This is a genomic window from Gordonia sp. DT30, from assembly GCF_049844915.1.
In the GTDB taxonomy this organism is placed as follows: Bacteria; Actinomycetota; Actinomycetes; order Mycobacteriales; family Mycobacteriaceae; genus Gordonia.
Map to the genome: position 1 here is coordinate 1 of NZ_JBNCLY010000019.1, position 57,372 is coordinate 57,372.

Genomic DNA, 57,372 nt, shown 5'->3' on the forward strand with positions numbered 1-57,372 from the left:
CGTTCATTGGCTGCCGCGACCTCCAACAACGACTCATCCGAACACGGCGACAGATCCGTCGAACCCATCTGATCGAGGAGGGCATGCAACAACGCCACCTGCTCATCCGGTGTAAGAGCCGGCAGGTCGATCGTTGTCATTGTCACCCCCAGTGCAAGCCTGCGAACACAAGTTCGCAAGAACATGCGTACGAGTCTACACCGGATATGCCCGGTTGACTACCCTCTCTCGAAGAAATTTTCGGATTCCGCCCGCAGGCTTCGTCGGCGTCGGACCGCTGCGTTAAGATTCGCGCAAACGTTCGATAGATATCCACATTCGCGAGGGCGGGGAGGGAGACGCGCCGATGCGAATCGACAGCGCGGCCAGGCATGACGCCTCTATCCTGCACGCCGATCTCGACTCGTTCTATGCATCGGTCGAGCAGCGCGACGATCCGGCGCTGCGTGGCCGTCCCGTGCTCGTCGGCGGCGGGGTGGTTCTCGCCGCGAGCTACGAGGCCAAGGCCCACGGCGTGCGGACGCCGATGCCCGGCCGTGAGGCGCGTGCCCTCTGTCCGGGCGCCGTCGAGGTCCGTCCGCGTTTCGACGCGTACATGGAGGCCAGCCGCGCGGTGTTCGAGATCTTCCGCGACACCACGCCGCTGGTCGAGGGCATCTCCGTGGACGAGGCGTTCCTCGATGTCGCCGGGCTTCGGCGCCTCGTCGGCAGCCCCGTGTCCATCGCCGAGACCTTGCGGGCGCGGATTCGCACGGAGGTCGGACTGCCCATCACCGTCGGCCTGGCGCGCACCAAGTTCTTGGCCAAGGTCGCCAGCGCGGTCGGCAAGCCCGACGGCTTGCTGGAGGTCGCGGCGGGCACCGAATTGGCGTTCCTGCACCCACTTCCGGTGCGCCGACTGTGGGGAGTCGGCCCCGTCACCGAGGCGAAACTCGCCGACGCCGGCATCGCTACGGTCGGCGACATGGCCGCAATCGGCGAGAAGTCGTTGTGCCGCATCGTCGGTCCCGGCGCCGGGCGTCATCTGTTCGCCCTGTCCCTGGCGCAGGACCCGCGACACGTCGAGACCGGCAGGCGGCGTAGCTCCATCGGCTCACAACGTGCACTGGGCCGTCGAATCCGCGCGGAGGCCGACATCGAGGCCACCGTCATCGCCATCGTCGAACGATTGGGCAAGCGTCTGCGCGCCGCCGACCGGGTATCCCGAACAGTGGTGTTGCGCCTACGCTTCCACGACTTCTCGCGAGCCACACGATCGCGTACCCTGGCCGAGCCGACCGATCGCACGGAAGTGCTGATGAGTTGTGCGCGCGCGCTCTTCGATGAGGCGCGTCCGCTCATCCGCGAACGCGGCTGCACCCTTATCGGTCTGTCGCTGACCAACCTCGGTGACGACGACGCGTTGCAACTGGCCCTGCCCTTCGAGGACGACCATCAACCCCAACTCGACGCCGCGATGGACCAATTGTGCAACCGCTTCGGACGAGACTCCGTCACCCGCGCCGTGCTCGTCGGGCGCGATCATGGTGAGGACGCCCCGATGCTGCCGGACTCCTGACGTCGGCGGGGCTGAGACGAAACGATGACCGGCACGGGGCAGACTTGACCTTGACACCGTGACAACCTGTTGGCTGGTGGTGAAGGAGGTGGTCGACATGAACGCCATCGAGAACCACAGCACCAACCGGGACGAGCACATCGAACAGCTTCTCCGGGCCCTCGGCCATCCCGACCCGTCAGTTCGCCTGCGCGCCGCGATGTCTGTCGGCGCCTTCGGTTCCGAAGACCCGGCGGACCAACGAGTGTCGGCTCGATTGATCGAACAGAGTGCGGTGGAGCCGGACTTCTTCGTCCGCGACATGTTGACGTGGGCATTGTGCAGGCAGCCCGCCGACGTCACCGTCCCGCGGTTGCTCGCCGAACTCGACTCCGGCACCACTCAGGCGAAAAGCCAAGCGCTCCATACGCTGTCGAAGATCGGAGACCAGCGGGCTTGGCCGCGCGTCGCCGCGATGCTGCACGACGCCGACGACGAGGTCGCTCGCGCGGCCTGGCGCGCGGCAATCGCGTTGGCTCCCGCCGATGCCGTACCCGCCCTGGCCGGGGATCTCGCGATGGAGCTGGGCCGACGTCTCGACGAGGAGGCCCGGCGCAGTCTGAGCCGCGCGCTCGTCGCGCTCGGTGCGGCCGGGTACACGGTCGCCGAGGCCGCGTCGAGCAGCGCGGATGAAGCCGCGCGTACCCACGCGCGGGCCACGGTCTCATTGTTCGACGACCCCGACGCGGCGTTCACCGAATCGCTCGAGCAGGCGCGCCGGGTGGCGATACGGGGCGTCGATGCTGATCGGTGAGGTCGCCCGCCGCTCGGGGGTCTCGGCGCGCATGCTGCGGCACTATGACCGGCTCGGGCTGGTCTCGCCGACCGGACGCAGCGCCGGCGGCTATCGGCAGTACGCCGCGGGCGACCTGCGCAGGCTCTTCCAGGTGGAGAGCCTGCGCACGCTCGGTCTGTCCCTGCCGGAGGTGGCTGCCGCGCTGGACCACCCCGACGCCACCCCGGCAAAGATGGTCGACGAACTCATCCGGCGAACCCGCGACCGCATTGCCGCCGAGGAGGTGTTGCTCGACCGGTTGGAACGCGTCGCCGCGGTGTCGCCGGCGGACTGGACCGATGTGCTGGGTGTGGTGACGATGTTGCGCGATCTCCGGTCGTCGTCCGGGACCCGGCGCATCCAGGCGGTGCTGACTTCCGACGACGATGTGCTACCGGTCGCCGAGGTCGTGAAAGCGGCACTGGCCGAGCAAGATCCGAATGTCTTCGGGACGCTGGCCTGGTCGCTGGCACGGGTCGGCGATGCGGTCCTGGACCCGCTCGTCGAGGGGCTCGCAGCGCCGGACGCGGCGGTACGCGCGCGGGCCGTCCGGGTGATCGCAGCCATCGACTCCGACCGCGTCGAGCCGATCCTGCGCTCGGCCCTGGCCGACGATGCCGCTGCGGTGCGTGACCACGCCGCCGTCGAACTCGCCGAGCGTGGTTCGGTGGCGGCGATCGACGCACTGGTCGAGATGGTCGTCGCCGGTCGCCGCGACATCGAGGCGGCCGAGGCACTCGGGCTGCTCGCCGAAGACGCGCACCTCGCCGATCGTATCGTCGCCGATCTGAAACGTCCCCTCTTTCCGGGCAATCCCACATCGAGCGACCAAGTGCGGCTGCGGATTACGCAGGCCCTCGCCGAAATTCCCGGCGGTGCCGCGCGCATGCTGCTGGCAGACCTCGCGAACGATCCGGCGTACGTGGTCGCGATGACTGCCACCGCCATCCTCGCCGCTGCCGGCCGGTCGCCGAGGTGAGCGCAACGTGAACGGATGGGGCCGAAGGTCTCTTTCTCGAGCAGATTGACGAGCTTGTCTGACGAGCAGCGCCCGACACCGGTAAGAAGGAGAGAAGGAACCGCGGAATTCATCCAACGGCGTGAGAGGCCCACACGATGTCCCAAGGCACCGGAATCGCAGCGCATGCATATGAGAAGGCCGATATCGAGGCGGACCTGCGATGGTGGGCCGCCGCGAACTACCTCAATATCGCCCAGATCTATCTGCAGGACAACGTCTTGCTACGTGAACCGCTCACCGTCGACCACATCAAACCGCGGTTGCTCGGGCACTGGGGCACCAGCCCCGGGCTGTCGGCCATCTACACGGTGCTCAACCGCCTCATCAACGAGACCGGATCGGAGTGGCTCTACATCACCGGTCCCGGGCACGGCGGCCCCGCGTTGGTGGCCAACACCTACCTCGAGGGCACGTACTCGGAGGTGTACCCGGACATCTCGCTCGACGCCGACGGCGTCCGCCGCCTGTGCCGGCAGTTCTCGACGCCGGGCGGCATCCCGAGCCACGTCAGCGTCCAGACACCGGGCAGCATCCACGAGGGCGGTGAGCTCGGGTATGCGCTGGTGCACGCCGCCGGGGCCGCCTATGACGATCCCGATCTGATCGTCGCCGCCGTGGTCGGCGACGGCGAGGCCGAGACCGGCCCGCTGGCGGGGTCGTGGAAGATCCCGGCGTTTCTCAATCCGGCCCGCGACGGTGCCGTGCTGCCGATCCTGCACCTCAACGGTGCCAAGATCGCCGGCCCGACGGTCCTCGGCCGCAGCAGTGACGCGGACATCGCCGACTATCTGGGCGGCCAGGGCTGGCGTCCGGTATTCGTCGAGGGCGACGACCCCGAGCAGGTGTTTCCCGCCCTGCACACCGCGCTGACCGACGCCTACCGGGCGATCCGCGCGATCCAGGCGGACGCGCGCGGTGACGGATCGGGCGATTCCGCCGGCGCCGGCCGGGCCAAGTGGCCCGCGATCGTCTTGCGGACGCCGAAGGGGTGGACCGGCCCGAAGTTCGTGGACGGCAAGAAGATCGAGGGCACACACTGGGCGCATCAGGTCCCGTTGTCGGGGGTCAAGGAGAACCACGAGCATCTGCGGATGCTGGAGGACTGGCTGCGCTCGTATCGACCCGACGAACTCTTCGACGAGAACGGCACCGTGGTCGACTCCATCCGTGCACTCGCGCCAGAGGGCGACCTGCGTTTGGGTGCGACCCCGTACGCCAACGGCGGACGCCTGCTCAAACCGCTACGCCTGCCGCCGATCTCGCAGTACGCACTCGACATCTCCACGCCGGGCGTGCTGCTCCACGAGACGACCCGCGTGCTCGGCGAGTTCATGCGCGACATCTACCAGGAGAACGGCACACCCGACGGCGGCGGCAACTTCCGCCTGTTCTGCCCGGACGAGACGACGAGCAACCGTCTCGGCGCCGTCTTCGAGGTCACCGAACGTTGCTGGCAGCTTCCGACCACCGAGTACGACGATGATCTCTCGGCATCCGGCCGGGTCATGGAGGTGCTCAGCGAGCATCTGTGCCAGGGCTGGCTCGAGGGCTACACGCTCTCCGGCCGACATGGTCTGTTCGCGACGTACGAGGCCTTCGCAATGGTGAGTGCATCCATGGTGGTGCAACACACCAAGTGGCTGCAGCACGCCGCGGAATTGCCTTGGCGCGAACCGGTTTCGTCGCTCAACATCCTGCTGACCTCCACCTGCTGGCGTAACGATCACAACGGCTTCTCCCATCAGGGGCCCGGGTTGATCGACCTGGTGCTGCCGCTGTCGCCGGACGTCGTGCGGGTGTGGCTGCCACCGGACTCGAATTCGTTGCTGTCGATCGCCGACCACTGCTTCCGCAGTCGCGACCACGTCAACGTGCTCGTCGCCGACAAGCAGCCCCACCTGCAATACCTGACCCTCGACGAGGCCAACGAACAGGCCGCGGCGGGCGCCTCCATCTGGGAGTGGGCGGGCACCGAGGCACGCGACGACGGGCCGGGAGAAGCCGTGGTCCCCGACGTCGTGCTCGCCGCCGCCGGTGACGTCCCGACGCAGGAGGTGCTGGCCGCCGCGCAGTTGCTGCGTGACTGGGTGCCGTACCTGCGGACACGGGTGGTCAACGTGATGGATCTGATGGCGCTGCTCCCGCAGAACGATCACCCGCACGGCTTTTCGGAGGACAAGTTCATCGAGCTGTTCACCCGCGACACCGATGTGGTCTTCGCCTTCCACGGCTATCCCAGGGCCATCCACCAACTCGTGCACGGCCGCACCCATCCGGGTCGCTTCCACGTGCGCGGGTTCTCCGAGCAGGGCACCACGACGACTCCGTTCGACATGGTGGTGCTCAACAAGATGAGCCGCTACCACCTGGTACTCGAGGCTCTTCGACGTTCTCGCCGCGCCCCCGAGAAGGGCACCGAGCTCGCCGAGTATTGCCGGACGCAGTTGGCCAGACACCACGACTACGTGCGCGAACACTTCGAGGATCTCCCGGAGATCCGGGATTGGACGTGGGGGTGACAGGGCCTGCGCTGCGCGCGCTCCGGTGAGCACGCTGTATTGCGACGCAGTGGCGGTTCGAACCTGGCCGGACTCTCGTTCCCGTTCTTGCGGGAGAAGCTGCACGGCCGCTCCGATCCCCGCATCGTCGCCGCGGAGCCGGCTGCGTGCCCGTCGATCACCGAGGGGGAGTACCGCTACGACCACGGCGACGTCGCCGGACTGACGCCGCTTCTCAAGATGCACACGCTTGGAATGGATTTCGTGCCCGACCCGATCCACGCCGGTGGCCTTCGCTATCACGGAATGGCGCCGGCTCTGAGCCACACCGTCGAGCTCGGTCTCGTGCAGGGTGTGGCGATCGGGCAAAGGGACGCCTTCGCGGCCGGCATCACATTCGCCCGGACGCAGGGGATCGTGCCCGCCCCGGAATCGACACACGCGATCGCTGCAGCGGCGGCACATGTCGCCGACAGCGACACCGAAGAGGTTATCGTCATCGGGCTTTCCGGACATGGTCAGCTCGATCTGCCGGCGTATGCGGAGTACCTCGACGGAAAGATGATGCTCGACGGCAAATGACGAGGACCACATGACACGGCCCCGATCGGAGGCAGTAGGAATGGCTGACACCGCGCATTTGGTGCTCGCTCACTACCACCCGGCAGACGGTCAGCACACGAGGGTGCTCGATCTGCTCGAACAGCTCGCAGCCGCCAGTCGGGACGAGCCGGGAAATCGGGGATATGACTACTTCGTCTCCCCGGACGGTGCCGAGGAGATCCTGATCGTCGAAAGGTACGGCAGTGCCGCCGATTTCGTGGCACACCGAGAGTCCGAGCACTTCCAGCGTCTCGGGGCGCAGCAGATCATCCCATTGCTCGCGCGGCGCCACGTCGAAGAGTTCCCGCTCCGATGACGTTTGGGGCAAACGACAGTGCCTGAACAGAGGCGGAAGCCCGAGTCCCGGGCCGGCGCCCTATGAAGTTCTCAAGGAACAGTTGCGGTCCCGGCCGGGCCGGGTGCAAGGGGCAGAAAGATCTAGCAGGAGAGCCTGTTTCAGGCAGCGCTGTCGAGTCGTAGCGTGCGCCGGCTGTAGGCCGGTAGTGGTCGTCGTTTTGGGTCGACGGTGGCGGGTGGGATCAGCCACGGATGTCGGTCGAAGCCCATGATCACGTCCCACCCTCGGTCGTGGACGTCGTGGTGGCAGGCGGTGCACAGCAGGCACCCGTTGTCGAGGTCGGTGGGGCCACCATCGACCCACGACACGAGGTGATGCGCTTGTGTGCGCGATGCGGGCGCGCCACATTTCACGCAGCACTCATCCCTGAGCAGCAACGCTTTTCGTTGTGCCGGTGTGAACAGGCGTTTCTCGCGTCCGACGTTCAGCGGCACCTGTTCACCGTCGACGATGACGACGGTGACCGCAGCATCACAACCCAACGTCCTCGCGGTCGCGGGTGTCACCGATCCCATGAACTCCAACGCGGACAGCTTCGGGGTATCGGCGGGGATGGTCAACAGGACGCCGCCGGTCGGTTTGCACGACACGGTCTCGTCAGCAAGTCCCTTCTCGGCGAGCTCGAGAATGGATTCGAAGGCATCGGCGCGCCTGTGTTGTGCTGGCCGCGGATCATGCGAGCCGTCGGGTTGCGGTTTCGGCGCCGACAGCGCTTCGACGAGACTGTGCAGTTTTTCCCCGGCAACGGCATCGAGGTTGGCGCGTACATCGAGGCGGCCATCATCGGTTTTGTGGTAGCCGAGTTCGTTGATCGACTTGTCTTCGGCGGCAGGTTTGCCATCGTCGGTGTCGGCGGCGAGCTCATTCGCGATGGTACGGGCATGATCGGAGATCTGCGCCGGCGTCATGCCCGCCGACGACCACGACATCAGTGACATCAACTGTGCTGACCGCAGGTCGGCGTCGACGGGTTCCGGTGACCGAGACGCGATGTGCGACAGCCCCCGCACGATTGCGTCGGCGTGTTCGGACGAGATGGAACCGTCAGCGGCGTGGCGCAGGAGTGAGTCGATGTCGGTAGCGGTACCGATCCGCACAAATCGCGAGGCGACCGCGGGCGCGCACCCCATCACGACCAGCAGTTCCCGCAACCGACGGCCCTTGCCGTCGGCGACACCGAGTCGGTCAAGATCACCGGTCAACGTGGCGGCATGATGGTCGGCGAGATTGCGGATCAGCAGAATCTGCTGAAGCGCGGCGTGTGCTTGCGGCCCGGTCACATCCGGGCCGGTGCGCAGCTCGGCGAGCAGGTCGACAACGCCGGCCAGAATAGCTGCGGTATCGGTGCTTTCGACGGTTCCGTCGGCGATCATGGTGCCCCCCTTGGTGATCGATTCGATGTTTCCATACTACGCGCAGCCACGGACAATCAGCCACGATCTTGTCGGGCTCTGTGCATCGAATACTGCTTGTGGACAACATGGTTCGCGGCATCGATGAACGCGCGATTCTGTCGGTGAGGTCTGGTAGGGAGGGTCCACCTCAGTGGCCATCGGAGAGCAGCGCGTCCAGTGGGACCGTCGGAAGGTGAATCCACCCCTCGCGCTGGGCAATTACGCGGTCGATGCCCTCGAGGAGACGTGTATCGCCCAGATCGGCTGCGCGCGCGACCAAGGCGGTGATCACCGCGTCGAAAGCGTCGTCGTCGCGCTCCATCAATGCCCGGTGCGGCCCGAGTCGAAGCCATGGTGCGGCATCGGCAAGGGTCGAGACGAGCTCGGCGAGCGCGGCGCGATTGGCCGTCCGCTTGTACCCCCGCGACTGCATTCCCCAATGTCGCAGTGCCCCGGCCGGATACGCCTCGACGGCCCAGCCGTCGACGCGATCATCGACGCCGAGGTCGGCGACGAGTCCGGCGCACCGAAAGGCGACGTGCGCGATCCTGTCCGCCGACACGCTCAGCGGCCGGCCGACGACCACTCGATGACCGCTCGATGACCGCGACCGCCGTCGAGGCGGGTGATGCCGCGAGATCGATTCCGGCCGTTCGTGTCACCGATTCAGCGGTAGACGCATCAGGACCCGTGGGAAGCCATCGAGCACAGAGGTCGTGTCGGCGGCCTTGGTGAAGCCGACCCGTTCGAACATCGACTGGGTACCGACGAAGGCCATCGTGAGATCGACGCGCTCGCCCCCGTTGTCGACAGGGTATGCCTCGATCGCCGGAGCACCGTTCGCGCGCGCGAACTCGACGGCACCGGCGATCAACGGATGCACGATCCCGGTCTTGCGGTGACCGGGGCGCACCCGCAGACACCACAGCGACCAGACGTCGAGGTCGTCGACGTGCGGAATCTTGCGATTGCGCGCGAAGTTGGAGGCAGAGCGTGGTGCGACCGCTGCCCAGCCGACGACCTCATCGTCGAGATAGGCGAGCACGCCGGGCGGGGGATCGGCGGCGCACAGCTTCTCGACGTATCGACCGCGTTCCTCTTTCACGAGAGAACGGTTGAGTTTGCTGGGGAGTCGATGGCTCAGACACCAGCAGACGGTGGCATCGGGGCGTTTCGGGCCGACCATGATGGCGACGTCATCGAAGTTCGAGGCCGGTCGGACCGACAGTGTCATGCCAGGTGCCGGGCCGCGTGGGGGACGGCGTCGCGGGGCTTCTTGCCCTGGAAGCCCTCGCCGATGGCGCGCAGCTTCCACTCACCGTGCTCGCGTGAGATGACCGCCATGGTCACGCCGGTGAACGGCATCCCGCCGGCGAGGGTGAAGCGGGCCAGCTCGGCGCCGGTGGTCTCGTCGACGAGCCGGCAGAACGCGTTGTCGACCTCCTGGAATGTCTGCCCCTGATACGAGGTGACGGTGAAGACGAGATTGTCGATGGCCGGATGGATTGCGGTGAGGTCGACGCGGATCACCTCGTCGTCGCCCTCGCCCTGACCGGTCAGATTGTCACCGGAATGCACGATCGAGTTGTCGTCGCTGCGCAGACTGCCGTAATAGACGATGTCGGCGATCTGGCCGGCGCTGAACATCAGCACCGACGCGTCGAGGTCGATGTCACGTTGGCGTCCGCCGAAGAACCCGCCGCGGGTGATCGGGTCCCAGCCGAGGCCCATCCGGATGCGGGTGAGCGCCACCCCGCCGTCCTTGCGGAGCGAAACCTTCTGTCCCTTCACCAGATCCACGCGCCGGTTCTTGGTCAGGCTGATCTCGCCGGGAGCACCGGCCGGTGGCGTCCGAGCGGGCGCCGGGGGAGGTGGCACCGGGGCGGCCGGCGGTGCGGGAGCGGCCGGGGGAGTCGCGGCGGGTGCGTCGTCGACGGAGACCCCGTGATCGCGGATCAGATCGGCGAACCCACCTGCGTAACCCTGGCCGACCGCGCGCACCTTCCAGTCCGTCCCACGCCGGTACAACTCGAGGGCCACGACCACCGATTCGCTGGACAGCCCGTCGACGGTGAAGGTGAACAACTCGGCGCCGCGGGCGTCGGCCACCCGCGCGACCGGTGGCGCCACACGACCGAAATTCGACGACGCGTCGTCGAGAGTCACGACGGCGCGCACGGCATGTATGTCGGCGGGCAGCCCATCGGTCCGCACCCGTAGGACTTGCCGACCCGTCGGATTCTGCAACTCGACGCCGGGCCCGGTGGGCTGGTTGTAGAAGATGAAATCGGCGTCCGTCCGCACCTTGATCGCGTCGGTCACCAACAATGCCGACAGATCCGCTGCGGTGCCGACGTCGACCGAGATCAACACCTCACCGCCGGGGAGCGGCGCGTTCTGTCCTTTGGTCAGTGCGGTCATGACCCAATCTTGGCATCTGCGCCGACCCGTGCGAGAAACCATTCGAGAATCTGCTCGCCGGCGATCGCACCCGGCTCGGTGGTGACGGTCAGATCGGGGCACATCCAGTCGATGCCGTGGAGCTCTCCGTGGCATGGCCGAATCGCGGCGTCGGCATATTCGAGCAGGTCGATGTCGAGGCGACCGTCGCCGGCCGCATACACCGGGGCATCTGCGTCGAGTGCGCCCTCATCGATGAGTCGTGCCCGCACGTGGGCGAGCGCCGCCGACTTGGTGACCTCACGCGGCAACGCATAGATCTTTCGGCCCTGCTGCGAGACGGTCCACCCGCGGGCGGCGCACCAGCCACGCCAGTCGTCGAGGAATGCCGCCGGCTGCCGGTCGAGGTCGACGACGACGTAACAGAACAAGTCGTCCGCGGTCCGCGACGAGCGGACCCAGGAGTCGTCGATCCGGGTGTGCAGCGCCGAGGTCACCTCGGCCAGCGGCGCGCAGGTCCGCACCCGGCGCTCGACCTCGGCGCGCCACTGCGGATCGTCGCCGCCGGCACACAGGATCCGGCCGCCGCTGGAGACGATGGCATATCGGAACGGGCTGCCGGGCAGCGTGATCCGGGCAAACTGGGCCGGCGTGCGAGTGGTCACCGGGACCACCGGCGCCACGGCGGCGAGCCGCGACAGCAGGGTATGGGCGCGTGGCGTGAGATACGACAACGGTGCGTCCTGATAGATCTCGACGCAGACCGGATCGAGGGCGGCGAACTGCTGCTCGCCCATGGCCGTTCGGGAAAAGATCAGCGTCCGGTCGAGGTCGGTGGCGATCAGGTCGCTCACGCATCCTCCTTGATGAGTCCGACACACGAGTACGCGAGATCGGACCGGACCTCGATCGGCACACCGCGTTCGGCGGCGAGTATCCGAATATGTTGGTGCTCGGGCAGATCCGCCGCCCGCACGAGGATCATCCATGGCACTCGCCGGAGCAGGACCCGGGTGGTCTCGCCGACGCCGGGTTTGACGAAGTTCACCGACGATACGCCGTATTCCTCACGCAGCCGCTCCATGGATTCCCAGCCGGACCACCGCGGCTCGCGATCACCCGAACGCACTGCGGCCAACCGGGTTCGGACCTGCGGCGCAACGGTGGCGAACTGCGCGGACACGGTGTCCAGGAAGAGGTTCGACACGTCGAACTCGCGCAGATGCCGGTAGAACTTGCCGCCGTGGAACTCGGCGGGGCCGATGTGGTCGGCATTGAGGACGGTGCGTGACACCAGTCCGGACACCGTCGAGTTCAGGCAGGCCGATGCGATGAGAAAGTCGTCCCGGGTCCCGAACGTGCGGGTACACGAACCGGGGTCGGCGAGCACCGCCAGCTCGTCGTCGAGCCGGGCGCCACCGGCACGTGCGTACCCGGCGAGGGCCGCGGAGAGTTCCCGCTGGATCGCCCCCTTGCCCGTCCACCCGTCGACGAAGACCACCGACTCCGGGCGATGCCGGGCGGCGATGTGGTCGAGGGCCATGGTATCGATGCCCCGGTCCCGCACGATCGAGATGGTGTAGTGCGGCGCATCGACGCTGTGCGCGAATGCCATCCAGCGCCGCATCAAGATCCCGACCGGCGTCCCGGCGCGGGCCAGCGACACCAGTGTGGGCACGTCGTCGCGCTCGGCGAGCACCAATTCGCTGACCACGCCGGTGGCCTCGGCGAGTCGTGCGGCCGAATCACGCAGTGCCGCATGGAACAGTTCCTGGTACTGCTCTCCCGGCTGATACTCGATCGGCAGCGACTCGGCGTAATGTGCCTTCCCCGACTGGATTCGGCGCTCCCGTTCGGCGAGGTCGCCCTCCAGGGCCACCTGCGACAGATCCTTCAGTAGCCAGGTGACCTCGTCGGCGGCATACGAGCCGAACTCGGGTCCGCACAGCGGCGGTGTCGAGACGGGGACGCTCATCGGGCGGCTCCGCCGGTGGGCAGGATCGCCAGGCACACGTCATGACCGGCGGCGGTGAGGACGTCGAGGAGGCCGCCCTCGGCGCGGAGCAGCTCCGTGTCGGCGGGCCGGTCGATCACCATGACCACCGTCGGCAGTACCGCCGGAGTGCGGTCGGGGGCGTCCGGTGCGAGCAGGTTATACACGAAACGTGGTGTGGTCGGGTCGGATTCGGGTGCGGTGAACGTGAACCCGCGGCGCAGCGGATAACCGTCGACGTCCCGGACCTGCGCGGGCGAGCGGGTCGTCGTCTGATAGCGCGTGGGCACCCCGGCTCGCTCGAGGTGCTCGGCCAGGCACAGCGGTAGATACATGAGCTCCTCGTGGCCAACCACCACGGTCTCGCGCTCGGGGTCGAGGGCGCCGAGCACCTCGGCGGCGGCAATCCCGACGGCCAGATCGAAAGGCGCGGTGTCACTGTGGGCGAAGCCGTGTCGGCCGCCGTCGGGCACGCCGCCGGGCCATGGCAGATGCAACTCGTCGACCCGGCCGCGGTGGGTGCCGACCGGATTGAGGGGATCGGCTGTGGCGGCCCACACCGACTCGAGGAGACCGTCGGGAAGCTCGACGCGACCATCCGCGAGTGCGACGTAATCGATGCGAACGCCGAGTTCGGCAGCTGCGCGGGCGGTTTCGGCCCGGTGGGCGTCGGTACGCATGTCCACCAGGGACGCCACCACATAGTGGGTACGCGCAGCGATTTGTTGGAGCGATGCGATCGCCCGCAACGCCGTCGAGCCGGTGGAGATCTCGTCGTCGACCAGCACCAGGGGTGCGTCCGGGTCGAGCGCGAGCAACTCGGGAGAGCTCGGGAGCAGCAGGTGGGTGGTGGCGTGCGAATGGCCCTCCTCGAAGGTGCCGTACACCGAGGCTCCCTCGACCGCCCGACGCGTCGAATGCAGGTACATCCGAGCCGACAACCTGTGCGCCACACAGTGTCCCAGGCCGGTGGCGGTCTCGGCGAAGCCGAGGACCGTACTGCGGGGCGCGAGGTCGGCACCCAGCAGGTTGATCACGGCGTCACCGAGATCATCGGCGGCGGCGCGCACCCGGCTCGGTGCGGTCGGGATGTGTTTGCCGAGCACCGTCGACACCAGCAGATGCGCGCGACGACGGTTGCGCCGCAGTCCCAGAACGACGAGATCGTGGACAGTCCAAGACGATTGCCCGGCGCGTCCGGCCAGCGTCACCCCGAACCGGTCGGTGACCCAGCCCCCGGCAACCCGGTCCGCAGCGGGTGAGGCGGTGGTGCTCACGCGGCGTCCACCGCGGTCAGCAGGTCGACGAAGTTGACGCCGGGGGCGGTCACCCCGAAGGCGGCCGCCCGGTCCATGACCCGCATCGCCCAATTCCGGTGTGGCTTCATCTCGTTCATCTTGTTGCGGTACGACGACGCCGCGACGCCACCGGCGTCGACAGCCAGAATGTCGAGGGCGTCGCGATACTCCTCATGGGTGACCACACTCAACGCGTGCACCGGTCCCGCATGCGCCGGATGGATGACGGTCTTGCCGTGCATACCGTTCGCCCGGTCGAGGGCGATCTCCCGAAGGAGGCCGTCGAGATCATGGCTGACGAGCTGCTGGCGGAACAACACCGCGTCGTGGTCGCGGAACGGAGTGGTGCGCAGCTGTGGCACGAAGAGCCGTTCGTGGTCGGCGAAGTACTCCCAGACCGGGCCGGTGATGATGTGTCCGTCCTCGGCGCGGCCCAGGATGTTGACGACCGACGCGATGGCGTCGGCGGCCACCCGCACGTCGTAGATCGTCAGATCGCGGGCGCGGCGAATCCCGAAGAGTCCGCACATGTCGGTGGCGCCGATGCGCACTGCCAGCACGGTGGCTCGGTACTCGTCCAAAGCCTGTGCAATGCCGAGCAACTCGTCGTCGCGGGTCTCCCGGTGGACCAGCGCGGCCGACTCGAGCACCGGCATCGCCCACAACTGCCCGCCCAGCGCTGTCCCGGCCCGCCGCACCGCTTCCAGCGCCGTAGTGGCCTCGGCGGCGGTGAACTTGGGCAGCACGAATCCCGACAGCGCGCCTGCGGAGTCCAGCATCGAGGTGATCGTCTCGATCTGCGAGGTGTGCCGCACGCGCACGAACAGCAGCATCTCGCCGGCGGCGGTGCCCTCGAGGTGGCGCAGTGCCCGGACGGTCGCCGCGATGGCCTCGTCGGACTGGTGGTCGGCGATCGCATCCTCGAGGTCGATGACCATCGAGATGACACCTTCCCGGTGGCGGCGTTCGATGACCGCGGCCAGATCGGGTCGGGTCGCCGGCACGTAGAGCGTCGCGCCCAGCGCGACAGCGATCCGCTGCGTCGGCCACTGGCCCGAGATCGCTTCGGGCCGGTGCAGGAACAGGTGATCGAGGACGTCGGAGGAGAGCTGGTGGAAGTGGGTGGGGCCGGGGCCGCTCGTCGTGGTGTCCACACCCCTCGGGGCGGTCGTGGTCATCGTGCGCCCACTTGTCCTCTCATTCGGTCGACGATCTCGATGACGCGTTGATCGACAGCGCGTAGTTGCGTCAGATATGACCAGTAGTCGGGATGAACTCGGTCCAGCGCCCCCCGGGCTCTCGAGATCCGCTCGGCCTGAGCATCGAGCACCGAACCCCATTCGTCAACCAGTGAGTTGTTGACCGCGAAGTGTTGTGCGTCCCGTAGCCGGAACCGCACACGTTGTTCGGTCGCGGCCGGGTCGGCTTGCACATCGCGCAGCAGCCGTAACCGGTCGCCCACGGCGTCGACGGCCTGCTCGGCGGCGTCGAGGTCGTCGCGGGCGGCCTCTGCCTCGTCGATCGCCTGGTCGGGCATACCGCGCACCACCGCACGTGACTTTTCGAGATGTGCGTCGGCGGCCCGGAGGTGGTCTCGGATCACCGTGTCGGAGTTCTGCAGGTCCTGCGAACAATCGGCGCTGAACTCGCGGCGCAGCGCGGACAGCTGGTCGGGAACCTGACCCTGACGCGTCCCGATCGCGCTGCGCCGGGTATCGACCGACCGGATGACGCGCGCGGCCCGATCGGCGAAGCCGGGGGCGTCGGTCAACGCGGTGCCGACGTGTTCGGCGGCGGCGAGCACAGCGGTTGCCGCCGACTTGCGCCCCCGGATGCCCTCGGCGCGTTCGAATGCGACGGCGGCATCGCGCAACTCGTCGGCGGCGCGTGCCACGGTGCGCAGCCCGAGGAGGGACGCCGGGGCCTGTTCGAGCGCGGCGGTGGACTCGGTGGCGGCCACCCGCGCCCGCTGTTCGAGCACGCCGAGTTCGGTGACCGAGTGCCGCGCCCGGTCGAGCTCGCGGGCGTGGGTCTGGGCGAACCGGTTCATCTCCTCGGTCATCGAGGTCAGCGAATCGGTGCACTGTAGGAGTTCGTCGGGACGGGGACCGGCACCATCGGCGGCGGGAGCGCCGGAGTTCACCGCGGCCGAGAGCCGCAGGTATTCGGCAGTCACCTCGGCGTACCGTTCCCGGACGGCCGTCCACTCGTCACGCAGCCGCGATCGTGAGTCGAGGTCGTGGGCCGTCTGCACCGCGGAGTCGATGTCGGAGAGCGCCTGTTCGGACGCGAGGAACGCCGACGTCATTTGGATCGAGTACTCACCGAGATCGGCATATGCGCGTGAGCTGCCTCCGAACCATCTCCTCGCGAACTTCCTGGGCACGCCCACGATGCTATCGACTAGCTTCTTCGGCAGGCGTGCCGTATCGAACGGTGGCGCAATCGCGGAAGGGGTGGGCGAGTGCAACTGGTGCAACGCTCCAAACGAGTCGTGGAGGCACGGCTCGACAACACGTCGGTACGGGCGCTGTCGGGATCGATGGTCGCCTACGAGGGGCAGGTCGATTTCAAGTCCGCGGGCTTCGGCGGTGGCGATGGCCTGTTGGCCGGTATCAAGCAACGTGCCACCGGTGAAGGCCTGTCGTTGATGGAGGCCGCAGGCAGCGGCGTGGTGTACTTCGCGCACAACGCCGCCGAGACCACCATCATCGACATGGCCGGCGAGACCCTGCAGGTGGAGTCGCAGCAGCTGATGGTGCTGGCAGGCAATCTGCAGACCAACATCACCTTCACCGGGGTGCGCGGTGCAACGTCGGGTCAGGGACTGTTCACGACCACGGTCAGCGGGCACGGCCAGATCGCGTTGCTGTCGCAGGGCGGGCCGCTCATCCACCTCGAGGTGAGCCCGCAGTATCCGCTCGTCGTCGACCCGGACGCCTTCGTCTGCGCGCGCGGCGCGCTGAACCAGTCCTTCGTCACCGACGTGAGCTGGCGCAGCGCGCTCGGCCAGGGCGGCGGTGAGGCGTTCTCGCTGCGCTGGGACGGCAGTGGCGTGGTCTCGATCCAACCGGCCGAGCGATAGGGAGCACAGCGATGTTCGAGAAGGTCAACGGCAAGGTCGTGTCGGTCGACATCGGCCGGAGCGGTCCGATCGTCGCCCGGCGTGGGGCGATGCTGTTCTACACCGGCAACGTCTACTTCCAACCGCACCAGGTGGCCGGTGCGTCCGGCGGCATGGGCGGCATGGCCGGCCGGATGATGTCCGGCGAGCACGAGTCGACGATGATCGCGCAGGGACAAGGTGTGGTGCACTACGGGTTTCGCGGTATCGAGATCCAGATCATCGACGTCGGTGCGGTCGGCGGCATGATTCGCGTCGAGGTCTCACGCACCCTCGCCTATACCTCGAATCTGCAGGCGTCGATCGTCTCGGTCGCCTCGCAGGGCGGCGGTGGTGGCGGTGGCCTGCTGCGCTCGATGCGCTCGGCGGCGGCGGGTGCGATGACCGGCCAGGGTATGTTCACCACCCAGCTCTCCGGCCCCGGGCAGGTCGTGATACTCGGCCACGGCGGGGTCTTCGAGTTGCCCGTCTCGCCGGACCGCCCCCCGGTGACCGTCGACCCGCAGGCCTACGTGGGGGCCGCCGGGCCGGTCAACACCACGCTGCGATCGACCGTCAGCTGGCGCAATGTGGGCCGAACCGGCGGTGAGGCAATGCAATTGGAGTGTGCTGGGCAGGGCGTCGTCTACGTTCAGGCATCGGAGGAGAAGTTGTGAGTCAGCTCAACACCATCTGGAATCCGGCGACCCTACCGGCCGACGACAACGTCCCCGACAACGACTACTCGTTCTGCATCGACCTCGAGCAGCCGTGGTTCATGTCGAAGGGCGCGATGATCGCGTACTACGGCCAGATGAACTTCACCTCGCTCCAGCACGGGCTCTCCGGGCAGCTGCTGCACATGGTGGCCCAACAATTCTCGGCACCACTGCATCTCGGCGACTTCGTCGTCGCCGAGGGACACGGGAAGCTGATCATCGGCGACCGCGGCTACCACATCAACGCCTACGACCTCGATGACGGAAACCTAACCATCCGGGCCGCGAATCTCCTTGCCTTTCAACCACAGTTGTCGCTGCAGCAGTCGATCGTCCCGGGCTTCCTGACGCTCATCGGCAGCGGCAAGTTCCTCGCCTCGTCGAACGGTCCGGTGATGTTCGCCGAGCCGCCGGTGCGCGTCGACCCCGAGGCGCTCGTCGGCTGGGCCGACTGCCCGTCACCGAGCCACCACTTCGACGAGGTGTGGGTGAACTCCTTCATCGCCGCCGCCGGCCGCCGGTTCGGCATCAACTCCGGTGAGGAGCGTCAGTTCGACTTCACCGGTAGCGGAACGGTTCTCATCCAGTCCAGTGAGAAGGTCCGCAACGACACGTCGGTCGTCCGCACCATTCAAGGCCACCTTCCCGGTCTCTCGGTCCCCGGTCTGCAGCAGATCAATCAGGAGATCAACCAGCAACTCGGGCAACAGCAGTAGCCACCCTCATTCCCGCTCAACGATTTACTTCCCGCTCGCCGAGATCGGTGAGCGGGAAGCAAATGAGTGAGCGGGAACGACCAACGTCAGATCAGACCTCGATGTGGTCCTTGGCGTCGGCGGGCTCGTTGCGCCGGCGGATGATGCTCGAGATGAGCGCTGCCAGGATCAGCACCACACCGACGAGACCGGTGACGATCTCGGGGACGTGGGTGCCGATCGAGTAGAACAGGATCAGTGCCAACGCACCGATGGCCCAGTGCGCGCCGTGCTCGAGGTAGACGTACTCGCTCAGGGTGCCCTTGCGGACCAGGTAGACGGTGAGCGAGCGGACGAACATTGCGCCGATGAAGCCCAGGCCGAGCGCGATGATGATGGGGTCGGCGGTGATGGCGAACGCACCGATCACACCGTCGAAGGAGAACGACGCGTCGAGGACCTCGAGGTAGAGGAAAAGGAAGAAGCCGGCCTTGCCCGCGGCCTTGGCCAGGTCGCTCGGTCCGGAGCGCCGTAGTTCGGCATCGGCGACCGATGCCGCATCGTCGACGCCGGGCGTTCGCTGCGCCTGCGCGTGTTCATCGGCGGATTCGTCGGGATCATCGTCATCATCGTTGTTGAACAATTCGCCGAGTCCGTTGACGGCGATGTAGGTGATCATGCCGAGTACCCCGGCGAACAGTACCGTCGAGCGCTCGTCGTCGGGGGCGATGAACTCGGCGGTGATGATGAGCAGGATCGAGGCCACCACGACGGAGAGCTGGTCGAGTTTGCCGATCTTCTCCAACGGCCGTTCGATCCAGGTGAGCCAGGTGATCTCCTTCTCCTCGAAGATGAAGCCCAGGAACAACATCAGCAGGAACATCCCGCCGAATGCAGCGATCTGTGGATGCGCGTCGGTGATGATCTGCTCGTAGGTCTGCGATCCGTCGGTCGGCGGGTTGAGCGCCAGCCGCATCGCTTCGACCGGGTTCAGGCGCGCCCCCAGCCACACGATGATCAGCGGGAACACCAGGCGCATGCCGAAGACGGCGATGATGACGCCGACGGTGAGGAAGATCTTCTGCCAGAACTCGCTCATCCGGCGTAGGACGGTCGCATTGATGACCGCGTTGTCGAAAGACAGCGACACCTCGAGGATGCCGAGGATCAGGGTGAGGAAGAGTGCTGTTGTGCCGCCGTAGAAGAAGGCGGCTATCAATGCCAGGATCGTGACGACGATGGACAGACCGAATATTCGCAGTACCACTGGGGCGTGGCCTTTCTGATCATGCTGGGGCGGTGTGCGTTACGCCGGGAACCGACGGCGTCGGTAGCCGGTGGGCGCGCCGCGTTGCGACGCCCGGTGGACGACGAATGCCGCACCCGTCACGAAGGGCGGGTGCGGCATCGGCGAGTAGGTGTCGACGTTCAGACGTTGACGCCGTAATCGCGGGCGATACCCGCGAGGCCAGAGGCGTAGCCCTGGCCGACGGCGCGGAACTTCCAGTCGGCACCGTTGCGATAGAGCTCACCGAAGACCATGGCGGTCTCGGTGGAGGCGTCCTCGGAGAGGTCGTAGCGGGCGATCTCCGCGCCGCCGCTGCGATTGATGACGCGGATGTAAGCGTTGCGGACCTGGCCGAACGACTGGCTACGCGCGTCGGCGTCATAGATCGAGACCGGGAAGACGATGGTGTCGACCTCCGGGGGAACGCCGGCGAGATCGACGTTGATGACCTCGTCGTCGCCTTCGCCCTCACCGGTCAGGTTGTCGCCGGTGTGCTCGATCGAGCCGTCCGGTGACCGCAGGTTGTTGAAGAAGACGAAATGCTGGTCGGAGAGCACCTTCTTGTTCGCGCCGAGCGCGATGGCGCTGGCGTCGAGGTCGAAATCGGCACCGGTGGTGGAGCGGGCGTCCCAGCCCAGACCCACGGCGACCGCGGTCAATCCCGGTGCCTCCTTGGTCAGCGAGACATTCCCACCCTTGCTCAGGCTCACGCCCATGTTCGTCTGCCTTTCTTTCGTTGAACGGCCAACCGCCACTGTCTGTGCGATGACCACACCCTATGCGACGAATCCGGCGTCCGACAGGTGCAGGTCGACCGACCGAACGAAATCGAGTGGCCGCCTCATCCGCGCTCGGACCCGTCGCCCAGGAGCTTCTTCTGCACCTTACCCATCGCGTTGCGCGGCAGTGACTCCGTCCACCGGATCTCGCGGGGTCGCTTATGGGCCGATAGTTCTTGTCCCACAAAGGCGATCAGCTCGTCGTCGGGTGACCGGTCGCCGACCACGTAGGCGACGATGCGCTGCCCGAGGTCGGCGTCGGGGACGCCGATCACGGCGACCTCGCGGACCGCGGGATGTGCCAGCAGTACTGTTTCGATCTCACCGGCCCCGATCCGGAAGCCGCCGGATTTGATGAGGTCGGTGGCCCGCCGTCCGACGATCCGATGCATGCCGTCATCGCCGATCACCGCGACGTCACCGGTCGCGAACCAGCCGTCGCCGAGCCAGCTCTCGGCGGTGGCATCGGGCCGATTCAGGTAGCCGGAGGCAAGCATCGGCCCGCGCACATGCAGGTCACCGACGGATTCGCCGTCGTGTGGCAGCGCCGCACCGCCCTCGACGAGCCGGGTCTCGACGCCCGTCAGCGGTAGTCCGACCCAGCCAGGCCGCCGCTCGCCGCCGGCGCGGGTGCTCACGGTGATCATGGTTTCGGTCATGCCGTAGCGTTCGACGACCTCATGCCCGGTCACCGCACGGATCTGCTCGAAAATCGGGACGGGCAACGGGGCGCTCCCCGACACCAGCAGCCGGGCCCGCGACAACTGCTGGGCGAGGTCGGGCGCCGCACCGATCCGAGACCACACCGTGGGCACCCCGAAGAACATCGACGCGCCGTCCGCCGCCGCGCGGGCATAGTTCTGCGGGGTCGGTGTGACGGTGTGGATGAGCCGACCGCCACGGCGTAGCGGGCCCACCAGGCCGAGGATCAGTCCGTGCACATGGAACAGTGGAAGCCCATGCGCGAGTGCGTCGTCGGACGTCCAATCCCAGGCGTCGGCGAGTGCGTCGAGGCCCGCGGCGATTGCCCGGCGGGTCATCGGCACGCCCTTGGGTGCGCCGGTGGTGCCGGAGGTGTAGAGGATCAGCGCCACCGAATCGGCCGACGGCTCGGGGTGTGAATGCCAGGACCTGGCGTAGCGGCGGACCGGGATCGTCGGCAACGTGGCGCCGGTGGGTGCCTCACCCAGCCACGCCTGTGCACCGGAATCAGTAAGGATGTGGTGGATTTCGCGGCGCCCGGAGTCGGGCGGCACCGGCACGATGGTGACGTCGGCGATGAGTCCGCCGACCACGGCCAGCACCGTCGACCCCGTCGGCCGGGCCAGAACCGCCAGCGTGCGCGCCCCCCGGATGCGTTCGGCCACCGCGGTCGCGGCACCGACCAGATCCTCCCGGGACAGGTGTTCGTCGCCGATGATGACGGCGTCGGCGAGGTCGGGCGCATTCGGTGACAGGGTCGGCAGCAACACGACCCTTACTGTGCCACGCCGCTGCGTCAGGCGGTCGCCTGCAGGATCTCGAGCGGACGCACCCAGCCGTCACTCATCAGGCGCAGCAGCAACTGCGCCTTGTTGCCGATCGGCCGCCCGGCATCGGCGTAGCGCTGCGTCACCCGCCGGTAGTGTTCGCGCACGGTGCTCTCGGCGATGTGGTGGCGGCGCGCGGTTTCGGCCATCGTCGTACCCAGCGCGTACGTCGTCAGGATCTGACGTTCGCGCTCGGTCAGCCGGACGCGGGCGGATCGGTACGGCAGCCGGTCGGCGACACCTGCCAGGAAAGCCGCGAGTTCGGTTGCTGCGCAGACAGTATCGGGAATATCGAGCCCACGCGGATCGCCGGCCCGCACGCCTACGCCCAGCAGGACCGCGTTCTGAAACCGCGGATTCTGCCGAATCTGGCGGAGCCGGTGTGCCGAGCGCACCAGGATGACGGTGCCGGCTCCCCCCGCACCGGAATCATCTGCACCGGAATCCTCTGCGCCGGCTCCCCCTGCGGCCCGGGGGACCGCCGAATCGTCGGCGTCGAGCCGGACGATGCCCGTGTGATGGCCGAGCTTCTCGACGAGGGCACACAGCGCGGTATCGAAGATGTCACCCTCGGCGGCCACGGCGACGAACAGGGACCGATCCGCGGAATCGTCGGGGACGGCGGTCGGGACCGGCCGGGGATTCTCGTTCTCGTGCTGCATGGGCTCAACCCTTTCCGACGGCAGGGCGTCGGTCACCCATTCGTGCGACACAAATGCTGTTGATTCGGGTGTATACGGCTACCAAACGGCGATCGTCATGCGTGATTACGCATGAACAGCTTCCGCGGGGCACAATATTGTTCATGTCCGAGGGCTTACGTGTGCTGGTCGCCTCACCGCTGGGCGAGGTGGTGGCCGCTCCGTTGCGGTCGCGATTTCCCGATTGGACCGTGGAGGTGGCCACCGACGACACCGACTTCGTTCGGCGGGTCGCCGGCCGGGTCCGCTTCGACGTCGTCACCGCCGATCTGGTCTGGAACCGTCCCGATACGGAATGGGCCTTCGACGGCCTGGACGTGATCGAACTCTTGCGTGCCCACGACCGGCTGGCGCCGGTCCTGCTGGCGGCGCAAGGCCACAGCATGGAAGTGGACCTGATCGAGGAGGCGAGCCGACGCGACGAGGTGGTCGGGGTGGTCGCCAAATCCGACGGTTTTGCCGCGTTCGCCGACGCCATCCGCGTTGCCGCGCTGGGGCGCAGCCTGCCTCCGATCCCCTCGCCCGGCCGCCGGCCCAGCCTGTACGAACTCTTCTCCGGGCGTCGTGGGCAGACCGCCGGCCGGATGGCCGGCGCCATCGCGGCCGGCCACGTCTCCGACACCGCGTCGCTGGCCCGGGTGGCCAAGGTCTCGCCGAACACCGCGAACAAGATCACCAGCCACTACCTGGGGCCGATGATCATCCAGCGGGGCGAACACGACGAGCACCTGCCGATGACACAGGCGTCGGTGTACCGATGGAGCGGACTGCATGCCCGCTACCTGATGAGCTGGTGTCGCCGCAACGGTCACGCCGACGTGCTCACGGCGTGAGCGGGCGGCACAACCAACCTTGACGGCCGCTCACGCGGCGGCGTGTGCCGGCCCAGTGTGCGCAGTGTGCGCGGTGAGCGCGTCGTCGATGGCGACACGGTAGCGGCCCGACGGCAGGTCGCCACCACACACGATGGTGCGGGCGGCGAACGCGCCGACCACCCCCGCCAGACTGGCCGCCGTGCCCAGTTGCGGCCACGACGGAATCGTCTGGCCGACATGGGCCAGCGCCTCGGCGACCCGTGGGGCCACGTCCGCGCCGACGATCGCGCACGCCACCCGCACCCGGTTCGCCGGGTCGCGCAGTGCCTCCAGGTCATACTCGGCGATCTCGCCTGCGGCTCCGTGGAACGGGGGATAGTCGCGATCGAGATCATGACGTTCGACGTCGATGATCACGTTGTCGCCGTCGTCGGTGACCATGATCAACGGGATTCGGGCGGTGCGCACGTGCGAGCGCACCGCGACCTTCATGGCCAGGTCGTCCATCTCCTCGATGACGACGTCGACCGGCCGCCCATCCCGGCCGCGCAGGAACTCGGCCGACCTGTCGACCTGATAGCCCCGGTCCCAGGTGGCGATCTCGGCGTACGGATCTGCCTCGAGGAGGCGTCGGGCCGCCAGGGTCGTCTTCGCCAGTCCGAGGTCGCACACCGAACCGGCGAGCCGGTTGAGGTTGGTGGGGCCGAGCGTGTCCGGATCGGCGAGATGGAACCGGCGCGCCCCGGTCAGCGCGGCGACCTGCACGACGGAGGCGCCGACGCTGAGGCCGGCCACCGCCAGCTGCGCCGACGACCACGCGGCCTGCTCGTCGTCGGTGATGAGGAATCGGTTGCGTGCGGTGCGCAGCCGGTGCAACAGCGGGTCGACCGGCACGCGGACCACCGTGCGCCGCCACGGATAGACGACGTAGCGGCTCCACGAATCGAGTTGGGCAGAATCGGGAACCTCCTCGCCGGTGAACTGCGCGAGTGCGGTCAGCTCGGGACGGGCGGTGGCCCACGCATCCACCAGCCGGTGGTCGCCGGCATGCAGAAGTGCATCGATGCGGTCGCGATCACGCGCCGGGTCGAGGATGTCGATCATTGTGCTGTTCCTTTGATGTAGACGTCTTTGGCGGCGGCGCCGAAGCCCGCCGAGTGGTATTCGTGCAGGGTGATGGTGGCCCGGGCCGAGCCTCCCGATGACGCGCTCAGTGCCCGGAACTCGGAGTTCGTGCGCACCAGCGACGCGTGACACCGCTCGCTCAATCGCGTGGTCAGGTCCCTGCCGCCGGTGGCGTGCCGGGCGAGTTCGGCCCGGATGTAGAGGGTTTGGTGGTGGTCGCGGTCCTCGAGCACCTCGACGACGAAGCGACCGGTGAGTTGCGCGGCGAGCGCCGGATCCTCGAAGGCGGGCCGGATGTTGGCGGGATAGATGTTGAGGGAGTGATAGATCGCCGCGATGTCGGTACGGCCGTACAGAACGAGGAAGTGATCGTCGGCCCCGACCTGGGCGGCGAGTTGGACGAGGCCGCGCCGGTGCAGGACCGAGCGTAGTGCGGCACCATCGAAAACCCTTCCGCGGTCGTTGATCCGGTAGCGGATCAACGGCATTGCCGAATCGACGGTGAACAGCAGATGGCCGTCATCGTCACACTCGGTGTAGCGGTATTCGGGGTGATAACGCACGAAGGTCGGCTGTGGGGCACCTGCGGTGCCGAAGAGCAACTCGGACAGATGCTCGTCCTCGAGTGCGGCCCGCCGGACGGCGATGCTGATCGGCGTCTCGTATCCCATGATCCCGGCGTCGGCGGTCCCGTACTTGAGGCAGATACGTTGTGGCTCCGACTCTCTGCCCAGAAGACCGAGTACGTGGTCGCGCCACGTCTCGGTGATCGCCTCACCGGCCAGCAGGATCTTGATATCCATGGCCAGGAGGTGCGGCGGAGTGTTGTCCAGAAGGTCTTTGATCAGCGGCGGATATCCGGCCACCACGACCTGATCGTAGTGCGGACCCAACTCGGCAAGCGTGGCCACGGCGACATCGACGTCGATACCGGGAGTGGCCACACCGATGTGATGCCCACGGTCGGCGAGCTCGAGCACCCCGGCCATCGTGTAGGTCCCGCCGATCCAGGTACCCATGGCAAAACAATTGAGGAGCAATGTGGTTCGCGTCCCGGACCCGAACGACTCGGTGAAGATCCGGTCGTACATGGCGGCGCTCTGGGCGAGTGCGACTGCGCCGCGGCCGAATTGCGTGGGCACGCCACTCGACGAACCCGACGTCGACGACCAGATCATCGCCTCGCTCAGGCGGCCGTCCCAGTAGCGCATCGGCTGCGGGTAGTGGCTGAGGTAGTTCTCCTTGGTCATCACGGGCAGCCGGGCGAAGGAATCGTTGTCGGTTCGATCGGCGGGATCGACGCCGTTGCGGAGCAGGAAGTCCGCATAGGCCGGAACCCGGCGGCGAGCACGCTCGGTCACCGCCACGGCCAGGTCCACATCGCTGATGGTGATCACAGGAGTCTCCTTGTCGGGTGTGGTCGACCGGGGAATCCTCTTGTCTCGCTGCTGCTCTCCAGGCGCTGCCGAGGACGTCGACCTGAAGCCAGTGTGGATCGGGGTGAATGGTGCGTGCGAGCTCTGCGCGGTGAATTCGGCCGTTCGCCCGACCGTCGGACGAATGGCGATCAATAGGCTCACCATGAGCGAAAACCATTGTGGTGCAGTGATAACGCGTACGCGGCGAAGGTGCCGTCGGCCTATCGGGGTACGAATTGTTGTCGTAGGCCTGTGGTAGCGGGACGCCCGCTACCGGTCCGCCCGGATCACGACCTTGCCCCCGGCGTGCCCACCGGCGGCGAGGGCAACTGCCTCGCGCGCGTCGTCGAAGGGAAATGTCGCGGCGACGGGAACCACCATGTCGCCGTTTCCGGCCAGCCGGATCAGGTTGGACCGCACCGAGTCCCGGAACATCCGGCTCTGCGGTTGCTGACCGCCCAAGGCGGTGAAGCCGTCGGCCCCGGCTCGCCGGGGCGCGGCGACGGTGACGATCCGGGAACGATCGGCGACCAGCTCCAGCGAGGCATCGATCGCCTCGTCGGTGCCGACCGCGTCGAGCGCCGCGGCGATCGGTGTGCCGTCGGCGCTCGCGCGTATCCGATCGAGCACCCCGGGCCCGTATTCGACCGGCATCCCACCGAAACCGCGGACCCGATCCCGGGATCGGTGGCCGGCCGTACCGATGACGTGGATGCCACGCAGCCGCGCCAACTGCAACACGGCGACGCCCACCGCGCCCGAGGCACCGTGCAGCACGATCATCTCGTCGCGGGTGGCGCGGGCCGCCCGGAGCATGTCGGCGGCGGTGGAGCCGGCGAGCAACAGACCGGCGGCCTGATCGAAGTCCAACGACGCCGGCTTCGCGAAGACCGTCTCGGCGGCGACGGTACGGGCTCTCGCATATCCACCGTGCACGCGGAAGGCGAGAACCTCGTCGCCGACCGCCGCGGGCCCGGATGCGATGTCGGTCTCGGCTCCGAGCGCGGTGATCCGCCCGGAGATCTCGTAGCCGAGTGGTGCCGGGAAGTCGGTCGCGGCGCGTGCGTGTTTGAGGTCGGCCGGATTGACGCCGGCCGACACGATCTCGATCGTCACCTCGCCGGGCGCCGGCGCGGGCACCTCGATGTCGGCGACCGCGAAGTCGTCGATGCCGCGCGGGCCGAGCGCGACCCATCCGCGCGTGCGCATCAGATCAGAACCCGGCCGGATGATGTCATGCGGCGAGGTTACTCGTCCCGTTCCTCCACATCGTCGTTCGTGGCCTCGTCGATCCGCCGCAACGGCTCGTATGTCAGACCGAACAGCCCGTCGGAGACGAGACTCACCACGAGGTCGCCGAGAGCAGCAGGCGCCAGCCCGGTGTCCACGGCGATCCGGCCGCCCCGAATGGCGATACCCACCAGCAGCGACGCCAAGACCTCGGCGCTGCGGCCGAGGACGTCGGCGCCCCCCGACTGCAGTCGGCGCCGGATCTGGCCGGTGATCTTCTGGATCAGCTGCTCGATCATGATCTCGCGGAGCGCGGCCGCGGTGGCGGGTCTGGGCTCTTCGCTGAAGATGAGATGAAAGCTGTCCGGAAAGGTGCGTGCGTAGTCGAAGAAGGCGAGCATGTCGGCTTCGACCGCTTCCCGCATACCGAACGACTCGGCGTCGGCATAGGTCGTGAACAACACCGCCTTCAGACGATCGATTTCGCGGGCAAAGGCACGCACATACAGGTCTTCTTTGCCGCCGAAATGTGCATATAGCGTCGGCTTCGTCGAATCGGCGTCCTCGGCGAGAATTGCCATCGTGGCGCCCGGATAGCCCAGACGCCGGAATGTGCCGACCGCCCGGTCGAGGAGGCCGTCATCGTCGTGGCGGTTTCCCGTGCTCTTCACCGTGCCGACCGTAATCTCTGTTCGCGTCCGCTGCTAGCCGCTGGTGCAGCTCAGCACATTACAGTGCACGTTCGGCGCGAGACCCTTCTGGCTGATCTCGGGATCGATGAGCTTTGATGGGTCGACTTCGAAGCTCTCCCCCGGCCCGCGGTAGGGGCCCGGATCGGGGACGTGGACGTCTTTGACCCCGGACATCAGAATGCGGAAGAAATTGTGGTAGAGGTCGCCGGCCGGAACCGCGGACAGCAGAACCGCGATATTCGGGTAACTGTCACCCAGAACGCCGGTCCAGGTGATCACCATGTGCAGGCTCGGGATGATGAAGTTGTTCTGGTGGAGGAAGCCGACCATCGCGTACAGATCCGCCGGCGCGGACTCGATCATCCGATGGTTCACGGTGACGGCCGCAGGGAAATCTGCACTGGTGCAGCGGTTCCCGGCGTTGGTCCAGAACAGCAACCCATAGCAGGGATTGCTGGGGGTGGGCGTGGACAACGCGTCGACGTACGCCTCGGAGATCACGCGGCGGCCCTTCCACACGCCCTGATTCTGCAGCAGGAGGCCGAGTTTGGCGTATTGCACCGGCGGCAGGAACAGATGCGCGTAGCCGTAGGGCTGCCCGGACTGGTCCCGCAGCCAGGCGTAGGACGACGCCGGGATGCCCACTGGTCCGAACAGATTGCGCTGTGCGTAGGCCACCAGGTCTTCGCCGACTGCTCGGTGCACCACATAACCGAGGAGGTCGACCTGCCGCTGGCCATAGACCCAGTGGGTTCCCGGAGCGTGATCGAGCGGGTAGGCCAGGGCTTCCTGCGCGATGCTCGGATCGCTGAGTGAGGTCGCAGCCTCCGACAGGATGGATTGCTTGATCCCCGAGGTCTGGGTCAACAACTCGTGAACGGTGATCGAGCGGTGCGCGGCGTCGCCCCAACCGCGCGGGAGGTACTTTCCGATCGGATCGTTCATTCCCAGCTTGTGCTGGTCGATCGCGATACCGGTGAGCAACGAGATCACCGACTTCGTCGAACTCCACATCGGGAAGGGGACGTTCTGGGTCGCGGCATTCAACGGTCCGGTACCGACCAGGCAGTTGTCCCGGAAGATCTGCACCGACAGGCGCATGTGACTCGACGCGTAGGCGATCGCGTCGTTCACCTTGGCGGCGTCGAGGCCGTGCCGACCGGGAGCGCTCGAGCCGAACGGTTGTCCGCCGCCGGGCAGGGCGCAGGACGTTCGATCGGTCGCCGGCGAGGCCTCGACCACCGGCGATGCCGCGATCGTCAGTCCGGCGGCAACCGCCAGGACGATACCCAGAACGACGCCGCGTCCGCCCCTGCTCCGCACCGGTCCGGCCTCCTCCGTCAAATGTGACTGAAGGCACAGTATGACCCGGAGGTAAAGGCACGCAACTCTCTAGCCGTATTGTGACGTGAGTGTCAGCCGCGCCCCGGCGCAGGCGTCAGTGCCCGTCGGCGGCCCACTTTCCGACCGCATGCCACGTTCGCTGCCGGGTCTCCTCGCCCACGATGTCGGTCTGGGTCACGATCAGATCGGTTGCACCCGCATCGAGGTATTCCTGCAACCCGTCGGCGACAGCCGCCTCGTCACCGATCACGAAAACGTCACCGGCCGAATCGAATCCGCCCAGTTCGAGGACGCGCTGGTAGGACGGGATGGTTTCGTAGAACGACGCAGCGCTGCGGGCGGCGGCTCGGGCGGGCGCCACGTCGTCGGTCGCCAGGGCGGGGACCGCGGCGACGATCCGCGGCGCCGGTCGTCCGGCGGCCGCCGCGGCGTCGCGGATGACCGGCGCGATGTGTTCACGGATGACCGCAGGCGCGGCGAGGAAGGGGATCGTGCCGTCGGCGAGTTCGCCGGTCACGGCCAGCGTGCGTGGTCCCATGGCGGCGACGAGGAGCGGGATCGGCGCACTGACGCCGGGTACCGCGGTGGGCAGCGGCGGAGCCGAGCGCAGTGTCGGGCCTTCGACCGCCTCGTCGCTGCCGTCGAGGAGCGGGCGCAGCGCGCGCAGGTGATCCCGCAGGGCCGCCGCCGGTGGCGGCAACTCGACCCCGTAGACAGAGCCGAGGGCCGGTGTCCCCAGCGCGACGCCGAGTTCGAATCGGTCATGGGTCGCGGCGGCGGCGGTCTTCGCCGCACTTGCCAGGTTGATCGGGTGTCGAGGATGGATGGGAATGGCCGAGGTACCGACGCGAAGGCCGGGGACGGCGCGGCCGAGCAGTGCGGCGAGCGTCAGGGCGTCGTAGCTGTAGGGCTGGCCGAACCAGGCCGAGTCGATCCCGAGGTCGGCGAGCTCGCCGCCCAGCTCGATCGCCCGATCGACGATGTTGGTGACCGATGGGTCGTTGGCGAGGGGCGGTAGCGCGATTCCGGTGGCCATGACCAGGCCAACCCGGTCCCGCGCCGGTGACTTCCGCCGGCGTGTGGTTGCGCCCAGGGTGACTGCAAGGGTGGTGCATTGCGGTTCGGACTGGGCGCCCCGCACTTACGGAAGGCCCACCTGTTCGAACGCTTCGAGTGCGGCGTCGCCGGTGGACCATAGTGCGCTGATATCCGTGACGGCGGCGTCGTGGGTGGCGGGATCTTGCAGAGCCAGCCCGTTGCCGAACGTGAGCACGTTGTAGCCGACGTCGGCGGCACGGAGCATCGGCGTGGTCGCTCGCCCGGCGCCGACGATCCGGTCGAGGCCTTCGCCGACGAAGTAGAAGCGGAAGGCCGGGCCGAGGTCGATCCCGTAGGCGCGGCTCGTGGCCACTACGATCGAATTGCCATGCGCAGCAATGGTATCGACGATCAGAAAGAAGTCACGCGCCTGCGCCTGCGTGGTGGCGGCATCGGCCACGGCGTGCGCCAGGTCGACGGTGATGTGGGAGTTGAAGCCGACGGTCGTCACGCGCTCGCCAGAGACCCGGCAGTCGGTGGCGAGATCGAAGTATCGCGTCCAGTGTGCGGGCACCGGGCCGCCGGTGAACTCGGCATGGAGTGCGTCGAGGAACCGATCGAGGAGGTACTGGCTGACGCGCGGTGCCCACTGTGGATTCTGAAACGCGCCGGGGCGCTCTTGCAGCGGCATGACCGCGTCTCGTTCGGTGACGGCAAGCGCGAGCGGGAACAGTCCGCGGCGGTCGTGGTGTGCGACCAGGATGTCGGTGATCGACCACAGCCGGGCGACGTGGCTGCGCAGACTCGCCAGGTCCGGCCGGCCGCGGTCGGCCCCGATGTCCGACAGGGCCGCGATCCGTTCGGTGTCGGTGCGGGCGAGCGGAGTCACGCAGGCGGCGGCCGGAGCGGCCTCGGCACGCGAGATGGGCACGGTGCCGAGAAGCCCGAGGAGTATCAGGGCGATGAGCGGGATCATGCGGGTAGCTCGCATCGGGGCACCTTCCGGGTCGGCCGTTTCCCCAACTATTCCGCAATGTCTCGCCGGTCGCGATCTGATCGCGGCATGTTTGCGACCGGCACGCGGGGGTACGCGGGCTCTGTGCGTTCGGTGACACGCCACCGGAAGGTTCCGGGGATGGCAGGCATCGGGCGCATCCGCTGACGCTCAAGCACCGTCGGCACGAGACAGCGTGTAGGAGAACCGATGTCGCAGAATCCACAGCAACAGACGCCACCCGGTGTCACCGCGAAGATGGACCCCCGCCCCGATCACGGCGAGAACAGTTACCGCGGCTCGGGCCGGTTGGCAGGCAAGGCGGCGGTGATCACCGGCGCAGACAGCGGCATCGGCAAGGCGGTCGCGATCGCTTTCGCGCGTGAAGGTGCAGATGTGCTCATCTCCTACCTCGACGAGCACGAGGACGCCGAGGACACCCGAAAGTGGGTCGAGGAGGCCGGCCGGAAAGCCGTGGTCGTGCCCGGCGATCTGCAGAAGCCGCAGCACTGCCGGGACGTCATCGCCAAAGCGGTCGACGAGTTCGGGCGAATCGATGTGCTCGTCAACAATGCCGCTTTCCAGATGGTCCGCGAAGACTTCACCGACACTCCCGACGAGGAGTGGGACCGCACCATCGCGACCAACCTGTCGGCATTTTTCCACCTGGCCAAAGCCGCCGTGCCGCAGATGAAGCCGGGAGCCTCCATCATTGCGACCTCCTCGATCAACTCCGATCAGCCGGCACCCGACCTGCTTCCCTACAGTGCGACGAAGGGCGCCCTGGCGAACATCTGTGCCACCCTGGCCCAGCAGTTGGCGCCCAAGGGCATCCGTGCCAACAGTGTTGCGCCGGGCCCGATCTGGACGCCGCTGATCCCGTCGACGATGCCCGAGGACCAGGTGGCGAACTTCGGGCAGCAGTCACCGAGCGGGCGGCCGGGCCAGCCCAAGGAACTCGCGCCGGTGTATGTGATGCTCGCCTCCGACGAGGCCGGCTACGTCTCCGGCGCCCGGGTCGCGGTGACCGGTGGGGTACCGATCTTGTGACCGGTCCGACGCTCTACCCGCTGCGGCTGACGGTGCCGGTCAAGCACCACGTATTCGGTGGTCATGCGATTGCCCATCGCCTCGGCAAGCGCGGGATCCCGGATTGGTCGGTCGCCGAGACCTGGGAGTGCAGCGACGTCGACGGCAACAACGGCCAGGTGACCAACGGCCCGCTGGCCGGCCGTTCGCTCCGCCAACTCGTGAACGAACACCCGAAGGAACTCATGGGCGCCGGCTGGTCGGGCGAGTTCTTCCCGGTGCTCACCAAATTCATCGACGGCGCCGGCACCCTCCCGGTACACCTGCACGCCGACGACGAGGCGGCGCGCCGACTCGAGGGCCAGCCGAACGGCAAGACCGAGGCCTGGCACATCCTCGACGCCGCCCCGGGCGCCACCGCGCTGTGCGGCGTCGAGGACGGCATCACCGCCGGGCAGCTGCGTGCCGCGCTGGAAAGCCAGGACTTCGACGCCGTGCTCCGCCGGCTGCCGGTCCGCGCCGGCGAGACGATCTATGTACCCGGCGGCACCCTGCACTCGTTCGGTCCGGACACCGTGATCTACGAGATCGAACAGACCTCCGATATCCAGCAACACGCCATGCGCCGGCACATGGAGGACGGTTCACCGGTCGCCGACGACGAGTTCTCGGCGAACCTCGACATGCTCATGCAAGAGGCGCAGCTCAACTCCCGACCGGACTTCGTTCCCGGACTCGCACTTCCCTGCGGTGAGGCGGTGGGGCGTGTGTTCCTGTGTGCCGGGCCGTATTTCGCTCTGGAACGGTGGCGGGTCGGTACCTCCGGGCCACTGCTGCGCGCGTTTGCCACCGCCCAGATACTGACCAACCTGGGGTCGCCGATCACGGTCCGGAGCGGCCGGCGGTCAGAAGAGCTCGGGCGAGCACAGACGCTGCTGCTACCCGCCGTCTGCGGTGAGGTCGAGATCCGCGGTCCGGCCGACGTGCTGTTCGGCTATCTGCCCGATCTCGACCGCGACGTCGTCGGCCCGCTCGCCGATGCCGGCTACCCATCACACCTGATCGAGACCCTCGGGGTGGTGTAGCCGCACCCACGACCCGTTGGCGCACCGAGCCATCCGATCGAGATGAGAGGAACATCATGAGCGACCAGTACACGATGGTCGACCCGACCAGCCAGTATCCGAAGTCCGACAAGAGTTTCCAGCAGTCACAGGATGCCCCGGGTCTGCAGCGAGACATGACTCCCCAACCCGACTGTGGAGAGGACACCTACCGCGGGACCGGCCGGCTGGACGGGCGTAAGGCGATAGTCACCGGCGCGGATTCGGGGATCGGGCGGGCCGCGGCCATCGCCTTCGCCCGCGAGGGCGCCGACGTCGTCCTCTCCTACCTGCCGGAAGAAGAACCGGATGGGGCCGAGGTCGTCGAGCTGATCGAGGCCGCCGGCCGCACCGCGGTGCCGGTGCCCGGCGACGTGACCGACGAGGACTACTGCCGCACGCTGGTCGACACCGCGGTCCGCCAGTTGGGCGGTGTCGACATCCTGGCGAATGTCGCAGGCAAACAGCAGTACGTCAAGGACATCGCCGACCTGAGCACCGAGCAGTTCGACGCGACGCTCAAGACCAATGTCTACGCCATGTTCTGGCTGTGCAAGGCCGCGATCGCGCATATGCCACCGGGGTCGACCATCATCAACACCGCCTCTTTGGAGGCTTATCAGCCGTCCCCGATCCTGCTCGAGTACGCCGCGACGAAGTGGGCCATCAACGGATTCAGCAAGTCCTTGGCCCAACAGGTGGCGTCGAAGGGTATACGAGTCAATGTGGTTGCGCCAGGACCGATCTGGACGCCGCTGCAGGTCGCCGGTGGCCAGCCCACCGACGTGCTCGCCGAGTTCGGGACCGGCCAGTCGCCGATCGGACGGCCTGGTCAGCCGGCCGAGATGGCGCCCGCCTATGTGTTCCTGGCCTCGCCTGAATCGAGCTATGTCAGCGGGGCGACCATTTCCGCCAATGGCGGTACACCCACACCGTGACGGCCATGACCGACTTCGTCACGGCCAACGACGGCACCCGGATCCACTACGCGGATCAGGGCGACGGCCGGCCGCTGCTGCTGATTCACGGGTGGGGCTTCTCCGGCCGGTTCTTCGACCCGGTCGTCGACGAACTCGCCACTGCCGCGAGGGTGATCCGCATGGACCTCCGCGGTCACGGGGACTCCGAGAGTCCCGGCCACGGCTACCGGGTGCCGCGGCTGGCCAAGGATCTGCACGATCTCCTCGAGGCGCTGGACCTCACCGAGGTGACCGTGCTGGGCTGGTCGCTCGGTTGTCCGGTGATCTGGAGCTACCTCGAGCTCTTCGGGCCTGCTCGCCTGGCCGGGGCGGTGTTCGTCGAACAGTCCCCGCGCCAGTACTACGCTGCGGACTGGAAATACGCCCACGCAACGTGCTTTGACGACGCGAGCCTGGCCACCACCTGCGCCCAGGTCGAATACGACACCGTGGCTTTCGATCAGGGTCAGATCGACACCATCATGCTCACCACACCCACCAACGGATTCCGGAAGTTGCTGTTGGCGGAGATGGCCAAATGCGCACCGTCGGTGCGTAACCCGATGATGGCCGACCATACCCGCCATGACTGGCGTGACCTGCTGCCCACCCTGGATCTGCCAACGCTGGTGCTGGTCGCCCGCCAGGACAAGGTATTCGACTGGCGCGGTCCGGCATGGGTGGGTGAGCACGTGCCGAATGCGCGCACCGAGTTCTTCGAGAACAGCAGCCACGCCCTGTTCTTGGACGAACCCGAGAAGTTCGCCCGGGTCATCACCGAATTCCACACCGGCAGCGGACAACCCGGATGAAACGATCTCGTGGTCAAGCCCCACCACCTGGCCGACGGCCAAAAAGTGAGTAACCGAAAGGAACCGAGGATATGCAATACGGATACAAGCTCTCGACGGAGTCGTTCGACCCGAAGGAGATCATCCGCCAAGCCCTGCGCGCCGAGGAGGTCGGGTTCGACTTCGTCGAACTGAGCGACCACTTCCATCCCTGGCTCGACGTCCAGGGGCACAGCGCGTTCACGTGGTCCCTGCTGGCGTCGATAGCCGCCAAGACCGACCGACTCCGGATCGCGACCGGAGTCACCTGTCCGACCATGCGGTATCACCCGGCGGTCATCGCGCAGGCCGCGGCGACGACCGCGATCATCTCCGACGGGCGGTTCACGCTCGGCGTCGGTGCCGGTGAACGGTTGAACGAGCACGTCATCGGCATCGGGTGGCCCGGCGCGAAAAAGAGGCACGACATGCTGCGTGAGGCCCTGGAGATCATCCGTCTCCTCTGGTCGGGTGGATACCAGTCCTATGAGGGCAAGTACCTGCAGATCGAGGACGCCCAGGTCTTCGATCTGCCCGACAAACACCCGGTGATCGCGGTCGCCAGTAGTGGCGGCGCGTCGGCGCGCATCGCCGCCGAACTCGGTGACGGATTGTTTGCGACCGAACCGAAGTCGAAGATCGTGGACGCCTACCAGGCGGCCGGCGGCGACGGCTCGAAGTACAGCGAGATCCCGCTCGCCTTTGCCGGCACCCCCGAAGAGGGTGCCCAAGCGGTTCTCGAGAAGTCGCGCTGGTTCGTGACCGGGTGGAAGGTGATGAGCGAACTGCCCAATCCGGTCAACTTCGATGCCGCCAGCACCACGGTGCGAGAAGAGGACGTGCTCGAGCAATTCGCCTGCGGACCGGACCCGGACCGGCATGCCGAGGTCGTGAAGCAGTATGTCGACGCCGGATTCGACCAGCTGGTCCTGCAGAACGCCGGTCCCGACCCGGACGGATTCTTCGACTTCTGCAAATCCGACCTGCTTCCCGGGCTCCGCGCGAAGTGGTAGGCGCGCGACGATGACCCATCCGGCGCAATTGCCATTCGCCTACGCGGTGAACCAATTCACCACCACCGGTTGGTCGTTCGACGACGATGTGGCGCATTGCACCGATGCGGGGATCGGGGTGATCGAGGTCTGTCAGGACAAGCTCGACCCCGACCCGCATCGGGCCGCCGCGCAACTCGAGAGGGCCGTCGGGTCCGGGTTGTCGATCAGCTCGGTACAGGCGTCGGTGCGAGCGATGTTTCCCAGTGCTGGGCAACCGCGGCCCACCGACCATCGGCAGCGCCTCGACGCCTTCGAGCAGTGCGTGCAGCTCGTGGCCCCGTACGCGCCGGATGCGGTGTTCGTCACCAACACCGGCCCCGCTCCGGCAGGCAACATGGCCGAGGCGATCCGGCAGAACATCGTGGACCATCGGGAGTTGGCCGACGTCGCCACCGACCACGGGGTTCGCATCGGGCTGGAACCGTTGAATCCGGTGTCGTTGAACCAGGAGACGGCGATCTGGACGTTGCAACAAGGCCTCGACCTCATTCGTGAGGTGAATCGTGAGAACGTCGGCATCTGCTTCGACACGTGGAACCTCTGGCAGAACCCGGACCTGCTCGGTGCGATCGCCGATGCCGGTGACCGACTCTTCCTTCTGCAGGTGAGCGATTGGCGGACACCACGTTCGGGCGCCGACCGACGCTCGGTGGGCACCGGCGACATCCCGACCGGCCGGCTGTTGCACGCCCTGTACGATGCGGGCTACCGGGGACCCTGTGTGCTCGAGATCCTGTCCGACGGGGTACCCGACCCGGTCAGCGACGGCGACCTCGACGAGGTGCTGCGCGTCAACCGGGCGGCGCTGGAACGTGCGTGGGCCGAGGATCTCACAAACGAATCGAACGTGTTCGCTCCGACCGGGTCTCGTGGAACTGGATTCCGCGAATCTCGCGGGCGATGACCGAGATCGTGAACAACCCGATCGCAACGCTGACCAGTGCACCGAATCCGAACTGCGCGAAATCGGTGATGGCGCCGACAAAGGTGAACGAGACGGCCACTGCCAGCAGCAGACGCAACGGCAGCAGCGGCGGCGGCCGTCGCCGACGGGTGACCCGGCGAGCCACCAGCGCGATCACAGCGAGCACAAAGGACACGCCGCCCAGTACGAGGTAGGTCAGATCCGAGACCCACACCACCCCGTCGCCACCCCCATCAGCGCCGAAAAGCAGCTCTGAGGGCCTCCACGGAACCCCGAGAAGTGTAGTCGCACAGGTCTCCAGGGAGACCGCAACCATGGCCCAGCCGGCCAGTGACACCACAATCGGGGAGCGCCAGACTGTGGTGACCGGCCCGGGTACGGCCGCCGATACGGCCAGGCGCAGGCCCGGAAGGCGCTCCGGCGCATCGTCACACGCGTAGAGCATGTCGCGCACCGCCTGCACCGCGCGTGCGTCGGCACCACCTGCCTCGGCCCGCGCGGCGAGCGTCATGGCCACTTCACGACGCCTGCGGCCCAGTCCGGTGACCAGTCCCTGTGCGGCGATTTCGGCGGCGTTCGTCAGCGACTCATGGGCCGTGGGCCGCCTTGCGAACCGAACAAGGTTCCCGCCGATGATGACCACCATCATGCTCAAGTACATGATGTCGGCAGCCGGGTGATAGAAGTAGTCATTGGTCTTGGTGACGAACTTGCCGACCTCGTCGAGGAAGAGGCCGAAACCCACGCCGCCGAGCACGATTCCGACGATGCGCGCGTTGCGTCCGAGGAACAGCCACTGCACTACCATGGCGACGGTCATCAGCGCGGCGCCGTATAGGGCATGTGCGATGTGCAGGCTGGCACCGCCCACCTGAGGGAATCCGGTGGCGGTCAAGTAGGCGCGGGTCACCAGGATGGTGGTGACCGCGATCAGGATGTACGCGGTCACCATGGTCATCCCGGCTCGTGCCCGCACCAGACGTCGGCCGGAACCGGAGCGAATTGCACGTACCGGCCTGGTCATGAGTGTTGTTCCGATCATCGGGATGCCCTGGTCGAACCGGAACCCGTACCGCACCGGGAGTCGATGCCGTGCGCCGCCAACACGGCCCGAAGGTGCATGGCCAGTTCGGTGTGGCCGGCGGCACTGGGATGCTCGCGGTCGGTGCCGTAGGAATCCGGTGATGCGAGCCAGTTCTCGGCGATCGGGTCGACGAAAACCACGTGCGAATGTGCGGCGGCCGTCCGGAGCGCATCGCGAATCATGGTGAGCTGCGCCAACTCCTTGTCGGGAACGCGCGTCGGGCCGACGGCGACGATGAGGCGACCCGGGGCCGAGTCGGTGAGCGCATCGAACGTCTGCTCTGCGCGATCGGTGATCTCGGCCGGCGGGTAGGTGCCGTCGTTGTCACTGCCCTGCAGGATCAGCGCGCGGAGTGGGCCTTTCGGTACCTCCGGTAGTCGGGCACGGTAGGTCTGGAATCCGCGATGACCATGCGGCGGATTGACGTACCCGGTGCCATCCTGGGCATTGACGACGATCCGACGACAGATATCGGACGCCAATACGCGTGGAAAAGAGCGAGATCGGGGATCGGTCAGTCCGAAGCCGGTGGCAAACGAATCGCCGATGACCGCGATCTCGGTCGGGGCGGTGTCGGTCGTCGACCCAGCCGGCCGGCTCGTGCATCCGCTGGCCACGGAACACATTGCCAGACAGCAGATACCGATCAGCACCGTGGTCTTCCGGAGAATGCATCCGCCATCCACGGATCGCCCACTTTCCCCGGATGACCGATTGATGCGGCCGTCAGTGCACACCGAGCCGACTGCCGGAACGCGACCGCTCTCGCTGTTCCCGCACATGGGCGTCGAAGTCGGTGCGCCAGTCCGGGCTGATGTCGAGACCGCGCGTGACGGCCTCCTCGGAGGACAACTCGACGGGGAATCCGTAGCGGTCATACAACGTGAAGAAGTCGGCACCGGTGATGGGCCGGCTCTCCTTGCCCAGCCGGCGCAGTTCCCGCAGACCCTTGCCGAGGGTGCGGCGGAAGGAACGTTCTTCTTTCCCGAGCACCTGCATGATGTGTTCGCGTTGCGCGGCAACGTCCGGGTACGCGGCGGCATAGATGTCGATGACGATCGCCGCGAGTTCGGCGGTGACCCCATCGGTGAGTCCGAGGCCATGGGCGAACCGGATCGCCCGGCGGAGCAGGCGCCGCAGGACGTAGCCGTGCTCCTTGGCGGCCGGGACGATGCCGTCGGCGATCAGGAAAACCGCGCCGCGGAGATGGTCGGCGATGATGCGCATCGTCTGGGTCTGCGCCTCATATCTTGTCCCCGAGAGGGTTTCGATGCCGCAGATGATCGGCCACAGGGTGCTGACCCGGTAGACGTCGGGACTGTCGATGGAGGCCGCGGCGATCCGCTCGAGGCCGCCGCCGAAGTCGACGTTGCGGCGCGTCAGCGGACGCAAACCGCCGACGTCCTTGGCGAACTGCATGAACACCGAATTCCCGATCTCCATGTATTGGCCACCATCGGAGTTCGGGTGCGGGTGGTCGCCGTAGGCGGTGTCGTGGGGAACCTGGGGAAAGTGGTAGAACACCTCGGTATCGGGTCCGCCCGGTTCGCCGACGGGCATGTCGGCCGGACCGCCGGCACGTGACCACCAGTTCTTGTCGCGGTAGTAGCAGATGTGGGCCCCTTGACTGCCTACCGAGTCGGCACGCTCCTCGGTATCGAGAACTGTGCGGTCGGTGGCTATTCCGGCGCGCTCGAACAGCTCTGCCCAGATGTCGGCGCTGTCGTCGTCGCGCGGGATGCCGAGTTCGAAGTCCCCGGAGTACACCGACACGTAGAGTCGTTCGGGATCCAACCCGACGACATCGACGAGAAGACCCCAGAGAGCCTCGATCTGCTCGCGTTTGAAGTAGCTGCCGAAACTCCAATTGCCGAGCATCTCGAAGAAGGTCGTATGGCGGTTGTCGCCGACCTCGTCGATGTCCTGCGAGCGCAGACATGGTTGTACATCGGCCACCTGCGTCCCACCCGGATGGTCGGCACCCATCAGATACGGGACCAGAGGCTGCATACCACTGCCGGTGAACAGAGTGGTCGGATCGTCTCGCAGGACCAGTGGCGCGCGGTCGATGACCGCATGGCCCCGATCGGTCATGTACCGAAGAAATCCGGCACGAATCTCGCCCACATCCAACAGGCCAACTCCTCATCCGAACGACTATGAAGATGCGCGGCATCGACGACCACGCGAGGGCGCGTCTCCCGTCGTTCTGGCAGGCGAGCATCGAAAAGTAGTGGAGGACATACGGATCGAACGTATCGAAGGCACCCCAACCGGCGCATCCCCCTCGTCCCTGACGGGATGTACGCAACTTTAGGACGGCAGAGTCGGCACACGCAAGCCATTGCGCCCAAGCATTGGGTTCATATTGACAAGCAGTACTTGTGCTTCCGGTTCTCGCGGGGATGCCATCGCCAAATCGCCTACGCTCCTTGTCATGTCAGATACCGTAGCGATCGACGACGACATCACCTCGGTGCCACACGCACCCACGGTGACGGCTCGGGCGATCCACTACGCCCGGGTGATCGCCGGGCATGCCCCCGTGTCGCTGCTGCTGTTCGCATGCTTGCTGATCATCGGTCTCGCCACGGGAACGCTCTGGAGCGCAACAAAAGACAAGAGCTACTTTCACGACGTCGCTTATGGTGTGCCGGCATTCGCCGACGGCGAATGGTGGACGCTCGGTACCGGAATGTTCTTCGGGCTGACGCCCTGGCAGTTGGTGAGCATCCTGATCATGGTGATCACGCTGCTCGCCTGGGCCGAGTGGCGGCTGGGCAGCCTACGCCTTGTCGGGGTGTTCGTCGCCGCCCAGTTCCTCGGACACCTGATCGCCGCATTGTTCGCCTGGGGGCTCAGCGACCAGGTGATCAGCGGTATCGGATGGGAATGGCCGTCCCAATTGGCGCAGGTGCGTGATGTCGGGATGACGACGGGGATCGTCGGAGCGGTGGTCGCCGCGAGCGCCACGGTCCGATCACCGTGGCGGCTGCGATTGCGGCTGATCCTGGCATCGTATGTCGCGTTGTCCTTGCTGTTCGAGGGAAGTCTGTCCGACGTCGCGCATCTCGTCGCGTTTGCCGTGATGCTCCCGCTGGGCGAGCGCCTGTTCAGCGGCACCGAGCACGGGTTTGCACCGCGCAGCCGACGCGAGGTACGTCTGGTGGGATTCGCCGGTCTCCTCGTGATCGCCGCGGCGGACGTCTTGGTGTGGTTCTTTCCCGGTTCGGGTCCGCTGGGGCCGACCGACTCCGACGGATCGTCGGTGTGGGTCATGTGGATCGAAGTGGCGCTGATCGCGTTGGTGGCGGCCCAACTGCGCCGGGGCAAACATTGGGCATGGTGGGTGACCGTCGTGATCGGCGGATTGAACGTCGTGGGTTTCGTGTTCGTGGTGTTGGCCGTGGCGTTCACCGACTTCCAGGCTCGTGGCGCGGTGACCTTGGGTACGTCGCTGCTATGGCTGACCGAGGTCGCGGTGCTTGTCTCGGGACGCTTCGCCTTCCGGGTCCCCTTCCGCAGCGGTGTGCGCGGCGACGAGGCGGACACCGCGGAGGTCAAGCGACTGCTGCACGCGCACGGCGGCGGCACCATGTCCTGGATGACGACCTGGGACGGCAATCACTATCTGTTCGGCGACGCCGCGGCAGGCGGGTCAGCGGTGACGTATCAACGGCACGCCGGAACGTTGCTGGCGCTGGCCGACCCCGTGTGTTCCGACGACGATGCCACCCGGACGATCAAGGAGTTCGTCGACTTCGCGGAGTCGAGCGGGCTGACGCCCTGCTGGTTCTCCATCGGCGCAGACACCGCAGCCATCCTTCGCCAACTGAGTTGGCGCACTGCGAAAATCGCCGAAGACTCGATCGTGGATCTACCGGGGCTGGCGTTCAAGGGCAAGTCGTGGCAGCACGTGCGAACAGCACTGAACAAGGCCAAGAAATCGGGGATATCCCATCGCCTCGTCGCACTCGCCGAGGAACCCTTTTCCATCAAGGCGCAGGTCCGTTCCATCTCCGACGAGTGGGTGGGGGACAAAGGATTGCCGGAAATGGGCTTCACCCTCGGAGGCGTCGACGAAGCTCTGGACCCGGAAGTCCGTGTCTCGCTGGCCATCGACGAGGAAGGCAACGTGCACGGGGTGCTGTCGTGGCTGCCGGTGTACGCCCCCGGCGGCGCCGTCGCAGGCTGGACACTCGACGTCATGCGCAGGCGCCCCGACGGTTTCGGGCCCGTGATCGAGTTCTTGCTCGGCTCAGCGATACTCGGGTTCCAACGGGAGGGTGCACAGTTCGTCTCCCTGTCGGGGGCACCGTTGGCCACCGCCGACGAGAACGCGGAGACGTCGGCGACCGACCGGGTACTCGATGTGATGGGTGCGGCGATGGAGCCGTTGTACGGATTCCGGTCACTGCATGCGTTCAAGAAGAAGTTCAGCCCCCGCTATGAACCGGTCTACCTTGCCTATCGAGACGAAAGCGACCTTCCCCGAATAGGTTTGGCTATCAGCAGGGCCTACCTTCCGCAGGCCACGCCCGGGCAGTTGGTGCGCCTGGCGGGGCTTCTCGATCGACGTGAAAGAGCGTAGGTCCCGTGCAGAGATCGGTGGTCGGTGTATGTCCGCGGTGCTGAATCTGTCGATCATCCATGGCTGGGTCCCGATCGCGATGTTGGTCGCCGGAGCGGCGGGACTGATCTGGCTGGTGGCGCGCCGCAGTGTGCGGTATCTGGTGATCGTCGTACCGCTGGCCGTGGTCACGACGGTCATCGTGATCGCTGTCGCCCGTTGGTATATCGAAGACGTCTGGCGCCGGTTCCCCGAGGCCATCCCGCTGTCGGTCTACGTCTGGGCCGGCGTCGCGCTACTCGGCATCCTGCTCGCCATACCTCGTCTGTTCACCCGAGCGGTGCCGCTCGGGCACCGCGCGATCACGGTGATCGCCGCGGTGCTCGTGGTGCTCCTCGGCCTCACCTTCATCAATGTGCACTTCGCGTCATATCCGACGCTGCGGGCGGCACTCGGGCTCGATCATGTCGAGAGTGTGGACCTGAACGGGGTTCCCCGCGGAGGTACGGTTCCACTGGCGAAATGGTCTGCTCCCCAGGGGCTTCCCGAACGAGGCCGAGTCGCCTCCGCGGCAATACCGGGCTCTGCCTCACATTTCGATGCACGACCGGCCGAGGTGTATCTGCCACCTGCCTACTTCGCGCAGCCGCGGCCACTGCTGCCGGTGTTGGTACTGCTTGCCGGACAACCCGGTTCGCCTTCGGACTGGCTGACCAGCGTTCAGATGGTCGGCACGCTCGACGATTTCGCGGCACATCACCATGGGGTGACACCGGTGGTGATCGTCGCGGACGGAACCGGAACCGAGCTGGACAATCCGCTGTGCATGGACTCCCGGCTCGGCAATGCCGCAACCTACCTGACCGCCGATGTGGCCGCGTGGGCGAGGACGAATCTGCAAGTCGAGCAGCGACGGGACAAGTGGGCGGTGGGTGGTCTGTCGTACGGCGGTACCTGCGCGCTGCAACTGGCCGTGAACTATCCGGACATGTACCCGACGTTTCTCGACATGTCGGGGCAGTACGAGCCGACCCTCGGGGATCGTCGGACCACCGTGCAGGAGGCATTCGGTGGCAACCAGGCGCAATTCGAAAGTGTGAACCCGGTCGACCTCCTGCGGCGCAAGCAGTACCCGAATGTGTCCGGGGTCTTCGTGGTCGGTGCCGATGACGGGGAGTATCGGCCCGGACTGGAGAAGGTGTACACGCTGGCCCGCGGCGCCGGGATGAACGTGCGTTTCACCACGGTTCCCGGCGGCCACAGCTTCGGCGTGTGGTCGCAAGGCTTTGCCGCTCAGTTGCCGTGGCTCGCGAATCGACTGGGGGTCACCGCGTAGCGAGCCGGCGGTTGACACACCCGGCCATATTCTAGTAATCCATAGAATATGGCGGAAACTGGTTCGGCGGCGCCCGCCGCGGCGACATGGGCGGACCTCTTCGCCCCGCAGCATCGGAGTGCGGTCGCCGTATTGGCCACGGGCGTCGCGGTTTTCGCCATCAGCACATACTTGACGGCGGCGTCGTTGCCGAGCGCCATCGACGACATCGGCGGCGCCGACCTCTACGCGTGGGTGATGACCACCTTTTTGCTGGCGGCGGTGTGCGCGTCCATGCTGGTGACGCCGACGCTGTCACGGCTGGGCGCCCGCACGGCCTATCTCGGCGCCTTCTTCGCCTTCGGGGTGGGGTCGCTCATCGGGGCGGTGGCCCCGACGATGCCGGTCCTGCTGGTCGGCCGCGTCGTCCAGGGCCTTGGCGGCGGACTGCTCACCGGACTGGCATTCGCGGTCGTCCGCATCGCGTTGCCAGAACGACTGTGGGTGCGCGCCATCGGTTTCACCTCGGCGATGTGGGGGGTCGGCAATCTGATCGGACCGGTACTCGGCGGGCTGTTCTCCCAGTTGCATTTCTGGCGGGGCTCGTTCTGGCTGCTCGTCGTCGTCGCGGCCGTCGTCATGGTCCCGACGGCGCGCGCGCTCCCACACAATAGGGTTGCCGCGGTGCGCAATCCGCCGATTCCCTGGTGGTCGTTGGTGGCGGTCGCCCTTGCCGCCGCTGCGCTGTCGGTCGCGAGTCTGACCACCGGCACTGCCGCGACGGTCACCCTCATCTGCGTGGGGGCTGCGTCATTGTTCGCCTTCGTCGGCGTCGATCGTCGAAAGGGCGTGGGCTTGCTCCCGCGGCTGACCTACGTGGCGGGCAATCCGCTCAAGTGGATCTACCTGTCGGTGGCGGTGCTGGCGATCGGGTCGACCACGGAGACGTTCATCCCCCTGTTCGGCCAGCGCATCGGCGGCCTGGGGCCGTTCGCGGCCGGCCTTCTCGGCGCCGCCCTCTCATGGGGATGGTCGACGTCGCAGATCCTCAGCACGACCTTCGCCGAGGGGAGTCGCTCACGCGTCGTTCGCCTGGCCGGTCCGGGCGTGCTGGGAGCGGGGCTCGCCGCTTACGGTGCGCTGCAATCGTTCGACGGCGCGGGTGGGATCGCCGGGTGGTTCGTCGTCCTGTTCGTCGCCGGCTGCGGCATCGGCATGGCGTTCCCGCACATCGCGACCGCGGCGATGACCATCACCACCGACGATGCCGAGGCGGCGCGCGCGTCGGCCGGGGTGAACACCGTCCAGATGGTGGCCAATGCCGTGGGGTCCGCGGTCGCCGGTCTCCTCGTGAGCTTCGGCAGCAGCGACATCGCGTCGGCCCGCTACCTGTTCTTCGGGTTCGCAGTGGTCGCGCTGCTCGGGATCGCCGTTGCTGCAGCGTCGGTGGGACGTCGGCGGCCGGTACCGATCGTCGTCGAGGAGGCGTCATGAGTGCCACGGGCGAAGGCTTTCCCGAGCTCGGGATCTACACCGAACTCGGACGCGTCGGCAAGGCGCTGGCCAGCCCGATCCGGTTGCGGCTGCTCGACATCCTGACCGACGGCGAGCGCACGGTCGAGGAGCTCGCCGCCGACGCGCACGTGAACCTGAAGAACACCTCGTCGCAGCTGCAGATCCTGCGCGCCGCCCAGTTGGTTGCCGGCCGGCGCGACGGAGTGCGCATTCACTACCGGTTGGCCTCCGACGACGTCGCCGCGCTGCTCGGGGTCTTCCACCGGTTCTCCCGGGACAATGTTGCCGCGGTGCGCACCGAGGTCGAGATGTACTTCGCCGAGCATGCCGATCTCACGCCGCTGACCGCCGCGGAACTGCGTAGCCGTCTCGACGACGGATCGGTGCTCGTCATCGATGTGCGGCCGCGGCACGAATACGAGCGCGGGCACATTCCCGGCGCGATCTCGATACCACTCGGCGAACTGCGCGAGCACCTCGACGCGTTGCCGACCGATCGGCGGATCATCGCCTACTGTCAGGGCCCCTACTGTGTCGCCTCGCCGACCGCGGCGTCGGAACTGGCTGCGGCACAACGGGACAGCACCTACGTCGACGGCGGGATCACCTCGTGGATCTGGTCCGGCGGGCGTCTGGAATCGGCATGAGGTGAGTCAGCGCCCGGCGGGACAGTCGTCGAGTAGCCGGCCGAGGGCGTCGCGCTCGGCGGCGGTGACCCACAGGTGGTAGGCCGCCTTCACCTGGATCTGCCGAATGGCGTACGTGCAGCGGTATGCCTTGTGCGGTGGTAGCCACGTCGCGGCGTCGCCGTCACGCTTGCGCTGATTGGTGGGGCCGTCGGTGGCCTGCAGGTTGCGTGGATCGTTCGCGAAGTCGACGCGCTGCTGTTTCGTCAGTTGCTGCGCGCCCTTCTGCCAGGCATCCGAGAGGGCGACGACGTGGTCGATCTGGACGGTGGACGACGTCTCCGCGCCGCGCGTGAAGGCGATGGTCTTGTCGGTGTAGGGGTCGTGCAGCGTTCCGGTGGCGATCACGCAGTCGCGGGTACCGGGCTTGAACGTGATGTCCACGAGATCGCGGCGCAGGATGTCATTGCGTGTATCGCAGCCGTTGTGGCCGTCCTCGACGGTCACGTCGTCGTTCCACGGCGAGCCGAATTGCGCTCTGCTGTAACCGGTTTTGGGTGCGCGGCCCTTCACCGGCAGGAGTTGCAGCAGGGCCCGGGCCGGGCCGGCCGGTGCGGCGTCGGTCGGTGTGGTGCTGCTGGGTGTGGTGCCGGTCGGTGTGCTGGCGGGCGATGCCGAGGCGGAGTCCTGCGCCGGAAGTCGCGCGGCGCTCTCGCTCGGCGAGGTGACGCTCACCGAATCGGCGGGTGTGGCACAACCGGCCAGGGCGGCGAGCCCGACCAGCGAAACCCCGAGCACCACACGTACCTGTGCCGACCTGGCGCATGTGTGCTCTGCAGGACGCATAAACCCGGGGTCGGCCCGCAATCGCAGACATCGTCGTCGCATGCGCCGATTGTGCCGGACCCTACCGACACATGGCCGACGGCGGCCCACCCCATGATCGGGGTGAGCCGCCGTCGTACGAGCGGTCGATCTCGGGTATCAGCCCTCGATGAACTGCTCGAGCTGCTGACGTGCGATGTCGTCGGCGACCTGCTTCGGCGGGCTCTTCATGAGGTAGGCCGACGCCGGCAGGATCGGGCCACCGATGCCACGGTCCTTGGCGATCTTGGCGGCACGCACCGCGTCGATGATGATGCCGGCCGAGTTGGGCGAGTCCCAGACCTCGAGCTTGTACTCCAGGTTCAGCGGCACGTCACCGAAGGCGCGGCCTTCGAGGCGGACATAGGCCCACTTGCGGTCGTCGAGCCACGCGACGTGATCGGACGGGCCGATGTGCACGTTCTTGTCGTCGATCTTGCCGGCGAGCGAGCCGGTCAGGTTCGAGGTCACGGACTGGGTCTTGGAGACCTTCTTCGACTCCAGACGCTCACGCTCGAGCATGTTCTTGAAGTCCATGTTGCCGCCGACATTGAGCTGGTAGGTGCGGTCGAGGGCGACGCCGCGGTCCTCGAACAGCTTGGCCATCACGCGGTGGGTGATGGTCGCGCCGACCTGGCTCTTGATGTCGTCGCCGACGATCGGCACGCCGGCGTCGGTGAACTTCTTGGCCCACTCCGGGTCCGAGGCGATGAACACCGGCAGCGCGTTGACGAAGGCGACCTTGGCGTCGATGGCGCACTGGGCGTAGAACTTGTCGGCCTGCTCCGAGCCCACGGGCAGGTAGCTGACGAGGACGTCGACCTGCGCGTCCTTGAGGGTGGCCACGACGTCGGCGCCGTCGCCATCGGCCTCGGTGATGGTCTCGCGGTAGTACTTGCCGAGACCGTCGAGGGTGTGACCGCGCTGCACCGTCACACCGGTCGGCGCGACGTCGGCGATTTTGATGGTGTTGTTCTCGCTGGCGAAGATCGCGTCGGAGAGGTCGAAGCCGACCTTCTTCGCGTCGACGTCGAATGCGGCGACGAATTCGACGTCGCGCACGTGGTACGGGCCGAACTTCACGTGCATCAGACCGGGCACGGCGGCGTTCTCGTCGGCGTCCTTGTAGTACTGCACGCCCTGGACCAGGGATGAAGCGCAGTTTCCTACGCCCACAATGGCCACGCGCACCTTATTGGGCTCACCCATGGTCGGGTACTCCTTCTTCTTCTTGTGATGTCGCAGTACTCGGCTGCGATACGGGGGTTCGTCCGAGCCGGTCGTGCTGCTCGGCTTCTTCCTGTTCTCCGGCACCGGTCGGCGACGACGCGGTGTCCGGGACATTTGTGGGGGATCGCGCCGCGGTGTCGGCGCCGTCGTGCTCGGCGTCGGAGGCCTCGGCGGCGATGAGCTGGTTGAGCCAGCGCACCTCGCGTTCGCTCGACTCCAGGCTCAGCTCGTGCATCTGGCGGGTGTAGCGGTCAGAACTGCCGGTGGCACGCCCGACGAGTTCGCGCAGTCCTTCCCGACGTTCCTCGACCTGGCGTCGGCGACCCTCGAGGATTCGCATCCGCGCGATCGCCGGGGTGCGGCTGAAGAAGGCGAGGTGAACGCCGAAACCGTCGTCGGTGTAGTTCTGCGGTCCGGTGTCGGCGACGAGTTCGGTGAAGCGTTCGCGGCCGGCGGGGGTGAGCTGGTAGACGCGCCGACCGCGCCGGACCTTCACTCCCGAGGGCGCGCTCGTCTCACCGATGAGACCGTCGGCCTGCATTCGGCGCAGAGTCGGATACAGCGACCCATAGGAGAACGCGCGAAACGCGCCGAGCAGGCCGGTGAGCCGCTTGCGCAGCTCGTACCCGTGCATGGGGGATTCGAGTAGCAGTCCGAGAATCGCCATCTCCAGCACTGTCGTCCCCCTTTCCGCTCTTCCGTCGCACCGATGCTTGTGCCCAATGTATCGCACCGATATAAACGCTGTCGATATCGGGTACATGGAGTACACATCCGAACACGCCGATCCGGGGGCGCAGGGCCGGGTAGGCGCACCGGCACCACCGGTACCGACCACGTACGCTGGACGACGTGCAACGCCAGATCGTCGACTACGCCCTGCAACGGCGGTCGAGGCTGTCGCAGGTCCATTCCGGTCGGGTCGGTGTCACCGAGGTCTGCGACGCGAGTCCGTATCTGTTGCGGGCCGCCAAATTCCATGGCCGGCCCAGTCCGACGCTGTGTCCGATCTGCCGGAAAGAGCACGTGACCTTGGTCTCGTGGGTGTTCGGCGAGCGACTCGGCCAGGTGTCCGGATCGGCGCGGTCGGCGGAGGAGATCTCCCGGCTCGACGCCACTGCCGAAGAGTTCTCGGTGCACGTCGTCGAGGTCTGCCGTACCTGCAGCTGGAACCATCTCGTGCAGTCGTACGTTGCCGGACTGCCTCCACGTGCGCAGCGGCGCCGTCGGGTCGCCGAGTAGAAGCGAATCGCCGTCGGGTCGGTCAACCGGCCCGGACGGCGATGACGTGTGTCGCCCGTGTCCGGCTTTTGGTTCGCGGTCGTCGGTGCGTCAGAGTGGTGGGCGGTGAAGATGCCTATAAGTACTGTAAGGAACGTTGAGCCGACGCAGATGCGGTTCATTGGGAGGTCCGGCGATGAGCGAGTCACGTGATATGACGTCGCGGCGCACCAGATCCACGAAGTCCGGGTCCGGCGACGATCCGAAGCGTTCGCGCTACCGGATCCTGGGATGGGTGGTCGGCGCGGTCGGCCTGATCGTGCCGGTTGTCGCATTGGTCGCGATCGTGGGCTTTCTCATCGCCTACGCGACGGTGAGCGTGCCCCGGCCCGGCGACATCAAGCAGAATCAGGTCGCCACGATCGTCGACGCCAAGGGCAATACCCTGGCGAAGATCGTGCCTCCCGAGGGCAACCGCAGCGATGTCAGCATCAACGACATCCCCAAGTCGCTGCAGGAAGCGGTGATCGCCGCCGAGGACCGCGAGTTCCGCACCAACGACGGTTTCTCGATCCGCGGGCTGTCCCGCGCGGTGTGGGGTCGGGTCACGAACAACGATCTCGCCGGCGGTGGTTCGACGATCACCCAGCAGTACGTGAAGAACGCGTTGGTCGGTGACGAGCACAGCTACGAACGCAAGCTGCGCGAGCTGGTGATCGCGACCAAGATGTCCAGCGAGTGGTCCAAGGACGACATCTTGGGCGCCTACCTCAACACCATCTACTTCGGGCGTGGCGGCTACGGCGTCGGCGCCGCGGCGCAGGCCTACTTCCGTAAGAACGTCAAGGATCTGACCCCGGCCGAATCCGCGGTGCTCGCCGCAGCGATTCGTTCGCCCTCCTATTACGACCCCGCAGTCAACAAGGACGCGGCAGTGGCCCGCTGGAACTATGTGCTCGACGGCATGGTCCAGACCGGTGCCATCACCCCGGCCGATCGTGCGGCGATCGTCTATCCCAAGGTCTTGCCTGCGCCGGCGGCGACCGGTGAGACCGTGGGGCCCAACGGTCTGATCAAACGGCAGGTGATGGCCGAACTCGCCAACCTCAACATCTCCGAACAGCAGGTCCGCACCGAGGGTCTCAAGATCACGACGACGATCGATCCACAGGCGCAGAACGCCGCAGTGCAGGCAGGATGCCGCCAGAACGACCTCTACCCGTGCCCCAGCGGGGTACTCAACGGCGAGCCCAGTCAGATACGCACGGCCGTCGTCTCGATCGATCCGCGGACCGGTGGTGTGCAGGGCTACTTCGGTGGCAACGACGCGCAGGGCTGGGACTACGCGCAGGGTGGATTGCAGACCGGGTCGTCGTTCAAGGTGTTCGCGTTGGTCGCTGCCCTCGAGCAGGGCATTCCGCTGTCGAAGGTGTACAGCTCGGCGCCCTATCCCATCCCCAACTCCAGCATCACCGTCGAGAACTCCGACGGTGAGAGCTGCGGCTCCTGCAATCTGGCGACGGCGATGAAGATGTCGCTGAACACGGTGTACTACCGCCTGATGATGGACCTGAAGAACAAGGCGCAGGATGTGGCCGATGCCGCGCACGCCGCGGGCGTCGCCGAGTCGTTCGGCGATCAGCAGAAGACGCTGCAGAACGCCAACGGCAGCGTCGACGGCGGTGTCGTCCTGGGTCAGTATCCGACGCGCGTGATCGATATGGCGTCGGCGTATGCCACCCTCGCCGCGTCGGGCATCTACCGCGCCCCGCACTTCGTGCAGAAGGTGGAGACCTCTACCGGTGAGGTGCTCTACGAGCGTCAGCCCGACCCGGGTAAGCGGGTCTTCCCGGCGAAGGTCGCCGACAACGTCACCGCTGCGCTCGAGCCGGTCGCCGCCTACTCCAACGGCAATTCGCTCTACGACAGCGAATTGGGTGCGCGCCCGTCGGCGGCCAAGACCGGCACCGCGCAGCTCGGTGACAGCGGCCAGAACAAGGACGCCTGGATGGTCGGCTACACCCCGCAGCTCTCGACGGCGGTGTGGGTCGGTACCGACAAGGGCACGCCACTGGTCAATTACGGCGGCTCCCCGGTGTATGGGAGTGGCCTGTCCGCGCAGATCTGGAAGAAGGCGATGGACAACGCCCTCGACGGCAAGTCCATCGAACAATTCCCGGAGCCGGCGGCCGTCGGTGGCCAGGCCGGTGTGCCCTACGAGCCGCCGCCCAGCACGTACAACAACGACACTCCGTCGTCGCGGCCGAACCGGACGCCGACGCTTCCGGTCCCCGGCGGCGGTGGTGGTGCGATCACGATCGCCCCCGGTATCACCATCCCGGTACCAGGGGGCGCCCAGCCAGGTGGCGATAACGGCGCCAACGGTGGCACCGGCGGTGGTGGCGGCGGCGGCAACGGTGGCGACGGCGGCACCGGAGGCGGTGGAACCGGCGGCGACGGCGGCACCGGGGGCACCGGTAACGGCGGTGACCAAGGAGCGGTCCCTGAGCCCGGACGCTGACGGGTCCCCGTCGGCGGCGACGGGGGCGGAGCCCGCGACAGCCGAGTCGGGCGAACCGGGCGTCGACGGCCCGGCGCCACTGGCAACGGACTTGCGCACCGACACGCGACGGCTGATCCCGAGCCACCACGATCCGGTGGTCGCCGAGGCGTCACGGGTCGTCGGCGGCCCGATCGGCGCGCACGCGGCAGTGGGCCGTAGCCGGCATTGGACGCCGATCCGGGTGCTGTTTCTCCTCGCGCTGTGCACGCTGGCACTGGGGTGGTTCGGCAAGGCGGGCTGCCTGCAGCAGGAGACGGTGAGCAAGCCCGCCCCCGGCGGCCCGACGATGCAGCTCGACCATGCCGATCAGCGGCAGTTCACCGACCTCTGCTACTCCGACGTGCTCGCCCTGTACGGCGCCGAACAGCTCGACAAGGGCGAATTCCCTTACCACACATACTGGTTCGAGAAGAACGAGCAGGGCCAGGAGATCAAGCGGTACATGGAGTACCCGGTGATCACCGGGATGTACATGTACGCGACGGCGTGGGCCGCCCGGGAATGGGCGTCGGCGATGGACCGGTTTGGCGTGCCGGGTGCGCTGCCTGCGGTCCTGTTCTTCGACCTCGCCGCCCTCGGGTTGGCGCTGTTCTGGCTCGTGACCATCTGGGCGACCGCGCTGACCGCCCGCGCCCGCATCTGGGCGGCGTGGGTGGCGGCCGCCTCGCCGCTGGTCATCGTGCACGCCTTCACCAACTTCGACGCGATCGCTACCGCCGCCCTGGCCGTCGCATTGCTGTGCTGGGCGCGGCGAAGACCATGGCTGGCCGGGGTATTCATCGGGTTGGGCACCGCCGCCAAGTTCTATCCGGTGCTGTTGCTGGTGGTGTTGTTCTTCTTGTGCCTGCGGTCGGGCAAGCTCCGCGACTGGGCGGCCGCCGCGGCCGCCGCGGTGATCGCCTGGACCGCGGTGAACCTGCCGATCCTGGTGGAGTACCCGCACGGCTGGTACGAGTTCTTCCGCCTCAACTCCGATCGTGGCGCCGACGCCGACAGCCTGCTGCGACTCGTCGCCAAGGCGGTCGGGGTGACCTGGAACGTCGACGTCCTCAACGTCGTGTCGCTCGGCCTCATGGTTCTCGTCGTCGCCGGAATCGGGTGGCTGTCGCTCGCCGCACCGACCCGGCCACGTGTCGCGCAGGTCGCCTTCCTGATCGTCGCCGGCTTCCTGCTCGTCAACAAGGTGTGGAGTCCCCAGTACTCGCTGTGGCTGGTTCCCCTTGCCGTGCTGGCCATTCCACACACACGACTGCTGCTGGCCTGGATGGCCGTCGACGCGCTGGTGTGGATTCCGCGGATGTCGCTGTTCATCGACCCGTCGCGAAAGTGGTTGCCGCAGGAGTGGTTCACCACGATCATCGTGATCCGCGCGGTATTCGTGCTGGCCCTGTGCGTCATCGTCATCTGGCAGATCCTGCGGCCACAGGAAGACCTGATGCGCACCGACGCCGAGGGCAATGAACTCGACGACCCGGCCGGCGGCGTCCTCGACGGGGCGCCGGACCGATTCGGGAATCGCCGTGGAGCGCTGCCGGTTCCGAGCCGGCTTGCGGCGGAGCCGGGGTAGTCTTCGCGGAACAGTAGCGGGGAACCGATGGGGGACGATGGAGTGCGAGCTGGGACGGGCATGTCCCGGATCAGCCGCCGAATCGGCCGTGCAACAGATAGTTTCTGCGTTCCAGCATTCCGTCGGCGGACCGTTGTGGTGACCATCCGCCCAGGCACGCTCATGTGCGTTTCCAAGGTCAGCCCGCTGAGCTGACCCAGTCGGGCGCGGTGGTGAGCCCTCTCACGAAATGCGTTGTTGCAGACGCACTTTTGCGTTCGGCCAATCGTTATCGACCATCGCGAACTGGGCGGTGGTGCGCCAGCCGTCACCGAAGCGGCGATGTTTGCGGAGCAGGCCCTCGAAGGTGGCGCCGAGTTTGCCGATCGCGGCGCGGGACCGGGCATTGTTCTCGTGGGTGTGCCAGACCAGGCGCACCGCACCACAATCCTCGAAGGCGTGCCGCATCAACAGATACTTCGCGGTCGGATTCACCGCGGTGCCCTGGACGTCGTCGGCGTAGAAGGTGTAGCCGATGGCGGTCGAGAGAGTGACCGGATCGATGTCGTAGTAGCTGGTCGTCCCGATGAGCCGGCCGTCGTTGTTGTCGACGACCGCGTAGGCCACGCGGCGTTGCGGATCGGCGAGCGCCGCCGTGATCCAGGCGGCCGCGGCGTCGGGGTCGGTGGGCACTCCCGGCACCCACTGGAATCGCTGCGGGTCGGCGACGACCGCCGCCAGCGCCGTGGCGTCGTCGATGGCGAAGGGCCGCAACGTCACTCGATCGCCGGCGAGTGGTGCGGTACCGAGCCAGTCGCTCATGTGCTCGCCGGAACCCGGGCGCTCGGTGGGACGTCGTCGGGTTCGGCCGACGACGCCACATTGGTGGGCGGTCTTCGCCCGATCGACGCGAGCGGTTCGCGCGGCGCGGCGCGGACGAAGGCGACAATCAGGTAGACGAGCAGGACGGCGTGCACCCAGACGCCGAGGTTGACCCCGCCGATCACCCACCACTTCATCGGCGCCCCTGACACATAGATGCCGAACAGCCGGAAGATGGTGGTGTCGAGGATGAAGTCGGCGATCAGGTAGGCGACGATGACCGGCCACCGGATTCGCAGGAGCACGAAGAACGGCAGAATCCACAGCGTGTACTGCGGCGAGTGCACCTTGTGGAACACCATGAACCCGGCGAGCATCGCCGCGCTCACCCCGATCCACGGATACAGGCCGGTCCGGCCGTACTGCCGCCAGCCCAGATACACCGCCGCGCCGAAGGCGCACACGATCAACAGCGGCGAGAGGATGCCGACCAGGGAGTTGTAGGTGTCGTTCTGCCCGCCGGTGAGATGGCGCAATCCCCAGTACCAGATGGAGTTGGTGTCGACGTCGGCGCGACGTTTGCCCTGGAACGTCATCGCGGCGCGCCAGCCGTCGTAGCCGAGGAGCATGAACGGCAGCTGCACGACGATGACGGTCAGCAAGGCCGCGCCGGCGACCCACGCCGCACTCACCCAGTCGAGCGGACCGCGCGTCGGCGGACCGGAGCCCGACGATGACTGCCCCGGCGGGGATGCACCAGGTGGGGATGTACCGAGCGGGGCCATGCCGCGCGTCAGCACGTAAATGGCGAGCGGTAGCACGAAGAAGCCCGGGTAGAGCTTCAGGCAGAAGCCGATGGCCAACAAAATCGAGGCGAGAACGGCGCTGGTGCGCAACGTCATTCGACGCCGCCCGGTCGACGGCGAGATGCTGGCGCCCCACGCCATCACCGCGACCGCGGCGACCGCGGTCGCCACCACCGGCAACTCCCAGTTGTGGAAGGCATACATGATCAGCGGCGGGGTCAGCGCCCACCACAACACATTCCACCGCGTGAGCACCGCGAGCATCGCCGTGATCGCGAGCCCGAACGGCGCGAGCACCACCGCCGAATGGCGGAAGAAGTCGACGTCGGTGTGCGAACCGATGCCGCCGAGCCACATCAGGAGTCCCGACAGCACCGGGTACTCCACCGAACCGCCGAACAGCTGGCCGTTGGCGCCGATACCGCCGTGGATGTAGGGGAAGACATGCAGGTTGATGTCACGCCCGACCCACAGGAATGCGAGATCGGAATAGCAGGGCACGATCGCGTCTCCATCACCGACCGGCCACTTGTGGCTGCGTCCGTCCGGGTAGAACGGCGGTCCGACGCACTTGATCTTGACCTCGTAGCTCCAATACATGAACAGCAAGGTCAGCAGTAGAGAGACGGTCAGGATCAGGATCAGATCCCCGCGGCGCGACAAGGTGATGCGCCCGTAGCGGTACGTCGTGCTCAGGCGATCGGGCATGCGCTACAGGGTAAGCGGAAGGGTAGGCGCGGACCGAAACCATCCAGGCAACGGTGAGCTGGGTCACGCACAATCCGGACGGACCGGTCAGAAGTGTCTGATGCAGGCGGTCACGAACGCGGAGACAGCGGTGTGTAGAGATTGACCAGGTTGCCGTCGGGGTCGCGGAGCAGCAGGGACCGGTTGCCCCAGGGCATGTCGGTCGGTTCGCCGTTGACGAACTCGCCGACCACGCCGGTCAGGCGTCGGTATTCCGTGTCGACGTCGTCGACGAGGAAGTCCAGGATCACCGAGCGGTTGGCTGCTGCGGTCGCGACATCGTCGCCCATGGCGGCTGCGGTCGCCGACGAGGCGATGGCGAGCTTGCCCGAATCGGTGGTGAGCTCGGCGAACAGCGGATGCAGCCGCGCGGCGCGCAGGCCGGTGACCTGCTCGTAGAAGTCGACCAGGGCGTCGACGTCGTCGGTGAGAATCCGTGTCGCAGCGAATTGCATGAGGCGATCCTTGTCCTTGAAGAAGTGGTGACCGCACTCTGCGCGCGATAGAGGTCAGTCGCGGTCCGCAATCTCGGGTGGATCGTGATTTCGCTGGTCAGGGGTACCTCGTGTATCTTGGAACGGTTGCCGACGCAGGCGACCCTCCTGTCACGGACAGTCCGTGGCCGATGAGCCCATAGGAGGTGATGTGGTCACATGCGTCATTATGAATTGATGGTCATCCTCGACCCGAGTCTCGACGAGCGCACCGTTGCACCGTCCCTGGATACGTTCCTGAACGTGATCCGGAGTGATGGCGGCAAGGTCGACAACGTCGATATCTGGGGCAAGCGCCGTCTTGCCTACGAGATCGCCAAGCACAGCGAGGGCATCTACGCCGTCATCGACCTGAATGCCGAGCCGCAGACCGTCAGCGAACTGGATCGTCAGCTGAAGCTGAACGAGTCGGTGCTGCGCACCAAGGTTCTCCGGAAGTAGTCCACATACTTTCTGGATGCGCCGAGTTAGTCGGTACCGGACCTTAGGGTGAATACCTGAAGGCAGGTCGCGAATCGTCGCGGCCGAGACGTCCGGTGCACATCGATCAACGAGTGCCCAACCACGACCAAGGGGAGACACATGGCAGGCGAAACAGTCATCACCGTTGTAGGCAATCTGACCGCTGAACCCGAGCTGCGGTTCACCCCGTCGGGTGCCG

The 57,372-nt window shown here is 66.9% G+C and carries 53 protein-coding genes and 1 pseudogene (1 of these 54 only partly in view); 25 read left to right on the plus strand and 29 right to left on the minus strand.

Annotated features, from left to right (window positions below):
- The first annotated feature begins 346 nt into the window (after positions 1–346).
- The 6 genes from dinB (at position 347) to ACLQ3C_RS16490 (ending at position 6,810) form a co-directional block, all read left to right on the plus strand.
- Positions 347–1,558, plus strand: a complete 1,212-nt coding sequence (dinB, locus tag ACLQ3C_RS16465; protein ID WP_425706162.1) for a DNA polymerase IV — start codon at positions 347–349, stop codon at positions 1,556–1,558.
- Positions 1,559–1,655: 97 nt separating this feature from the next.
- Positions 1,656–2,351 (plus strand): HEAT repeat domain-containing protein, encoded by a 696-nt coding sequence (locus ACLQ3C_RS16470; protein ID WP_425706244.1) that lies wholly within the window; start codon positions 1,656–1,658, stop codon positions 2,349–2,351.
- Complete coding sequence (locus ACLQ3C_RS16475) at positions 2,338–3,351, plus strand: HEAT repeat domain-containing protein (RefSeq protein WP_425706163.1); 1,014 nt, start codon at positions 2,338–2,340, stop codon at positions 3,349–3,351. Before ACLQ3C_RS16470 ends, ACLQ3C_RS16475 begins: the two co-directional genes overlap by 14 nt.
- A 137-nt stretch (positions 3,352–3,488) precedes the next feature.
- Entirely contained in the window at positions 3,489–5,912 is a 2,424-nt protein-coding gene (locus tag ACLQ3C_RS16480) for a phosphoketolase family protein (RefSeq protein ID WP_425706164.1), read from the plus strand.
- A gap of 6 nt (positions 5,913–5,918) precedes the next feature.
- Positions 5,919–6,473: a pyridoxal-phosphate dependent enzyme gene (locus tag ACLQ3C_RS16485; RefSeq protein WP_425706245.1), complete on the plus strand. Its 555-nt coding sequence runs from the start codon at positions 5,919–5,921 to the stop codon at positions 6,471–6,473.
- Positions 6,474–6,513: 40 nt separating this feature from the next.
- Entirely contained in the window at positions 6,514–6,810 is a 297-nt protein-coding gene (locus ACLQ3C_RS16490) for a putative quinol monooxygenase (RefSeq protein ID WP_425706165.1), read from the plus strand.
- 140 nt (positions 6,811–6,950) lie between these two features.
- Here the strand turns inward: ACLQ3C_RS16490 and ACLQ3C_RS16495 are convergent, their stop codons facing one another.
- The 9 genes and pseudogenes from ACLQ3C_RS16495 to ACLQ3C_RS16535 form a co-directional block, all read right to left on the minus strand.
- Positions 6,951–8,225 (minus strand): DUF222 domain-containing protein, encoded by a 1,275-nt coding sequence (locus tag ACLQ3C_RS16495; protein WP_425706166.1) that lies wholly within the window; start codon positions 8,223–8,225, stop codon positions 6,951–6,953.
- Between the two features lie 169 nt (positions 8,226–8,394).
- A pseudogene (locus ACLQ3C_RS16500) lies at positions 8,395–8,892 on the minus strand (DUF429 domain-containing protein); the annotation flags it as partial.
- Positions 8,893–8,904: 12 nt separating this feature from the next.
- Entirely contained in the window at positions 8,905–9,480 is a 576-nt protein-coding gene (locus ACLQ3C_RS16505; protein WP_425706167.1) for a GNAT family N-acetyltransferase, read from the minus strand.
- Positions 9,477–10,667 carry a TerD family protein gene (locus ACLQ3C_RS16510; protein WP_425706168.1) on the minus strand — a complete coding sequence of 397 codons (1,191 nt, stop codon included), beginning with the start codon at positions 10,665–10,667 and terminating at the stop codon, positions 9,477–9,479. The genes ACLQ3C_RS16505 and ACLQ3C_RS16510 overlap by 4 nt, the downstream gene beginning before the upstream one ends.
- A complete protein-coding gene (locus tag ACLQ3C_RS16515; RefSeq protein WP_425706169.1) occupies positions 10,664–11,500 on the minus strand; it encodes an HAD family hydrolase in 837 nt (278 codons plus the stop codon). Before ACLQ3C_RS16515 ends, ACLQ3C_RS16510 begins: the two co-directional genes overlap by 4 nt.
- Positions 11,497–12,621, minus strand: coding sequence for a cysteine protease StiP family protein (locus ACLQ3C_RS16520; protein WP_425706170.1), 1,125 nt, complete (start codon positions 12,619–12,621; stop codon positions 11,497–11,499). The genes ACLQ3C_RS16515 and ACLQ3C_RS16520 overlap by 4 nt, the downstream gene beginning before the upstream one ends.
- On the minus strand, positions 12,618–13,916 hold the full coding sequence (locus ACLQ3C_RS16525) for a phosphoribosyltransferase family protein (protein WP_425706171.1): 1,299 nt from the start codon (positions 13,914–13,916) through the stop codon (positions 12,618–12,620). Before ACLQ3C_RS16525 ends, ACLQ3C_RS16520 begins: the two co-directional genes overlap by 4 nt.
- Positions 13,913–15,115, minus strand: coding sequence for an HpcH/HpaI aldolase/citrate lyase family protein (locus ACLQ3C_RS16530; protein WP_425706172.1), 1,203 nt, complete (start codon positions 15,113–15,115; stop codon positions 13,913–13,915). Before ACLQ3C_RS16530 ends, ACLQ3C_RS16525 begins: the two co-directional genes overlap by 4 nt.
- A complete protein-coding gene (locus ACLQ3C_RS16535; RefSeq protein WP_425706246.1) occupies positions 15,112–16,245 on the minus strand; it encodes a hypothetical protein in 1,134 nt (377 codons plus the stop codon). Before ACLQ3C_RS16535 ends, ACLQ3C_RS16530 begins: the two co-directional genes overlap by 4 nt.
- 156 nt (positions 16,246–16,401) lie before the next feature.
- Between ACLQ3C_RS16535 and ACLQ3C_RS16540 the strand changes: the two genes are divergently transcribed.
- The 3 genes from ACLQ3C_RS16540 to ACLQ3C_RS16550 are packed head-to-tail and all read left to right on the plus strand — an operon-like array spanning position 16,402 to position 18,475.
- Complete coding sequence (locus tag ACLQ3C_RS16540; RefSeq protein WP_425706173.1) at positions 16,402–17,022, plus strand: AIM24 family protein; 621 nt, start codon at positions 16,402–16,404, stop codon at positions 17,020–17,022.
- 11 nt (positions 17,023–17,033) lie between these two features.
- Positions 17,034–17,717: an AIM24 family protein gene (locus ACLQ3C_RS16545; protein WP_425706174.1), complete on the plus strand. Its 684-nt coding sequence runs from the start codon at positions 17,034–17,036 to the stop codon at positions 17,715–17,717.
- Complete coding sequence (locus tag ACLQ3C_RS16550; RefSeq protein WP_425706175.1) at positions 17,714–18,475, plus strand: AIM24 family protein; 762 nt, start codon at positions 17,714–17,716, stop codon at positions 18,473–18,475. Before ACLQ3C_RS16545 ends, ACLQ3C_RS16550 begins: the two co-directional genes overlap by 4 nt.
- Before the next feature lie 91 nt (positions 18,476–18,566).
- On the opposite strand, the gene ACLQ3C_RS16555 is transcribed toward ACLQ3C_RS16550, so the two are convergent.
- The 4 genes from ACLQ3C_RS16555 to ACLQ3C_RS16570 all read right to left on the minus strand — a co-directional run bounded on the left by ACLQ3C_RS16555 (position 18,567) and on the right by ACLQ3C_RS16570 (position 22,712).
- Entirely contained in the window at positions 18,567–19,721 is a 1,155-nt protein-coding gene (locus tag ACLQ3C_RS16555; RefSeq protein ID WP_425706176.1) for a DUF475 domain-containing protein, read from the minus strand.
- Between the two features lie 161 nt (positions 19,722–19,882).
- Positions 19,883–20,458 (minus strand): TerD family protein, encoded by a 576-nt coding sequence (locus ACLQ3C_RS16560; protein WP_425706177.1) that lies wholly within the window; start codon positions 20,456–20,458, stop codon positions 19,883–19,885.
- A gap of 125 nt (positions 20,459–20,583) precedes the next feature.
- Positions 20,584–21,993, minus strand: a complete 1,410-nt coding sequence (locus ACLQ3C_RS16565) for an acyl-CoA synthetase (protein ID WP_425706178.1) — start codon at positions 21,991–21,993, stop codon at positions 20,584–20,586.
- 26 nt (positions 21,994–22,019) lie between these two features.
- Complete coding sequence (locus ACLQ3C_RS16570) at positions 22,020–22,712, minus strand: LuxR C-terminal-related transcriptional regulator (RefSeq protein WP_425706179.1); 693 nt, start codon at positions 22,710–22,712, stop codon at positions 22,020–22,022.
- Positions 22,713–22,855: 143 nt separating this feature from the next.
- Here ACLQ3C_RS16570 and ACLQ3C_RS16575 point away from each other — a divergent pair, with 143 nt between their 5' ends.
- Positions 22,856–23,584 carry a response regulator gene (locus tag ACLQ3C_RS16575; RefSeq protein WP_425706180.1) on the plus strand — a complete coding sequence of 243 codons (729 nt, stop codon included), beginning with the start codon at positions 22,856–22,858 and terminating at the stop codon, positions 23,582–23,584.
- A 30-nt stretch (positions 23,585–23,614) separates the two neighbouring features.
- Here ACLQ3C_RS16575 and ACLQ3C_RS16580 read toward each other — a convergent pair whose 3' ends face one another.
- The 7 genes from ACLQ3C_RS16580 to ACLQ3C_RS16610 all read right to left on the minus strand — a co-directional run bounded on the left by ACLQ3C_RS16580 (position 23,615) and on the right by ACLQ3C_RS16610 (position 31,404).
- Positions 23,615–24,670, minus strand: coding sequence for a ThiF family adenylyltransferase (locus ACLQ3C_RS16580; RefSeq protein WP_425706181.1), 1,056 nt, complete (start codon positions 24,668–24,670; stop codon positions 23,615–23,617).
- Positions 24,667–26,088 (minus strand): hypothetical protein, encoded by a 1,422-nt coding sequence (locus ACLQ3C_RS16585; protein WP_425706182.1) that lies wholly within the window; start codon positions 26,086–26,088, stop codon positions 24,667–24,669. Before ACLQ3C_RS16585 ends, ACLQ3C_RS16580 begins: the two co-directional genes overlap by 4 nt.
- A 291-nt stretch (positions 26,089–26,379) precedes the next feature.
- Positions 26,380–27,318, minus strand: coding sequence for a quinone oxidoreductase family protein (locus ACLQ3C_RS16590; protein WP_425706183.1), 939 nt, complete (start codon positions 27,316–27,318; stop codon positions 26,380–26,382).
- Between the two features lie 38 nt (positions 27,319–27,356).
- Entirely contained in the window at positions 27,357–28,010 is a 654-nt protein-coding gene (locus ACLQ3C_RS16595; protein ID WP_425706184.1) for a TetR/AcrR family transcriptional regulator, read from the minus strand.
- Between the two features lie 33 nt (positions 28,011–28,043).
- Positions 28,044–29,354 carry a serine hydrolase domain-containing protein gene (locus ACLQ3C_RS16600; RefSeq protein ID WP_425706185.1) on the minus strand — a complete coding sequence of 437 codons (1,311 nt, stop codon included), beginning with the start codon at positions 29,352–29,354 and terminating at the stop codon, positions 28,044–28,046.
- 115 nt (positions 29,355–29,469) lie between these two features.
- Positions 29,470–30,411 carry a TIGR03564 family F420-dependent LLM class oxidoreductase gene (locus ACLQ3C_RS16605; protein ID WP_425706186.1) on the minus strand — a complete coding sequence of 314 codons (942 nt, stop codon included), beginning with the start codon at positions 30,409–30,411 and terminating at the stop codon, positions 29,470–29,472.
- 105 nt (positions 30,412–30,516) lie between these two features.
- Positions 30,517–31,404: a DUF5995 family protein gene (locus ACLQ3C_RS16610; protein WP_425706187.1), complete on the minus strand. Its 888-nt coding sequence runs from the start codon at positions 31,402–31,404 to the stop codon at positions 30,517–30,519.
- A 213-nt stretch (positions 31,405–31,617) separates the two neighbouring features.
- Here ACLQ3C_RS16610 and ACLQ3C_RS16615 point away from each other — a divergent pair, with 213 nt between their 5' ends.
- The 6 genes from ACLQ3C_RS16615 to ACLQ3C_RS16640 all read left to right on the plus strand — a co-directional run bounded on the left by ACLQ3C_RS16615 (position 31,618) and on the right by ACLQ3C_RS16640 (position 37,287).
- Entirely contained in the window at positions 31,618–32,457 is an 840-nt protein-coding gene (locus tag ACLQ3C_RS16615) for an SDR family oxidoreductase (protein WP_425706188.1), read from the plus strand.
- Positions 32,454–33,521, plus strand: a complete 1,068-nt coding sequence (locus ACLQ3C_RS16620; protein ID WP_425706189.1) for a class I mannose-6-phosphate isomerase — start codon at positions 32,454–32,456, stop codon at positions 33,519–33,521. Before ACLQ3C_RS16615 ends, ACLQ3C_RS16620 begins: the two co-directional genes overlap by 4 nt.
- 56 nt (positions 33,522–33,577) lie before the next feature.
- Positions 33,578–34,477 carry an SDR family oxidoreductase gene (locus tag ACLQ3C_RS16625; RefSeq protein ID WP_425706190.1) on the plus strand — a complete coding sequence of 300 codons (900 nt, stop codon included), beginning with the start codon at positions 33,578–33,580 and terminating at the stop codon, positions 34,475–34,477.
- A 5-nt stretch (positions 34,478–34,482) separates the two neighbouring features.
- A complete protein-coding gene (locus ACLQ3C_RS16630) occupies positions 34,483–35,310 on the plus strand; it encodes an alpha/beta fold hydrolase (protein ID WP_425706191.1) in 828 nt (275 codons plus the stop codon).
- Between the two features lie 71 nt (positions 35,311–35,381).
- Positions 35,382–36,341, plus strand: a complete 960-nt coding sequence (locus ACLQ3C_RS16635; protein ID WP_425706192.1) for a TIGR03557 family F420-dependent LLM class oxidoreductase — start codon at positions 35,382–35,384, stop codon at positions 36,339–36,341.
- A 10-nt stretch (positions 36,342–36,351) separates the two neighbouring features.
- On the plus strand, positions 36,352–37,287 hold the full coding sequence (locus ACLQ3C_RS16640) for a sugar phosphate isomerase/epimerase family protein (RefSeq protein ID WP_425706193.1): 936 nt from the start codon (positions 36,352–36,354) through the stop codon (positions 37,285–37,287).
- Here the strand turns inward: ACLQ3C_RS16640 and ACLQ3C_RS16645 are convergent.
- The 3 genes from ACLQ3C_RS16645 to ACLQ3C_RS16655 form a co-directional block, all read right to left on the minus strand.
- Positions 37,214–38,266 (minus strand): hypothetical protein, encoded by a 1,053-nt coding sequence (locus ACLQ3C_RS16645; protein WP_425706194.1) that lies wholly within the window; start codon positions 38,264–38,266, stop codon positions 37,214–37,216. The genes ACLQ3C_RS16640 and ACLQ3C_RS16645 overlap by 74 nt on opposite strands.
- Before the next feature lie 80 nt (positions 38,267–38,346).
- Positions 38,347–39,009, minus strand: coding sequence for an SGNH/GDSL hydrolase family protein (locus ACLQ3C_RS16650; RefSeq protein WP_425706195.1), 663 nt, complete (start codon positions 39,007–39,009; stop codon positions 38,347–38,349).
- Between the two features lie 109 nt (positions 39,010–39,118).
- A complete protein-coding gene (locus tag ACLQ3C_RS16655) occupies positions 39,119–40,519 on the minus strand; it encodes an alanine--tRNA ligase-related protein (RefSeq protein ID WP_425706196.1) in 1,401 nt (466 codons plus the stop codon).
- 310 nt (positions 40,520–40,829) lie between these two features.
- Here ACLQ3C_RS16655 and ACLQ3C_RS16660 point away from each other — a divergent pair, with 310 nt between their 5' ends.
- The 4 genes from ACLQ3C_RS16660 to ACLQ3C_RS16675 are packed head-to-tail and all read left to right on the plus strand — an operon-like array spanning position 40,830 to position 46,439.
- Positions 40,830–42,983 carry a bifunctional lysylphosphatidylglycerol flippase/synthetase MprF gene (locus ACLQ3C_RS16660; protein ID WP_425706197.1) on the plus strand — a complete coding sequence of 718 codons (2,154 nt, stop codon included), beginning with the start codon at positions 40,830–40,832 and terminating at the stop codon, positions 42,981–42,983.
- A gap of 28 nt (positions 42,984–43,011) precedes the next feature.
- Complete coding sequence (locus ACLQ3C_RS16665; RefSeq protein WP_425706198.1) at positions 43,012–44,298, plus strand: alpha/beta hydrolase; 1,287 nt, start codon at positions 43,012–43,014, stop codon at positions 44,296–44,298.
- A gap of 48 nt (positions 44,299–44,346) precedes the next feature.
- Positions 44,347–45,771 (plus strand): MFS transporter, encoded by a 1,425-nt coding sequence (locus tag ACLQ3C_RS16670; RefSeq protein ID WP_425706199.1) that lies wholly within the window; start codon positions 44,347–44,349, stop codon positions 45,769–45,771.
- The gene (locus ACLQ3C_RS16675) at positions 45,768–46,439 is read left to right on the plus strand and encodes an ArsR/SmtB family transcription factor (protein ID WP_425706200.1); all 672 of its coding nucleotides are present in this window, start codon (positions 45,768–45,770) and stop codon (positions 46,437–46,439) included. Before ACLQ3C_RS16670 ends, ACLQ3C_RS16675 begins: the two co-directional genes overlap by 4 nt.
- Positions 46,440–46,445: 6 nt before the next feature.
- Here ACLQ3C_RS16675 and ACLQ3C_RS16680 read toward each other — a convergent pair whose 3' ends face one another.
- The 3 genes from ACLQ3C_RS16680 to ACLQ3C_RS16690 all read right to left on the minus strand — a co-directional run bounded on the left by ACLQ3C_RS16680 (position 46,446) and on the right by ACLQ3C_RS16690 (position 49,188).
- Positions 46,446–47,216 (minus strand): HNH endonuclease family protein, encoded by a 771-nt coding sequence (locus tag ACLQ3C_RS16680; protein WP_425706201.1) that lies wholly within the window; start codon positions 47,214–47,216, stop codon positions 46,446–46,448.
- A 186-nt stretch (positions 47,217–47,402) separates the two neighbouring features.
- Entirely contained in the window at positions 47,403–48,491 is a 1,089-nt protein-coding gene (locus tag ACLQ3C_RS16685) for an inositol-3-phosphate synthase (RefSeq protein WP_425706202.1), read from the minus strand.
- Positions 48,484–49,188 (minus strand): PadR family transcriptional regulator, encoded by a 705-nt coding sequence (locus tag ACLQ3C_RS16690; protein ID WP_425706203.1) that lies wholly within the window; start codon positions 49,186–49,188, stop codon positions 48,484–48,486. The genes ACLQ3C_RS16685 and ACLQ3C_RS16690 overlap by 8 nt, the downstream gene beginning before the upstream one ends.
- Before the next feature lie 176 nt (positions 49,189–49,364).
- Here ACLQ3C_RS16690 and ACLQ3C_RS16695 point away from each other — a divergent pair, with 176 nt between their 5' ends.
- The 3 genes from ACLQ3C_RS16695 to ACLQ3C_RS16705 all read left to right on the plus strand — a co-directional run bounded on the left by ACLQ3C_RS16695 (position 49,365) and on the right by ACLQ3C_RS16705 (position 53,863).
- Positions 49,365–49,754 (plus strand): DUF5318 family protein, encoded by a 390-nt coding sequence (locus ACLQ3C_RS16695; RefSeq protein WP_425706204.1) that lies wholly within the window; start codon positions 49,365–49,367, stop codon positions 49,752–49,754.
- 175 nt (positions 49,755–49,929) lie between these two features.
- Positions 49,930–52,254: a transglycosylase domain-containing protein gene (locus ACLQ3C_RS16700; protein WP_425706205.1), complete on the plus strand. Its 2,325-nt coding sequence runs from the start codon at positions 49,930–49,932 to the stop codon at positions 52,252–52,254.
- Complete coding sequence (locus ACLQ3C_RS16705) at positions 52,220–53,863, plus strand: glycosyltransferase family 87 protein (protein WP_425706206.1); 1,644 nt, start codon at positions 52,220–52,222, stop codon at positions 53,861–53,863. The genes ACLQ3C_RS16700 and ACLQ3C_RS16705 overlap by 35 nt, the downstream gene beginning before the upstream one ends.
- Before the next feature lie 222 nt (positions 53,864–54,085).
- Here ACLQ3C_RS16705 and ACLQ3C_RS16710 read toward each other — a convergent pair whose 3' ends face one another.
- The 3 genes from ACLQ3C_RS16710 to ACLQ3C_RS16720 form a co-directional block, all read right to left on the minus strand.
- Positions 54,086–54,664 (minus strand): GNAT family N-acetyltransferase, encoded by a 579-nt coding sequence (locus tag ACLQ3C_RS16710; protein ID WP_425706207.1) that lies wholly within the window; start codon positions 54,662–54,664, stop codon positions 54,086–54,088.
- Entirely contained in the window at positions 54,661–56,178 is a 1,518-nt protein-coding gene (locus ACLQ3C_RS16715) for a hypothetical protein (protein ID WP_425706208.1), read from the minus strand. The genes ACLQ3C_RS16710 and ACLQ3C_RS16715 overlap by 4 nt, the downstream gene beginning before the upstream one ends.
- A gap of 110 nt (positions 56,179–56,288) precedes the next feature.
- Positions 56,289–56,672: a VOC family protein gene (locus ACLQ3C_RS16720; RefSeq protein WP_425706209.1), complete on the minus strand. Its 384-nt coding sequence runs from the start codon at positions 56,670–56,672 to the stop codon at positions 56,289–56,291.
- A gap of 198 nt (positions 56,673–56,870) precedes the next feature.
- On the opposite strand from ACLQ3C_RS16720, the gene rpsF reads away from it, so the two are divergent.
- Both rpsF and ACLQ3C_RS16730 read left to right on the plus strand, forming a co-directional pair.
- Complete coding sequence (gene rpsF, locus ACLQ3C_RS16725; RefSeq protein WP_425706210.1) at positions 56,871–57,152, plus strand: 30S ribosomal protein S6; 282 nt, start codon at positions 56,871–56,873, stop codon at positions 57,150–57,152.
- Between the two features lie 141 nt (positions 57,153–57,293).
- Positions 57,294–57,372: the 5' portion of a single-stranded DNA-binding protein gene (locus tag ACLQ3C_RS16730; RefSeq protein WP_425706211.1), read on the plus strand. 437 nt of this gene lie beyond the right edge of the window; only the first 79 of its 516 coding nucleotides appear in the window; the start codon lies at positions 57,294–57,296; its stop codon lies off the right edge, out of view.

Bases quoted from the DNA above. Each gene is read 5' to 3' on its own strand.
- dinB (WP_425706162.1), top strand. From the start codon at position 347: ATGCGAATCGACAGCGCGGCCAGGCATGACGCCTCTATCCTGCACGCC.
- ACLQ3C_RS16470 (WP_425706244.1), top strand. From the start codon at position 1,656: ATGAACGCCATCGAGAACCACAGCACCAACCGGGACGAGCACATCGAA.
- ACLQ3C_RS16475 (WP_425706163.1), top strand. From the start codon at position 2,338: ATGCTGATCGGTGAGGTCGCCCGCCGCTCGGGGGTCTCGGCGCGCATG.
- ACLQ3C_RS16480 (WP_425706164.1), top strand. From the start codon at position 3,489: ATGTCCCAAGGCACCGGAATCGCAGCGCATGCATATGAGAAGGCCGAT.
- ACLQ3C_RS16490 (WP_425706165.1), top strand. From the start codon at position 6,514: ATGGCTGACACCGCGCATTTGGTGCTCGCTCACTACCACCCGGCAGAC.
- ACLQ3C_RS16495 (WP_425706166.1), bottom strand. From the start codon at position 8,225: ATGATCGCCGACGGAACCGTCGAAAGCACCGATACCGCAGCTATTCTG.
- ACLQ3C_RS16505 (WP_425706167.1), bottom strand. From the start codon at position 9,480: ATGACACTGTCGGTCCGACCGGCCTCGAACTTCGATGACGTCGCCATC.
- ACLQ3C_RS16510 (WP_425706168.1), bottom strand. From the start codon at position 10,667: ATGACCGCACTGACCAAAGGACAGAACGCGCCGCTCCCCGGCGGTGAG.
- ACLQ3C_RS16520 (WP_425706170.1), bottom strand. From the start codon at position 12,621: ATGAGCGTCCCCGTCTCGACACCGCCGCTGTGCGGACCCGAGTTCGGC.
- ACLQ3C_RS16530 (WP_425706172.1), bottom strand. From the start codon at position 15,115: ATGACCACGACCGCCCCGAGGGGTGTGGACACCACGACGAGCGGCCCC.
- ACLQ3C_RS16535 (WP_425706246.1), bottom strand. From the start codon at position 16,245: ATGACGTCGGCGTTCCTCGCGTCCGAACAGGCGCTCTCCGACATCGAC.
- ACLQ3C_RS16545 (WP_425706174.1), top strand. From the start codon at position 17,034: ATGTTCGAGAAGGTCAACGGCAAGGTCGTGTCGGTCGACATCGGCCGG.
- ACLQ3C_RS16560 (WP_425706177.1), bottom strand. From the start codon at position 20,458: ATGGGCGTGAGCCTGAGCAAGGGTGGGAATGTCTCGCTGACCAAGGAG.
- ACLQ3C_RS16570 (WP_425706179.1), bottom strand. From the start codon at position 22,712: ATGCAGCACGAGAACGAGAATCCCCGGCCGGTCCCGACCGCCGTCCCC.
- ACLQ3C_RS16575 (WP_425706180.1), top strand. From the start codon at position 22,856: ATGTCCGAGGGCTTACGTGTGCTGGTCGCCTCACCGCTGGGCGAGGTG.
- ACLQ3C_RS16580 (WP_425706181.1), bottom strand. From the start codon at position 24,670: ATGATCGACATCCTCGACCCGGCGCGTGATCGCGACCGCATCGATGCA.
- ACLQ3C_RS16590 (WP_425706183.1), bottom strand. From the start codon at position 27,318: ATGCGCACGCGCGGATGGGTCGCGCTCGGCCCGCGCGGCATCGACGAC.
- ACLQ3C_RS16605 (WP_425706186.1), bottom strand. From the start codon at position 30,411: ATGGCCACCGGAATCGCGCTACCGCCCCTCGCCAACGACCCATCGGTC.
- ACLQ3C_RS16610 (WP_425706187.1), bottom strand. From the start codon at position 31,404: ATGCGAGCTACCCGCATGATCCCGCTCATCGCCCTGATACTCCTCGGG.
- ACLQ3C_RS16615 (WP_425706188.1), top strand. From the start codon at position 31,618: ATGTCGCAGAATCCACAGCAACAGACGCCACCCGGTGTCACCGCGAAG.
- ACLQ3C_RS16625 (WP_425706190.1), top strand. From the start codon at position 33,578: ATGAGCGACCAGTACACGATGGTCGACCCGACCAGCCAGTATCCGAAG.
- ACLQ3C_RS16630 (WP_425706191.1), top strand. From the start codon at position 34,483: ATGACCGACTTCGTCACGGCCAACGACGGCACCCGGATCCACTACGCG.
- ACLQ3C_RS16635 (WP_425706192.1), top strand. From the start codon at position 35,382: ATGCAATACGGATACAAGCTCTCGACGGAGTCGTTCGACCCGAAGGAG.
- ACLQ3C_RS16640 (WP_425706193.1), top strand. From the start codon at position 36,352: ATGACCCATCCGGCGCAATTGCCATTCGCCTACGCGGTGAACCAATTC.
- ACLQ3C_RS16645 (WP_425706194.1), bottom strand. From the start codon at position 38,266: ATGACCATGGTGACCGCGTACATCCTGATCGCGGTCACCACCATCCTG.
- ACLQ3C_RS16660 (WP_425706197.1), top strand. From the start codon at position 40,830: ATGTCAGATACCGTAGCGATCGACGACGACATCACCTCGGTGCCACAC.
- ACLQ3C_RS16665 (WP_425706198.1), top strand. From the start codon at position 43,012: ATGTCCGCGGTGCTGAATCTGTCGATCATCCATGGCTGGGTCCCGATC.
- ACLQ3C_RS16670 (WP_425706199.1), top strand. From the start codon at position 44,347: ATGGCGGAAACTGGTTCGGCGGCGCCCGCCGCGGCGACATGGGCGGAC.
- ACLQ3C_RS16675 (WP_425706200.1), top strand. From the start codon at position 45,768: ATGAGTGCCACGGGCGAAGGCTTTCCCGAGCTCGGGATCTACACCGAA.
- ACLQ3C_RS16685 (WP_425706202.1), bottom strand. From the start codon at position 48,491: ATGGGTGAGCCCAATAAGGTGCGCGTGGCCATTGTGGGCGTAGGAAAC.
- ACLQ3C_RS16700 (WP_425706205.1), top strand. From the start codon at position 49,930: ATGAGCGAGTCACGTGATATGACGTCGCGGCGCACCAGATCCACGAAG.
- ACLQ3C_RS16710 (WP_425706207.1), bottom strand. From the start codon at position 54,664: ATGAGCGACTGGCTCGGTACCGCACCACTCGCCGGCGATCGAGTGACG.
- ACLQ3C_RS16715 (WP_425706208.1), bottom strand. From the start codon at position 56,178: ATGCCCGATCGCCTGAGCACGACGTACCGCTACGGGCGCATCACCTTG.
- ACLQ3C_RS16720 (WP_425706209.1), bottom strand. From the start codon at position 56,672: ATGCAATTCGCTGCGACACGGATTCTCACCGACGACGTCGACGCCCTG.
- rpsF (WP_425706210.1), top strand. From the start codon at position 56,871: ATGCGTCATTATGAATTGATGGTCATCCTCGACCCGAGTCTCGACGAG.